We start from the raw sequence: 55,507 nt of genomic DNA on the forward strand, positions 1-55,507 counted from the left end.
CGCGGGGTGACCCGCTGCAGGGGCACCCGCCGCGCCCCCCCCTCTTGGGGCGGCCCCGCCCCCGCGGGCCGGCCCCCCGCCCCTCGGGCGGCCGCCCCGCAGGCAGCGGGGCGGGCAGCCCGCCCGTCGGTCCGGCACCGGGGTGCCGGTCGTGCGGAGGGTGCCGGGTCAGACCCGGTCGGCCGCGATCAGCACGTACTGGAAGGAGCCGTCCTTGTAGGACTCGATGAACGCCTCCTCGATGCCGGTGACCAGCGAGGTGGTGTTCCGCAGCTCCCAGTAGGGCAGGGTGTCCGGGGTCAGGTCGATGACGGCCTGGGGCACCAGGCGGTTGTCGGCCATCGCCCGCAGGTACTCGCGGCGGGAGTGGATGTTGCACTCGAAGTGCGCGTTGATCTGCGAGACCCACTTCGACGGCTGGCCGTACTTCGGGTTCCAGCAGCCGGTGATGGTCACGTAGCGGCCGCCGACGGCCAGCACCCGGGAGTGCTCGGCGAACAGGTCGTGCAGGTCCACGTACATGCTGGACTCGTTGTTCCAGGAGCCGGCCACCGAGCCGTTCTCCAGCGGCATGTCGAGCATGTTGGCGACCCGGGAGCGGACGAAGTCGCCGATGCCCAGCTCGGCGGCGCGCTTGTTGCCGAACTCGGCCTGCTGCGAGGAGAGGGTCAGGCCCTCGACCCGGCAGCCGAAGCGCTGGTGGGCCATGACCATCGAGCCGCCGCGGCCGCAGCCGGCGTCGAGCAGGGTGGACTCGGCCTTGATGTCACCGAGGTGGTCGAGCAGCACGTCGGCCTGGGCGGACTCCAGGCGGTGCAGCTCGGCGATGACCTTCTTCTCGCGCTCGCTGTCGGCCGGGTCGCCGATCGCCTCCTGGTCGATCTCGCCGATGCCGTAGTGGTGGTGGTACAGGCCGTCGACGTCGCCCAGGCGCAGGTTCACCGGGCGGGCCTCGTTGTTCCAGTAGCGCGCGATGTCGCTCTGGTACGGAGTGGCCGGGCCGGGAATGGCGGTGCCGGCGGTGGTGAGGTCGTCGGTCACGGACATGTGGGTCAACTCCAGTGTGATCAGGGTTGGTTAGCGGAAAAGGTGCGAAATTCCGACCGGCGCGTCACCAGAAGTCGGGCAGGCTGTACCGGTGGGTGTTGGTCTGGTGCCAGTAGTGGTTGCCGTCGAGCCAGGCCGCCACCCCGCGCAGGAAGCGCACCAGGGTCGGCACCGGGCAGGCGACGGCCAGCGCGGCCGACTCGGCCTCGAAGGCGTGCATCAGCTCGTTGTGGACCTCGACGGCCTTGAGGTAGCCCTCCTGGCGCGAGACGCCCTCCCGCTCGGAGATCACCACCGGCAGGTTCAGGTGGAGCCCCGGACTGGCGAGCTCCTTGGTGTACGAGTAGAGGTCGTTGACGATGGTGGTCGCGTTGCCCGCCAGCGCGATGATCCGCTGCATGGCGGGCAGCGCGTGCAGCTCGACGGGCAGCTCGTAGCCGCCGACGGTGTCGGTGATCGTCGGGCAGGGGCGGAAGTTGTTGAACTGGCGCATCGCCAGGTACTCCCAGACCTCCGGCACGTGCTCGGCCTCGCCCCAGGAGGCTTCGGCCAGGTACCCCATGTGCAGCCGCGCCATGTCGTGCCGGAAGCGGTCCGCCTGGGCGGGCGTGGAGGCACGGACGAAGTAGTCCATCGCGGAGCGGTACGAGCGCCGGGGCGCGTCCTCGGAGAGCGAGGCCTCCCAGGCCGGGTGGTACTCCGCGGTGGTGTGCAGCGGGTCCAGCGCGGTGTGCGCGAGGAGCAGCCGGCTGCCCAGGCCGACGGGCGAGCCGCCGAGGTCCTCGCAGTAGCAGTCGTCCACCGCGTTCTCGGCGACCATCAGACGGGCCGCGATCATCAGGTGGTCGATGCTCGGCGCGTCGGGATGGCAGGCCACCATGTAGCGCCCGGTGGAGAACCCGTCGAAGTCCTTCTCCCACTCCGGCGGGTAGAGCTCGATCTCGTCGATCGCCCAGGCCTTGATCCTCAGGCTGAGCTCCGCCACCCGCACCGGGTCGGGCTCGGCGATCGGGTGGTGGTAGAGCCCGGGGATGGGGTCGCCGGTCTTCGGCTTGCCGCCCGGCGCGGCTGCGGCCGGCACCTCGACCGCCGGGGCATCCAGCTGGACGTCGGCCGTCGGCGCCTCCACCGGCAGCCCGGGCGCCGCAACCTCGGGAGCCGCAGCCTCAGGAGCCCCGACCTCGGGAACCGCGACCTCGGGAGCCGGCGTCGGCGGCCTCAACTGCAGCCCGGCGGTGCCGAGTCCGGTGGGACCGCGCAGGATCCGGTCGATCGCCGGGGAGCTCATGAGCCCTCCGCCGGGGCGTCGACGGGCCCGGGCGGGGTACCCGTTCTGGTGCACAGGGGCATGGAGCCTCCTCCGAGAGGGATCACCTGATGTGACGGGTCGTCATCTCGCCCGCAGCGATGGGGAACTCCACGCCACGGGCCCCGTCTCGCTCGGTTCCCCACCGTAGGCGCGAAAGCCCGTTCCGGATCGCAACGGACGATCTTCTACACCCGATAGGGTGAACGTTCCGGCTGACGGCGTCTGGCCGCACCGGTGTCATGCATCGGTCCGCCCGGGCCCCGGGCTGCGGTTCCGCACCCGCCGGTCCCCGCCCGTCCGGGCAGCGCGTCAACCTGCCGACCACCCGCCGTGTCCCGCGCCGGCCGGCGGCATCGCACCGGCCGCGGCGGGGACCGTTCGACCGCGGACCGCCCGATCGGGACCGCCCGCGCCCGCGAGGTCAGCCGGAGGACGGTCGGCGGACGGCCGGCGGGCGGCCGGCGGGCGGCCGGCGGGCGGGCCGGTGTCCGACCGTCGGCGTAAGGGGGAGAAGAATGGGTGGGGCGCCGTGCGAGGAACGCGGCCAGGAAGGAAGACCAGCACATGGAGAGCCAGGCCCGCAGCCGCACCGAAGTCGTCGAGGACCTCATGGAGCGCTTCCCCGACGTGCCCCGGGAGGCGGTGATCAAGGAGGACCTGCTGCGCGGCGGCATGGCCTTCGACGAGTCCGCCCTCAGCGGCAGCACCGGGGCCGACGGGAGCGGCGAGGTCAAACCGAAGTCCTACTTCATCTTCTCCTTCGACCACCGCACCCTGCCCGAGCTGGGCGCGGCCGCTCTCAACCGGCCGCCGGAGGAGGTCGTGCTGACCGGCGGGCCGTACGGGCTGCGCCGCACGGTGGTGTCGGTGCGGGTCAACCCGGACTCGCCGTACCGGGTGCGCGCGGGCGAGGACGGCACGCTCGGCCTCTACCTTGACGGCGCGCGGATCGCCGACGTCGGCCTGCCGCCGATGCCGGACTACTACCGGCACACCCTGGCCAACGGGAAGTCGGTGATGGAGGTCGCCCCGACCATCCAGTGGGGCTACCTGATCTACCTCACGGTGTTCCGGGTCTGCCAGTACTTCGGCGCCAAGGAGGAGTGCCAGTACTGCGACATCAACCACAACTGGCGCCAGCACAAGGCGGCCGGCCGGCCGTACACCGGGGTCAAGCCGGTCGAGGAGGTGCTGGAGGCGCTGGAGATCATCGACCGCCACGACACCGCCCGCGCCTCCCGGGCGTACACCCTCACCGGCGGCGCGATCACCTCCCAGGTCGGCGGCCGGGACGAGGCGGACTTCTACGGGCAGTACGCCAAGGCCATCGAGGAGCGCTTCCCCGACCGCTGGATCGGCAAGGTGGTCGCCCAGGCGCTGCCCCGCGACGACGTGCAGCGCTTCCACGACTACGGCGTGAAGATCTACCACCCCAACTTCGAGGTGTGGGACAAGCGCCTGTTCGAGCTCTACTGCCCCGGCAAGGAGCGCTACGTCGGCCGGGACGAGTGGCACCGCCGGATCCTGGACTCCACCGAGGTGTTCGGCGCGGAGAACGTGATCCCCAACTTCGTGGCGGGCGTGGAGATGGCCGAGCCCTTCGGCTTCACCACCGTCGACGAGGCGATCGCCTCGACCCGGGAGGGGCTGCGCTTCTTCATGTCCCACGGCGTGGTGCCGCGCTTCACCACCTGGTGCCCCGAGCCCACCACCCCGCTGGGCAAGGCCAACCCCCAGGGCGCGCCGCTGGAGTACCACATCCGGCTTTTGCAGACCTACCGCGCCACCCTGGAGGAGTTCGGCCTCTCCTCCCCGCCCGGCTACGGCCCGGCCGGGCCCGGAAAGGCGGTCTTCTCGGTGAGCTCCTTCATGGACTCGCTGCCGGGCTGAGCCGTCTCCCGGTGGCTGCCGCCCGCCCCGCCAGCGGCAGCCACCGGGATCGTCAACTGCCCGGCTGCCGACGGACGGTGAGGATCTGCTCGGCCCGGCCCACCGGGCCGTGGACGTCGTGCAGCACGGTGCTGGTGACGCCGTGGCCGGCCGGCCCGAAGCTGACGGCGGTGTCCAGGCCGGTCCAGCGGCCGCCGGGGCGGCGGTGGAAGTGGACGGTCAGGTCGGTGTTCGGGAACATCCACTCGGTGGGCTGCTCCCGGACGGCGATGCCGTTGGCGGTGTCGACCAGGGCGATGAACGCGGCGTGCGGGCTCGCGGCCTCCCCGGCGACGAGCTCCAGCGGGGTGGCGAGCCAGGCGGCGGCCCGGCCCGGCGCGGTGGAGCGGCGCCGGACCTCCACCGAGGCGATGTAGCCGCCGGCCCACTGCTCGCTCATCGGCCAGGACTCGAACTCCTCGGGCGCGGGCAGCCGTTCGTCGTGGGTGCCGGCCACGGCGGCGGTGTCCTGCTCGGCCAGGAACCAGGCCCGGGCCCGCACCACGGCGCGTCCGGCGATCGAGGCGACCGCCTCCACCAGCTCGATGGTGCGGCCCGGGCGGAGGGTCTCGACCGTGATCTCCAGTTCGTCCAGGGCGATCAGGCCGAGGATGTCGAAGCTCACCCGGGCCAGGGCGAGGCCGTCTGCGGGGCGCCCGGCCCGGTGCCGGTCGATCGCGTGGACGATCAGGCCGCCCACCGGGCTGAAGTGCTGCTCGTCCGGGTGCCAGGCGCCCTGGGCGTGGACGGTGGGCTTGTACTGCTGCTCGCCGGTGCGCTGGTAGTAGCTGTCGGGTGCGGCGGTGGGGCTGGTCAAGGTGCGCTTCTCCTCGGGCCGGATCGCGGGGCTGCCGGGCGGGCACCGGTCCCGGCGTGGCCGGCGTCCGCGCTCCCGATCGTAGGAGCCCGAACCGGCCCGGAAGCTGTGATGCCCGCCACACCGGGCCCGCCCCACCTGCGGCGTTGCCCCTGGTGGACGGCACCGCCCCGGCTCAGTGCGCGATCAGCGGGTAGTGGTCGGAGAGGTCGGTGTAGGTGTAGCTCCTGCCCCAGCTGCTCACCGTCCAGGGCGCGCTGTGCACCCGGCGGACCTCGTTGGTGTACTGCTGCGGGCGGGCGTGGTCGGCACGGTAGAGGACGTGGTCGAGGTCCTCCTTGGGCTCGCCCGGGTAGCGGTAGGCGGCCACGGAGTTGTCGACGGTGTCGAAGGAGTACGGCCAGCCGGTGCGGGCGGAGGCCGGGGCGAGGTAGCCGTTGTCCAGCAGGGACTGGTACTCGGTGCCGTGGAAGTCGATGTTGAGGTCCCCCGCGACCAGCACCGGCTCGTCCGCCGGGATCCGCTTCGCGTCCAGGAACGCCCGCATCGCGCCGAGCTGCCTGGCCCGGATCGCGGCCGCCTGGCCACTGGCGCAGCCGGAGTCGGTGGACTGGAGGTGGGTGCCGACCAGGTGGGTGCGCCGGCCGTCGACGTCGAGGACGACGTAGGCGAAGCCCTTGTTGGACCACCAGTCGGAGCCGCAGGCGTCCTGGTAGACGTACTGCTCCTGGTGCAGGATCGGCCACTTGCTGAGCACGGTGACCCCGCCGTCCTCGGGGGTGGTGGAGCTGTAGCTGCCGGAGGTGGCGTCCCAGCCGCCGGTGGAGCGGCCGACCACGGGGGTGTGGAAGGGGTAGGCGGCGGAGGCCTTGGCGATCAGGGCGTCGGAGGCGGCGTTGTCGAAGGCCTCCTCCAGCACGACCACGTCGTGGCCCTGGAAGAAGTCCGCCGAGGCGATCGCCTGGGCGCGGTGCTGCTGGCCCCAGTTGGGGTAGAGCGAGGTGCTCATCAGGAAGGTGTTGTAGGTCAGGACGTCCAGTGGCGGCGCGGTGACGGGGGCGCTCTCGGCACCGGCCGGGGCGGCGCCGAGGGCGGCGAGCACGGTGGCGGCGGCACCGGCGGCGAGGGTGCGGCGCAGGGACGGCAGGGTCATCGGGGCTCCGTGGGGGACTTCGTCGGCCCGGCGGGTCGCGGGATGTTGTGTATCCAACTTCCGTACGTGCACGGCCCGCAAGACTTCCGGCGAGCATTCGGTGAATTCGTTCGGAACGGCACTACCGGCCGGTAGTACGGGTCGCGACCGGGCCTGACCTGCGGTCGACGTGGCGATGACCGAGGCTGCCGCCCGGGCCGTGGCACCGGAATCCCCTGCCGAACCCCGCCAAAAGCCCGATAAGATGCCGAGCGGTGTGCCGGGAAGTCTGGTCGGCTCGGGGGACGACTGCGGCGATCGGGCCACGGCGACCCCGACATTGCGATGGGTCGTTTCTGCAGATGCACGCCGTGGGGATCGTTCTCGTCCTGGTCGTCCTGGCCACCAGCGTGGCCACCTTCGCCCGCCGATGGCGGGTGCCCGCCCCCTCGCTGCTGGTCCTCGCCGGACTCGGCGTCGCCCTCCTCCCCGGCGTCCCCGCCCTGCACGTGCCCCCGCAGATCATCGGCGCGGTGGTGCTGCCGCCGCTGCTCTACTCCTCCGCCGAGGAACTGTCCCTGCGCGACCTGCGGACGGTCTGGCGGCCCGTCACCATCCTCTCCTTCGGCCTGGTCTTCGCCTCCGCCGCGGCCGTCGGCTTCGTCGCCGTCGCCGTCGCCGGGCTGCCGCCCGCGATGGCCTTCGTACTCGGCGCCGTGCTCTCCAGCACCGACCCGGTGGCCGTCACCGCACTCGGCCGCCGGCTCGCCCTGCCCGGGCGGGTCCAGGTGCTCGTACAGGCGGAGAGCCTGTTCAACGACGCCACCTCGCTGGTGCTGTTCAAGGTCGCCGTCGGCGTCGCCGTGGCCGTCGGCGGGACGGTCGACCTGCCCGCCGCGGGCGGCGAGCTGGTGCTGCTCGGCGGGGGCGGCAGCCTGGTCGGCGCGGCCGTCGCCGGGCTGGTCTGGCTGCTGCGCCGCCGCACCACCGACCCGGTGCTGGAGACGGTGATAGCCCTGGTCACCCCGTACGCGGCGTACGTGCTGGCGGAGTCCGCGCACACCTCCGGCGTCACCTCGGTGGTGGTCGCCGGGGTGCTGCTCGGCCGCTCCGGCCACCGGCTCACCGACGCCCGGATCCGACTGCAACTGCACGCCGTGTACGCGGTGGTGGTGTTCCTGCTGGAGAGCGTCGTCTTCTCGATCGTCGGCCTGGAACTGCCCACGCTCGTCCGGGAGCTGCCGGCCGGCACCGGCTGGTGGCCGCTCCAGTCGGTGGCCATCGCCGCCGTGCTGATCGCCGTCCGGGTGCTGTGGACCCTGCCGCTCACCCGCGCCGTCAAACCCAGCCGGGGACGGCTGTCCTGGCGGGTCGCCGGGGTGGTGACCTGGGCCGGCACCCGGGGCGTCATGCCGCTGGCCGCCGCGCTCTCCATCCCGCTGCTGACCGAGGGCGGAGCCGCGCTCGACGGACGGCCGCTGGTCCTGGTGCTCACCGTCTCCAACGTCGTGCTCACCCTGGTCGTCCAGGGCCTGACCCTCGCCGCCGTGGTCAACCGCTCCGGACTCGCCCTGGAACCCGAGCACACCGCGCGCGAGGAGGCCGACGCCCGCGACGAGCTCAACCGCACCGCCCTGGAGCACGTGGACGGCCTGGCCGAGCTGGAGGCCGTCCCGGACACCGCCGTCGACCGGGTCCGCCGCGCCCTCACCGCCCGGCTCGACCGCACCCCCGGGGCCCCCGACGGCACCACCGCCGACGACGCCTACCGCCAACTGCGGCAGGAGGTCATCGCGGTGCAGAACGACCGGCTGCACCGCCTGTACGAGGAGCACCGGATCAGCGACACCACCCTGCGGCTGCTCCAGCGCGACCTCGACCTGGAACAGGCGGCCCTGGGCAGGACCTGACCGTGGGCCGGACGTGACCGCGGGCAGGTCGGCACCCCGGCCTTCCGGCCGTCGGGGGCTGCCGTCACACTGTCGCGAGCACGAAGCAGAACCACCGAGCGGGGGCAGCATGGCCAAGCGTCCGAACAAGAAGCAGAAGCGGCCCCTGGCGGCCGGGGTCGTCCGGCCTGCCAAGCCCGCGCGCCGGCGCCCCGGGAAGGACGTCCAGCTCGCGCCGCGCACGGTGCGGCGCACCGCGCTGCTGGTCGGGCTGCTCGCCCCGCTGCTGATGATCGGGCTGCTGGCCCTCGCCACCAACCCCGACTACCAGGCCCCCTGCACCATCCTGGCCGTCCTGGTGCTGATGGTGGCCGTCGTCGGACTGATGATGATCCACAGCAGCGGCTGGGTGGTCTGGCCCGCCGTCGCGCTGGGCCTGATCCTCCTGGTGGTCCCCACCCCCGCCCTGCGCGCCCAGCTGATCTCGCACCGCGGGGTGGAGACCCGGGTCGTCGTCACCTCGGCGCACAGCGGCAAGGACAAGACGGGCCGGGTCAGCTGGACCTGCGGCATCCGCCGCGAGGACGGCCACCCGCTGCCGCACGGCACCATCGGGGGCTTCGGCTGCTCCGGCTCCTCGGTCGGCAGCACCACCACGGTGCTGGCCGACCCGGACGGCTGGGCACCGCCGGCCAACCTGGACGACGACCTCTCCTTCCGCGGCGCCGAGCTCTGGGTCGCGGGCGTGGCCGCCGTCCTGTGGGCCGCGCTCACCTTCGGCACGGCCCGCCGGGTCCTGCGCGGACGGGGCGGGTGGAGCGGGCGGGCCGGGCGCAGCGGACAGGCCGGGCGGGCCGGGCGAAAGAGCGCCTGACAACCGGGCCACGGATGAGGCGGTTCCACCGGTTCACCATTCCCACGGACGGCACGGTTCCGCCAACTCCCTTATACAGAAAGGCCGCTGGCCCACCCGGCCGCCGGCCTGCCGGCTCCCGTCAAGATCGCGTCAAACCGCCTGGTCGCAGACGAGGCACCGGAGTAGCCTGCGACCGTGAACGAACTGGTGTTCCGGGGCAAGGACTTGTTCCGCCCCTCCAAGTCCCATCTGGCCGGCGCCCTCGCCTTCCTCGTCCTCATGGTGTCGGTCGGGATGGTGCGCTCCGGGCCGGTGTTCGTGGCCTGGTCGCTCGGCACCGTCGTGGTGCTGTTCGTGCCGGTCTTCTACAGCGCGTGGCGGAGCTGGAGCCGGGTCGGACCCGAGGGCGTGACGATCTGCTGGGGGTTCGGGGCCGGGCGCACCTACTCCTGGGCGGAGATCCGCTGGGTCGACGTCCGCACCACCGCGTCCAGCGGACCGTACGCAGGCTCCGGACCGACCCGGGCAGCGCGGATCTTCACCACGAGCGGGCGCCGGCGGTCGCTGCCGGGCCTGTCCTGGAGTCCGCTGTACCCGACCGCGGACTTCGACGTGAACGTCCAGCGGCTGCGCAACTGGTGGGAGTCGAGCACCGAGGAGGCGCAGCGGGTCGAGCCCGTGAAGCAGTTCCGGGACCGGCTGACGCCGACCACGATCGCGATCGTCGCCGTCGTCCTGATCATGGTGGTCGGCTGGTTCGTGATCGCCTCACGGTACTGACCGCCCTCCGTCGCAGCACAGTTGAGCGGGTGCGTCCCCGGCCGGGCCGGGGGCGCACCCGCTTCCGTGTGCCCGGCCGTCAGCCGCGCAGCCCGTCCAGCAGGGCGAGGACGTCCTCGACCGAGCCCGCGGGGTCGGTGACGGGGTAGAGCACGCCGCGCACGGTGCGGCGTGCGTCGAGGACCAGGGTGAGCCGCTTGAGGCGTTCGACGCCCGCGGCGCGGAAGGTGGGCAGCCGCAGTCCGGCGGCGAGTTCCAGTCCGGCGTCGGAGAGCAGCGGGAACGGGATCCGGGCGTGCTCGGCGAAGGCCGCCAGCTGGTCCGGGCGTTGGGTGCTGACGCCGTAGACGGCGGTGTCGCGGGCGGTGAACTCGCCCATCCGGTCGCGGTAGGTGCAGGACTCCAGTGTGCAGCCGGGCGCGCCGGGGATGTCGCCCCAGCCGGGCGGGTGGTCCGCCCCGCCCGGGGCGTAGGCGCCGGGGTAGCAGTAGAGCACCGTCCAGGCGCGGTCCGCGGCGACCGGGTCGACCCGTCCCCCGGCGGCGGCGTCGAGTTCCAGCGCGGGTATCCGGTGGCCGGTGAGGGCGGTGACCCGGCGGGTCTCGGCGGAGTCGGGGGCGCTGGTGGCGGAGAGGGTGCCGTCGCCCAGGACGTAGCGTCCGCCCCAGTCCTGGAGGGCGACCAGGACCGGCAGGAGTCCGCGGCCCCGGTCCGTCAGGTGGTACTCGTAGCGCGGCGGGTGCGGGTGGTAGAGCCGTTTCTCCAGGACACCGTCGGCGACCAGTGCCTTGAGGCGCTCGGTGAGCACCTTGCGGCTGATGCCGAGTCCGTTCTGCAGGGCGTCGAACTGGTGGGTGCCGCCCGCGACGTCCCTGACCAGGAGCAGGGTCCAGGTGTCCCCGACCACCGCCAGGGCCTGGGAGATCGCGCAGTCCGGGTCCGCCGCTTCCATGTGCCGCATGATCACCCAGTATAGTGAGTTCCCAAAGGGAACTTACTCGCGAAGCCGCGCGGTCCCGGTCGTGGACCGATGGCGGCGAAAGGGGCGGACGTTGACGACGGAAACGGTGGACGCGGCGAGAACGGTGGATCCGGTGGGCGGGGGCGGCGGCAGCGGCCGCGGGGCGGGGGCGTTCTGGCGCTACTGGAGCGCCTCGACCGTCAGTCGGCTCGGTGACCAGGTGACGACGGTGGCCCTGCCGCTGATCGCGGTGGTCACCCTGCACGCCTCGGCCTTCGAGGTCGGACTGATCACGGGCGCCGCCTACGTCGCCTGGCTGGTGATCGGACTGCCGGCCGGCGTACTGGTCCAGCGGCTGCCGCTGCGCGGCACCCAGGTGGCGATGGACCTGATCCGGGCCACCGCCGTCGCCTCGGTGCCGCTGGCCGCCGCGCTCGGGGTGCTGGGACTGCCCCAACTGGTCCTGGTGGCACTACTGGTCGGCTTCGCCGGCGTGCTCTTCGACGTCGGCAACTCCACCTTCCTGCCCGCCGTCGTCCCCAAGGAGCAGCTGACCGCCCGCAACAGCCTGGTCTCCGGCAGCATCGCCGCCACCGACCTGGCCGGGCCCTCGCTCGGCGGTGTGCTGGTGCAGCTGGTCGGCGGCGCGGCCTCGATGCTGCTGGACGCCGTCAGCTACCTGGCCTCGGCTGCCCTGTTGGGCACCCTGCCGCCGGTCGGCCGGCCCGCCGCGCCGGCGGCCGGCGGCACCGGGATGCGCGAGCAGATCCGCGAGGGCTGGCGGTTCGTCACCCGGCACCCGGTGATCCGGCCCTGCGTGGCCGACGCCACCGCGGTGAACTTCGTCTGCGGCGGGCTGATGACGCTCACCCCGGTGTTCCTGGTCCGCACCCTCGACGCCCCGGCCGCCGCCGTCGGCGCCCTGATGGCCACCGGCGGGCTGGGCAGCCTGCTCGGCGCGGCCGCCACGCCCCGGCTGGTGGCGCGGTTCGGCGGCGCTGTCGCGTTGCGCCGGGCGGCCGTGGTCGCCACCGCCTTCGCCCTGCTGCTCCCGCTCGCCGGATCCGGATGGGCGACGCTGGTGTTCGCGCTCGGCAACGCCGGGTTCTCGGCGGGGGTCGTGGTCACCAGCATCGTGACCCGCACCCACCGGCAGACCCACACCCCGCCGGAGCTGCTGTCCCGGGTGATGGCCACGGTCCGCTTCGTCTCCTGGGGCGCGATCCCGGTCGGTGCCCTGGCCGCCGGGGCCGCCGCCGCGGCCTGGGGACCGCGGACAGCACTGCTCCTGGTCGCCGTGGTCAGTGTGGTGAGCCCGGTGATCCTGCTGGCCGGCCCGATCCGCCGGATGCGCGACCTGGCCTGAACCGGGGGCGGGACGGGGGCGAGGCGGGGGCCGGTGCACGGCCCCCGCCCGCAGGCGCGTCGGCGGCGAGCGGCTTGTCGTAGCGGGTGCCGTCGACGCCGATGACCAGGGCCCTGGCCTGCTCGGTGCCGTTCGGCAGGCCCGGGGCGACCCAGCCCGGCCCGCCCCGGCGGACCCGTGCTCAACGGCCCCGTTCTCGACGGACCATTCTCAACGGCCCCGTTCTCAACGGCCCCGTTCTCAACGGACCTTCGCTCAACGGACCTTCGCTCAGCGGAACGCGGCGACGTTGCGCGCGGCCCAGTCCGCGAAGGGGCGCGGCGGCCGGCCGAGGACCCGCTGGACGTCCGGGCTGATCCGGGTCTCGGCCGGACTGGGCGCGCCGAGGATGTCCAGGGTGTCGTCGGCCAGCTCCACCGGCATGTTCCGGGCCATGCCGGCCCTGGCCTCCTCCCGGCTGAGCTCGTGGAAGCGCACCGGCTCGCCCAGCGCGGCGGCCAGGGCCGCCGCCTGCCCGCGCGGGGTGATCACCTCCGGCCCGGTGAGCTCGTAGCGGCCGCCGACGTGCCGCTCGTCCAGCAGGCAGGCCGCCGCCACCTCGGCGATGTCGGCCGGATCGACGATCGGCAGGGCGACGTCCCCGAAGGGCGCGGCGACCAGCCGGTCGGTGCGCACCGACTCGGCCCACCAGAAGGCGTTGGACGCGAAGCCGCCGGGCCGCAGGATGCTCCACTCCACGCCGGACCCGCGGAGCTTGTCCTCCAGTGCGCGCAACGCGATCCGCGTCGGGCCGACGGGCCTGGTCACCACGGCCTGAGTGGAGAGCAGGACGATCCGCCGGACCCCGGCGCCCACGGCGTCGGCGAGGAGGTCGGCCGGGCGGGCCCCGGCGCCGTGCAGGTCGCCGGACAGCAGCAGGAACAGCGCCTCCGCCCCGGCCAGCACCGGCTTGAGGGCGCCCGGATCGGCCAGGTCGGCCGCCACGTGGCGGACGCCGTCCGGCACCGCCGCCGCCCGCCGCGACACCGCCGTCACCTCCCGGCCCGCCTCGGCCAGCGCCTGGGTCAACGGCCGGCCGATGTTGCCGGTGGCCCCGGTCACCACGATCATGTTCAGCTCCCACCACTCGTCGTGCTCGTCCTTCTCGGAGGTCCTCCGAGGCCCTCAAGCTAGGAGCATCGACTTACCTTTGGTAAGGACATACCTTGAAGTAAGCTCCACACATGGAGGAAGGCCCGCAGTACAGAGCGGCCGCACCGGGGGGCCGGTATGACGTGTTTCACACCGACTGCCCCGCGCGCGACGTCGTCGACCACGTGACCAGCCGCTGGGGGATCTGGGTGCTGATCTCCCTGCGGAGCAACGACCTGCGCTTCTACGAGCTGCGCGAGAGCATCCAGGGCATCAGCGAGAAGATGCTCACCCAGACCCTGCGCGCCCTGGTCCAGGACGGCCTGGTCCGACGGGAGGTCGCACCGACCACACCGCCCCAGGTCACCTACGGGCTCACCGAGTTCGGCCGCGAACTGGGCGAGCCGCTCAGGGAACTGTTCGACCGGATCACCCGACGGCTGCCCCCACTCGACGGCGGTTCACCGCCGGGCGGAAGGCCCCGGCCGGCTCAGAGTCCGCTCGGCCAGTCGTAGCCGCTCGGCACCTTGACGGCGGCGTTCTCGGCGGCCGTGCCGTACACCAGGGCGATCTCGTCGTGGGCGTGCAGCACGATCGCCGCCGGGTCGCCGCCCACCGCCTTGCCGTCCACGTACGCGGTGAGCGTGTGGGTGGCATCGGTGCGCAGCCCGCCCAAGTGGTCCGCGGAGGCGGAGACCTGCCACTCGGTCAGGAACTGGCCCAGGGTGAAGTCGGCCGTCACCGGCGACTCGATGTGGACGACCCCGCTGGTGTCGTGGGTGTGCAGCGGGCTGATCCGCTGGGCGCTCTCGTCGATGCCGACCAGCGCGGGGACGGTCACGGGCTGCCCGTCGGCGTAGACGTCGAGGTGGGTGTGGATGTGCAGGGCGGTGCCCTCGGCGCCGAGCATCGGCAGGCCGGCCGCCTTGACGGCCGCCGCGGCGTCGGCCGGCGCGTCCCAGGGCGGCGGGGTGGTCCGGCCCTCGGCGGTGGTCCGGGGCTGCGCCGGGACGCCCGACGGCGCTGAGCTGCCCTGGTTCTCGGCGATCACGACCGCGATCGCGCCGACCACCGCGAGCACCACCAGGACGACCAGACCGCGCACCAGCCACCGCCTGGTCCGCGCGTGCCGGACCTCCGCGGCCCGGATCGCGGCGAGGTGGGCCTTGCGCCCGGACGGCTCCGGGCTCTGCGCTGGCATCGGTGCGGGCCTCCTCGATCGAGGCTGCTGTCCCTCTCAGCCTCGCAGAGTCCGCCCGGGCGGGCGCGCCGAGCCGGCCCCGGCCGCGCCCGGCGACCACCGCCTCACCCCCGGTGGCCGGGTCCCGGCGTCCGGGCCCGGGTCCAAAGCGAAGGCCGCGGCCCCGGCTCCCGCACGGGGAACCGGGGCCGCGGTCGGCGCGGGCGCGCGGTCAGCGCTGGCCCGGGTAGCCCTGCTGCCCCGGGTACGGCACGTTCGGGACCTGCGGCGGGTACGGCTGGCCCTGCGGGGGAACCGGGGCCCCCGGCTGCGCCGGGTACGGCTGGGCCGGCGGGTAGGCCTGCGGCGCCGGGTACGGCTGGCCCGGCTGCGCCCCCGGGTACGGCTGCGGCTGCTGCGGCGGGTACGGCTGCGCCTGCGGCGCGCCGAAGCCCTGCTGCGGCTGCTGGTGCGGCGGCTGCGGCGGGACCATCTGCCGGCCGGGCCCGGCCTGGCCGCCCATCGGGTACGCCGGCGGCGGGAAGCCCTGGTTCTGCGGGGTGTCGAAGGGCTGCGAGCTCGGGTCGATCGCCCCGGGCGGGAAGGCGGCGCTCAGCTGGTCCATCTCGGCCCGCCAGATGCGGTGGATGTTCAGCCGCACCGGGTTGGCGCTGCCCGGCATCTGGACGTACATCGAGCTCCAGATGCTCGCCCGCTTGACCCGGCTGACCGGGAAGGCCTGCCGCGGGAAGGCCGCGACCACGTCGCCGGGCCGGTTGTTCCAGCGGTTGGCCGAGTTGATCACCACGTGGCTGTTGGTGAGCGTCAGGAAGTAGTACCTGCGGGTCAGCACGATGATCAGGCCGACGAGCGGAATCTCACCGAGCGCGGCCGCGAGCCACGGGCTGGGCCCGCTCTCCGCGTGCACACAGGCGATGAAGGTCTCGCCGGGCGGCGCCACCTGCGACAGCTTCTCGATGACCTGGGCCTTCTGCTTGGCCCGGAGGAATGCCATGTCTTCTGTACCTCTTACCCCGTCGTGTCCGCCGGCTCGGTGCGGCGGGAAATCGGCTGAGGTTAGCAGGTGGTGATGACACCTCGAACACCAGCGCCCCCGGGGGCGGCCGGGCCCCCGCCGGGCCGCTTCCCGGCGGGGTCGAGTCGGCACACGGAGCACCCGACGGTGGCCCGGGTGACGGGCGTTCACCGAGGCCGGACGGCTGTCGGCCGGCTGACGCTCGGTCCGCCGGGCGACGCAGGACCTTCACGAGACCCTCAGACCGTGATGACGGTGAACCCCTCCGGGGCGCGCAGCCGGACGGCGCCGGTGTGGTCGGTGGCCACCTCGATCGGCAGCCCGGCCACCGTCAGCCCGTCGATCCGCAGCGACTCGTACCCGGCCGGTACGCTCCCGCGCACCCACAGCCGGCCCCCGGGAGCGTCCGCGGCGAGCCCGAGCAGCGCCTGGAGCACCAGGACGGCGGAGGCCGCGGCCCAGGCCTGCGGGCGGCAGGAGGCGGGGTACGGGACGGGGCGGTGGTAGCGCTCGCGCGGGTGGCCGCCGTACAGCTCGGGCAGCCGGTGGTCGAAGGCCGCGGCGGCGCGCAGCAGTCCGGCGGCCAGCGGCGCGGCGTCCTCGTACCGGCCGGCCCGGGCCAGTCCGTGCACGGCGACGGCGGTGTCGTGCGGCCAGACCGAACCGGTGTGGTAGCCCAGCGGGTTGAAACCGGCGGTGGCGGTGTCCAGGGTGCGCAGGCCGAAGCCGCTGTCCAGGCCGGGGGCGGTGAGGCGCCGCGCGACCAGCGCGCTCTCCTCGGCCGTGAGCAGGCCGGTGCCGAGCAGGTGGCCGAGGTTGGAGGTGACCGAGTCGACCGGCCGCTTGTCCCGGTCGAGGGCGACCACCGGGTGGCGGCCGTGCTCGTCCTCGGTCCAGAACCGGTCGCGGAAGCGCTCGCGCAGCCGCTGCGCCCACTGCCGCCACCGGTCGGCGCCGGGGCGGCCGAAGGCCTCCAGCAGGTCGGCGGACTTGACGGCGGCCTCGTGGGCGTAGGCCTGGACCTCGCTGAGGGCGATCGGGGCGGCGGCGATCCGGCCGTCGCGGAACCGGATGCCGTCCGAGGAGTCCTTCCAGCCCTGGTTGGAGAGGCCGCGGCCGGTGCTGTCGACGTACTCCAGGAAGCCGTCGCCGTCCGCGTCGGCGTAGCGCTCCAGCCAGTCGAGGGCGGCCTCGGCGTGCGGGAGCAGCTCCTCGACCTGCTCGGCGGGCAGGCCCCAGCGCCAGGCGTCGTGCAGCAGCAGGAGCCAGAGCGGGGTGGCGTCGGCGGTGCCGTAGTAGTGGGGCGGCAGGCGGGAGCCGGTGTCGAGGTGCTGTTCGGCGCGGCGGACCTCGTGCAGGATCTTGCCGGGCTGCTCCTCGGTGGCCGGGTCGACGGCGCGGCCCTGACGGCGGGCCAGGGTGCGCAGGGTGCCGGCGGCGAGGTCGGTGCCGAGCGGGAGCAGCATCCGGGCCGCCCAGAGCGAGTCCCGGCCGAACAGGGTGAGGAACCAGGGCGCGCCGGCGCCGAGGAAGGTGTCGGCGGGACGCAGCGGGTCGGCGAGCAGCAGGCCGCGCAGGTCGTGGTGGGAGCGGGTGAGCCAGTGGGCGAGGTGGTGGTCGCGGCCGGTGATCTCGGGGGTGGTCCAGGGGGTGGTGCGGGCGGCGGGGAAGAGGTCGCCGTCGCGGTGTTCGGCGGTGCACTCCAGGACGGCGTGCCAGCTCTGGCCCGGGGCGAGTTCGAGATCGTAGCCGAGGGTGCCGGTGGCGGGGTCGAGGTGGTGGGGTGCGGGGGTGAGGGTGAGGGCGGCGGTGAGCGGGCCGTCCTGCCAGCGCAGGCCGTCGTCACCGTCGGCGCGGGGTTCGACCGGGGTGCCGGTGCGGCCGGCCTTGACGGTGTCCATGGCGGCGAAGTCGCTCTCGGCGCGGATCTCCAGGCGCAGTCGGGCGGGGCGGGCGCCGGCGTTGTGGAGGGTGCAGTGCTCGACCAGGCGGCCGGGGTGGAGTTCGCGGCGGCGTTCCAGGGTGGTGGCGGGGTCGGCGGTCCGTTCGCCGAGGCCGCGCAGCACGGTGACGAAGACGGTGTGCCCGTCCGGGAGTTCGGCGGTGGCGACGGGGGCCTCGGGGACGCCGAGGGCGCCGATCTCCAGGCGGGAGAGGATGCGGCGGTCGCCGTGGTAGAAGCCGTCGGCGCCCTCGCCGATCCGCCCGTCGGGGCGGCTGGCGCAGAAGCTGGGGGCGGCCACGGAGAGCCGGGCGTCGTGCAGGAAGGGCTGGCGGTCGGGAGCGGGCATGGTCTCCTCGTTCTCGGTGCGGGGCTTGACAGTTGCTTCCACCCGGGCGCAACCTTTCTGTCATTGGAGCGTTCCAAGACATTAACTCCCCTGGTGGGGTTGATGGAACCCCCGCTTGGAACGCTCCAAGCCAAGCCTTGCGGCGACAGAACCTAGGATCACCGTCATGCATGCACACTCATCGCCCAGGACCGGCCACGGGTCCGCGGTGACCCTCGAAATGGTCGCCGCCCGGGCCGGCGTGGGCCGTCAGACGGTGTCCAACGCGATCAACTCGCCCGAGCTGCTGCGCCCGCAGACGCTGGAGCGGGTCCGGCGCGCCATCGACGAACTCGGCTACCGCCCGCACCGGGCCGCCCAGGCGCTCAAGACCAGGGCCAGCCGGCTGATCGGCTACGGCATCCGCTCCAGCAGCAGCGGCGTCCCGACCCCCGTCCTCGACCAGTTCCTGCACTCGCTCTCCGAGGCCGCCGACCGGGCCGGCTACCGGGTCGTGCTGTTCGCCGTCGCCCCCGGGGACGACGGACTCACCCGCTACCAGCAGCTGCTGGACGAACACGGCGCCGACGGCTTCGTACTCAGCGGCACCGACCGCGGCGACCGGCGCCAGGGCTGGCTGCACGAGCGCGGCGTCCCCTTCGTCGCCTTCGGCCGCACCTGGTCCGGCAAGGACGTCGGGGACTGGGTCGACGTGGACGGCGCCGCCGGCACCTCGGCGGCCGTCCGCCACCTGGCCGGGCTCGGCCACCGCCGGATCGGCTTCCTCGGCTGGCCCAAGGGCTCCGGGGTCGGCGACGACCGGGCCCGCGGCTGGCAGAGCGCGATGCGCGAACTGGGCCTGTCCACCCGGGGCCGCCGGATGGAGAGCCCGGACGACCCGGAGCGCGCCACCGAGGCCGCCGAGAAGCTGCTGGCCGGCGGCGCGACCGCCGTCGTCGCCGCCAGCGACACCCTCGCGCTGGGCTGGTACCAGGCCCTGCGCCGGGCCGGCCGCACCCCCGGCCCGGAGGCCGCCGTGATCGGCTTCGACGACTCCCCGATCGCCCCGCTGCTCTTCCCCTCGCTCTCCAGCCTCGCCCAGCCGCTCGACGCGGTCGGCCGGGTCTGCATGCAACTGCTGCTGGAGCGCCTGGGCGACCGCGGGCGGCCCGTCGAACACGTGCTGCTGGAACCGGAGCTGGTGCTCCGCGAGAGCGCCTAGCGCCCGCGCCGCCCCTCCCCGTCCACTCCCCCGGAACCCCGCCGCCGAGGCCCACCCGACGCACCCGTCCCCCGAAGGCCGTTCACCACCCACCCACCCCCGCAAGGAGATCCGCATGGCCACCTCCCGCACCCTCGCCACGGCCGCCGTCTGCACGGCCGTCGCCCTCGGCGCCGTCACCGGCTGCTCCTCCTCGGGCGGATTCGGCGACACGTCGGCCAAGCAGTCCTCCGGCGCCGGTCAGAGCCTGACCGTCCTGATCGCCAGCTCCGGCGAGGCCGAGACCGCGGCGGTCAAGGCCGCCACCGCCGCCTGGGCGCAACGGACCGGCAACACCGTCACCGTGCAGATCGCCAGCAACATCAACCAGCAGCTCGGCCAGGCCTTCGCCGGCGGCAACCCGCCGGACCTCTTCTACGTGAACTCCGACCAGTTCGCCAACTACGCCAAGGGCGGCTCGCTGTACGCCTACGGCGAGCAGATAGCCGACGCCTCGGACTTCTCCGAGCAGCTGCGCAAGGCGTTCAGCCACGACGGCAGGCTCACCTGCCTGCCCAAGGACAGCTCCACCCTGGCCCTGGCCGTCAACACCACGATGTGGCAGCAGGCCGGCCTCACCGAGGCCGACTACCCCACCACCTGGCAGCAACTCGCCGACGACGCCGCCAAGCTCACCAAGGACGGCGTGACCGGCCTGGTCACCGCCCCCGACTACCAGCGGCTCGGCGCCCTGTTCAAGCAGGCCGGCAGCTGGATCACCAACCCCGAGCAGACCGCGATGACCGCCGACGCCCCCGGCAACCGGCAGGCGCTGGAGTACGTCCAGGGCCTGTTGAAGGCCGGCTCCGCCAAGTACGTCGCCGACGTGGACGCCGGCTGGGGCGGCGAGGCGCTCGGCAAGGGCAGGGCCGCGATGACCATCGAGGGCAACTGGCTCAAGGGCGCGATGGCCAAGGACTACCCGAACGTCCCGTACAAGGTGCTCCCGCTGCCCGCCGGGCCGGCCGGCCCCGGCACGCTGGCGTTCAGCAACTGCTGGGGCATCGCCGCCAAGAGCCGCCACCAGGCGGCCGGCGTCGACCTGGTCAAGCAGCTCACCTCCGCCGACCAGCAGCTGGAGTTCGCCAAGGCCTTCGGCGTGATGCCCTCCCGCACCAGCGCGCTCGCCACCTACGCCGAGAAGTACCCGGAGTCCAAGGCCTGGGTGGACGGCGTCGCCCACGCCCAACCCCCGGTCACCGTCCCCGGGTTCAACCAGGTGCTGACCCAGTTCAACACCGACCTCCAGTCGCTGCGGACGGCCGACCCGGCGGCCGTGCTGGCCGCCCTCCAGCGCAACGGCGAGCAGGTCGTCAAGAATGCCCGCTGACCCGCGCCCCCGCGTTCGGCGCGGTCTGCGCGGTCTGCGCGGTCTGCGCGGTCTGCGCGAGGGGGCCTGGGGCTGGCTGTTCACCACCCCCATGGTCCTGGTGCTCGGCCTCTTCATGGTGCTGCCGATCGCGATGGCGCTGTGGGTGAGCCTGCTGCACTGGGACGGCCAGTCCAACCCCTTCGACGGCAGCGCGGACTTCGTCGGCCTGGACAACTACCGCCGGCTGTTCACCGTGGACGGCCTGGACCGCACCCTGTTCGCCACCTCGCTGCGCAACACCCTCTACTACGTGGTGCTGACGGTGCCGGTGCAGACCGTGCTCGCGCTGGCCCTGGCCCTCGCCGTCAACCAGCGGCTGCTGCGCGGCCGCGGCGCCCTGCGCACGGTGTTCTACTTCCCGTCCGTCACCAGCTCGATCGCCGTCTCGACGGTCTTCCTGTTCCTCTTCCAGGGCAGCGGCGCCGTCAACCGGATGCTGGGCTGGGTCGGCGTCCAGGGCCCCAACTGGTTCGCCGATCCGCGCGGGCTGGTCTGGCTGGTGCTCGGGGGGGTCGGCGTGGACCAGCCCGCGCCGACGGCCGGCGGCCCGCTCGGGCTGGCCTGGTCGGAGTGGTTCGCCGGGCCCTCGGTCGCGATGTGCACCCTGATCCTGATGGCCGTCTGGACCACCTCCGGCACCTTCATGCTGATCTTCCTGGCGGCCCTCCAGGACGTCCCGCGCGAACTGGAGGAGGCCGCCGCCCTGGACGGCGCCGGCCGGCGCCAGGTGCTGCGCCACGTCACCCTGCCCGCCCTGCGGCCGGTGCTGTTCCTGGTGCTGACCCTGGGGCTGATCTCCACCTGGCAGGTCTTCGACCAGGTGTACGTGATGGGCAAGGGCGCGCCCGGCAACACCACCCTCACCCCCGCCTACCTCTCCTACTCCTCCGGCTTCGACAACGCCGACTACGGGCAGGGCGCCGCCATCGCGTTCGTCCTGCTCGGCCTGGTCCTGCTGCTCACCGCCGCGCAGCGGTGGGCCCTGCGGGAGCGGGACGGCGCCCCGGGGCCCCGCTCGAAGGGAGTCCGCCGTGCGGCGCGCTGACCACGGGACGGGCACGGAACGGCCCGTGCTCGCCCGCTTCCCCCGGCCGCTGCGCCTGCTCGGGTACGCCGCGCTGCTCGGCTTCGCGCTGCTCTACCTGCTGCCGTTCCTGCTCCAGTTGGCGAACAGCTTCAAGACCGACCCGGACGCGGCCGCCCACCCGATGACGCTGCTCCCGGACGGCGGCACCCTCGACTCCTACCGCCGGCTGTTCGGGCTCGCGCACGGCGTGGAGAACGTGCCGTTCCTCGGCTGGCTGGGCAACAGCGTGCTGGTGACCGTCCTGGTCACGGCCGGGCGGGTGCTGTTCGACTCGATGGCGGGCTACGCCCTGGCCCGGATCGCCTTCCCCGGCCGTCGGCTGCTGTACGGCTTCGTGCTGGCGGTGATGGCGGTGCCGGGTGTGGTGCTGCTGATCCCGAAGTTCCTGGTGCTCAAGAGCTTCGGGATGTTCGACACCTACGGCGGGATGGTGCTGCCGCTGCTGGTCGACGCCGCCGGGATCTTCATCATGCGGCAGTTCTTCGTCTCGGTGCCGCGCGAGATCGAGGAGGCGGCGCGGATCGACGGCGCCGGGACGTTCCGGATCTTCTGGTCGGTGGTGCTGCCGATGTCCCGGCCCTCGCTGATCACCCTCACCGTGCTGTCCTTCCAGGGCTCCTGGAACGAGTTCACCCACTTCCTGGTCTCCACCCAGTCCAGTGAGCACGACACCCTGACGACGGGTCTGGCGCACTTCGTCTCCGGTGGCCTCGGCTCCGGGACGCAGTACCCGCTCAAGCTGGCGGCGGCGCTGGTCTCCACCGTGCCGGTGGCGGTGCTGTTCTTCTGCTTCCAGCGCCATTTCGTCCGGGGTGCCAACTCCGGTTCGTCGAAGGGCTGAAACCGGCAAAAAGGTACGCATATCGGCCTGATCAGTTAAAGCTGGGGTCAATAATCAGGTGCTTTCTTGCTGATAATGTGATCACCTGTGTACGCTGCGGCGCTCCTCACCGCAGGGGAGGGAATGGCCTGACCCGTTTCACTCAGGCCCCGTCAGACCAGGAGTTCCACCATCAACACCGCCATCCGCACGGCCGCCCGCGGTGCGCTGCCCGTCGCCGTCACCGCCTCCGTCCTCGCCGCCGGCCTCACCGCCTGCGGCACCGCCGAGCAGCTCTCGGCCGGCCAGAAGGTGTCGAAGGCCTTCGGCAAGGTCGGTGACGGCAAGTCCGCCGCTTTCACCCTCTCCGTGGACGCCACCCCGGAGCAGATCGTCGCCTTCACCAAGGCCGGCGGCGGCGAGGCGATCGACGAGCAGAGCGCGAAGAGCCTGTCCGGGCTCTCGGTCTCCGTCGCGGTCTCGGCCGACAAGCCGCTCAAGGACGTCGACGCCTTCAAGAACTCGGGGGCGGGCGACCGGAAGAACCAGCAGGACATCACGCTCGACAAGTCGATGCGGATCTCCTACCTCGTCGCGGACAAGAAGGGCACCCCGCTCTTCGAGTACCGCCAGGTCGACGCCAAGGGCTTCCTGCACCTCGATCTCAAGAGCGTGCTCAAGCTCACCGGCCAGGACCCGGCCGAGGCCGACACCATCGCCAAGGACCTCTCCCCCGACCTGGCCCCCGCCAAGAGCCTGCTGGACGGCAAGTGGGTCTCGCTCGACCTCCAGCAGCTCGCGGACGAGGCCAAGAAGCAGGACGGCGCCAAGGGCGGCAAGCCGGAGGCCGTGCCCTCGGTCGACCCGGCCGCCGGCAAGGAGCTCCTCAACTCGCTCAAGGACGTGTTCAAGCGGACGGTCACCTTCGAGGACAAGGGCACGAAGGACGGCACCGAGCACATCTGGATGAGCGCCCCGGCCCGCCAGGCCGTGGACGAGCTGTACAAGGCCGTCAAGCCGCTCTCCGCCAAGTTCCCGCAGCAGTTCAAGAAGTTCCCGACCGAGGCCCCGACCGACGTCCCGGACCGCAAGGTCGGCGTCGACCTGTACCTCAAGGACGGCGCGCTCAACTCGGCCACCTTCGACCTGTCGCAGCTGGAGAAGAAGGTCGACCCGGGCGTCAGCTTCCCGGTGAAGCTCGCCTTCAACCAGGACGCGCCGAAGGTCGAGGCCCCGGCCGACGCCACCCCGATGACCAGCGAGGACCTGATGAAGTCCTTCCTCGCGCTGGCCACCGGCGGCCAGGACCCGACCGCCGGGGACGACGCCACCGGCGTCCCGCCGCTCAACACCGAGGCCGCGCCGCTGACCGACGCCCAGCTCAAGTCGCTGGCCGCGCTCGGCATGCCGGAGGCCCAGGCCAAGGCGTTCAACAAGATGGGCCTGGGCTTCGAGGACATCAAGGCGATGGCCGAGGAGAAGTGACCCGCTCCTGAGGGCACCGCTCCGGACGCCCGCATGGACGTTCCTGACGCGTACCCCCGACCTGCGCCCCTGACGCACCGACCGGCCGGCCGCTCCCGCGGTCGGCCGGTCGCGTCCGTTCAACCGCGCTTGCGCTGGCCCGTCCTGGCCCGCACCGGCGCGGCCTCGGGCTCGCCCAGACTCGCGGCCCGGACGGCCTCCATGGCAGCCACCTCGTTCGGCACCCGGGTACGGGCGCCCAGACCGAGGATGCCGCCCTCCTCGTTGGCGTCCGCGACCACGGTCGCGATCTCCAGCAGGAGTTCCCGGTACCCGGCGAGTTCGTCCGGGGCCCGCTCGGCCACGATCCGGGTGGCGGCCCGGATCGTCTCCAGCGCGGGCCCGCGGTACCCGGCGTAGCGGGTGTCGGGGCGCAGCCCGGTGTCGAAGGTCGAGGCCGCCGCCAACTCGCGGACGAAGCGCCGCGGATGGGTGCTGCTCGCCTCGCGCAGCAGCTTGACGATCGCTATCACCTCCTCCGGGTCCGCGACGCCCTCGGCGAGGGCGACCAGCACGCCGGAGGCCATCAGGGCCCGGCCCAGCGTCGTCCACTCCTCGGGGGTGAAGTCCAACTCCCCCGCGCCGTCGGCGACCCGGCCGATCCGGATCACCTGGAAGCCGACCTCGGCGAGCACGGCGGGGATCAGCCGCACCGACTCCACCGTACGGGCCCGGGCCCGGTCCGACAGCTCCTCCCAGGGCAGGAACACCGCCCGGCCGTCCCGCTGGCCGGGGAGCAGCGCCTCCGGTTCGGCACCCGTGCCGTAGCGGTGCTCGTGCTCGTGCTCCAGCCGGGCCAGCACCTCGGCCTCCTCCTCGGTGAAGTCCTCGAAGCCGCCGACGGCGTCCGGGGCGACCTGCTCGGAGGTGGGCACCATCAGGCAGCCGACCGCGGCGAGGCGCTCGCCGAGCTGGCGGGCCTGGCGCCGGTTGGCCGTCCGCAGTTCCTCGGGCAGTTCCTCCCAGGGCAGCAGGGCCGGGCGGCTGCCCGCCTCCTCGCCGTCCTCGACCGCGGCCGCCACCCGGCTGCGGTGGATGGCCCGGGCCAGTTGCCGGGTGACCTGGGCGTCGGTGTAGTCGGCCAGGCTCTCGATCACCCTCCCCTGCGCCTCCAGCCGGGCCTTCATCCGGCCGCACTCGTGCAGCACGGCCTCGGCGTCCAGCAGGGTCTGCTCGGCCCGGCGGTCGCCGGCCTTGCCCAGTACGTCCTGCCCGACCATGATCACGATCATGAAGACCAGCTGGGCCAGGGTGGACAGGAAGCTCATGAAGGCGAACGGGTACGGGTCGAAGGTCTGCACCCCGAGCTGGGACAGGCCGATCCAGAGCACCTGGGTCACGGCGGCGAGGTAGAAGGCCCACATGCTGCCCAGCCGCCCGGTCAGCCAGGCGGCGATCCGCCCGTTGACCCCGGCGACCTGGTCCAGGGCCTGCGGCGGCGGCTGCACCCGGTGCCGCTGGATCCACGGGTGCCCGCTGGTCTCCAGCAGGCTCACCCCGCGCCCGAGCGCCCGGTCGTGCCGGTCCAGGTGCGCCTGGAGGTCGGCGACCCTGGCGAAGATCGCCTCGGCGTTCTCGTAGGTCTGCACCGCCCTGCGGTCGGCGGCCTGGCCCAGCACCCGCTGGCCGACCAGGATCGCCAGGCAGAGCGCCAGTTGGACGACGTTGTCCAGGAACAGTAGGAAGCCGAAGGGGTAGGGGTCGATCGAGTGCAGCGGCCCCCAGGTCGCCAGCGCCATCCAGCCGGCGACCAGCACCAGGGTCACGTACAGGGCGGGCATCGAGCCCACGGCCCGGGTCAGCGCGGCCGCGATCGCGCCGTTCAGCCCGACCTGTTCGTCCGCCACCGTCACCGGGTGCTGCCGCGGCTGGTCGATCGCCGTACCGGCTTCCGTCACGCCCGCTCGCTCCTCACGGTCGAACTCCGGCGCCCGCCGCCGGAGTCGTGCCCATGATGGCAGCGGCCGGGGCGGCCTGGGCGGGCGGAGGCTTTCCGGGGCAGGATCTTAACGCTCCGTCAACACCCGTACGGTGCAGGCCGTGCAGCTCGACCCGGCCGTGGCGCAGGTGGTTGCGGTGGCCGTCGGCGAACTCCAGCCGCAGACTGCGGTCCGCGGGGGCGTCCACCACGACGGCGCTCTCCACCGTGCCGTAGGAGGATTCGCGGTACACCCACACCCGGTCGCCGATGTGGAACTCCGCGGTCTCGGAGACGATCACCGGGCCCACCTCCTCGCTCCTCCGGTACTGGTCCGCCGGTCTGCTCGGCCGGTCTGTTCACCCGGCTGTACGGAGCGCGGCGGGTCGGGTACTCAGCGGGCGCGCAGTTGCTTCGGGGCGGTGGGGGTCGGCAGCGCGGTCGGCTCCCCGGCCTGGTCCACCGCGGTGCCGTCGGTGAAGCGGGAGCACTCGGCGCCCGCGCCGACGGTGAGGGTGCGGGCCACCGGGTCGTAGCGGAGCGAGGCGCCCTCGGCGAGGGATCCCGGGCCGTCCGAGGGCGGCGCCAGACTCAGGCTGGGGACGGGCGCGGACTCGTCCACCGAGACGACCGTCCAGCCCTGGGCGGTCAGGGTCGTCCGGGCGCGCCCCAGGGCCTCCGTCCACCGGGTCGGGCTCACCCCGGCGAGGGTGAAGTGGGCGCCGAGCACGGCCGTGCGGGGCTGATCGGCGCCCCCGTCGTTCATGCTCTCCAGGAGGTGCTCCAGGCCGCGGGCGTGGCAGACGCCCTGGACCCGGGCGGTGATCCCGTCGTCGCCGACCGGCGCCGGGGTCAGTGCCACGCCGGGCGGCAGGGCGAGGGCGTCGTAGACGGCCTGGGTCCGGGCGTCCAGGTGCGTGGCGACGGCGGCCGGGTCGGCCACCGGGTACGGCTCCCCCGACCAGACCCGCGGGACCTCCGCCGCGACCGTCACGGCGCCGCGGTAGCCGACCGTGCCGAGCACCGCCGCTCCGGCGACCGTCGTGAGCAGTGCCACCCGCACCGCCTTGCGGCCGCCCCGGCCGTCCGTCCGAACTCGCTTCGTCATGATCACCATCGTGCCCGGCCGGGCCGGGCCGCCGCCTGAGTACCCGTACTCAGCCGGCGGCCCGGCGGTGCTCAGGCGTGGGCGGCGGCGCACTCCGGGTGGCCCCAGCTGCTGCCGACCTTGGTGATCTTGTCGCCCTTGGCGTACGGGCGGCTGCACGGGCAGGTGCCGGGGAAGCGGGCGTTCAGGGTGCGCGAGCCGCCGCCACTGCGCTTGGCGGCGCCGGTCCCGGTGCCGGATCCGGTGCCGGATCCGGTGCCGGCGGAGGCGGTGCGCGGCTTCGTGGCCCTGGGCGTCTTGACCGCCGCGGCCGGGTCGGGCACCGGCAGGTCGGCGGCGGTCCCGGCGGCGGCCTGCTGGGTGCGGGCGGCGTCACTGGCGGCCTTGTCGGCGATGGCGTTCAGCGGGTCGCCGTCCACCTGGTGGGCGGGCACGTAGACGAAGGTGACGTCCCGGCCCTCCAGCAGCTCGTCGATCCGCTGGATCAGCTCACGGTTGGCCACCGGCTTGCCCGCGGCCGTCTTCCAGCCGTTGCGCTTCCAGCCCTTGAGCCACTTGGTGACCGAGTCCCGGGTGTAGGTGCTGTCGAGCCGGACCTCCAGCGGGACGGCCGGGTCGGTGGCGGACAGCAGCTGTTGAAGCGCCGTCAGCTCGCCGATGTTGTTGGTGCTGTGCCCGAGCGGCCCCGCCTCCCAGCGCTGGGGCGCCCCGGTGGCGTCCGCGACCACGTAGGCCCAGGCCGCCGGGCCGGGGTTGCCCTTGGCTGCTCCGTCACACGCTGCAATGACTCGTTCGACCATGCCCCCGATCATGCCTGGTCAGGCGCCTCGGAGCCAAAGCGGGTCAGCTGCGCAGCAGGGGCAGCAGCAGCGCGGCGGACCAGCTGAACGGAGCCTCCGGGCGGGCCTACACCCCTGGCCCGAGCCAGCCCGCGACCTCCGGCCGATTGCCGCTCGCCCCGCCCGGCGCAGCATGATGGCCCCCATGTGGGGCAAGTGGATCGACTGCCGGGTCCGGCCCGGCGCCCGCGCGGCCTTCGCCGCCGGACAGCGCCGCTGGTCGGCGATCGCGGACCAGCCGGGGCTGCTCGGGCAACTGGGCGGCTGGGACCGCACCGGCGACCGGGCCCTGCTGTACGCCCTCTGGACGGACCGGGCCGCCTACGACCGCTTCATGCGCGAGCGCCACGACGAGGTCGCCACCGAGGCTGCCCAGAAAGGCAGTTGGGACTCGATCCGGGTCGCCGTCGGCCCGGTCGTCCAGGCCTTCCCCGGCGCGGCCCCCTCCCTCCCGGAGGCCCTCCGGCACGCCACCCTGCTGCGCGCCGCCGACTGCCACCTCCACCCGGGCCGCGCCGAGCACTTCCTCGCCGTCCAACGCGACATCTGGGCCCCCGGCATGGCCGCGGCCGGCGGCCTCCTCGCCGGAACCGTCACCCGCCTCGACGCCGACCGCTACTTGGTCACCACCCTCTGGACCTCCCCCGAGGCCCACACCGCCTACGCCACCCACGCCTTCCCCACCCTGCGCACCCGCGCGAACGTCCCCGCCGACGTCGCCACCCTGACCGGCCACGTCGTACCCCTGGAACCCGCCTGGCACGTCACGTAGGCGGAGTCGCGCCTGCCGCATCACCCGCAGCCGGTGGGCCAACGCGGGGTCCGTCGCCGCCGCCAGGAGCGCCGCGCGCAGCGGGACCCCCGCACGGGACTTGAGCGCGTCGAAGCCGAGCCCGCCCCGCACCAGCTCGGCGGTCAGCGCCGCCTCGTCGAACAGGTCGACGTCGGTGAACCCCACCCGCCCCGCCCACCGGGCCGTCACCCCCGGCTGATCCGCCACCCGCCGCAGGTTCAACGTGACGGCCAGACCGTGCCCGACCAACCGCTCCAGCTCCCGGTCGAGCAACTCCCCGGGCGCCGCGTCCAACACCAGAACCCGCCTCGGCCCCACGGCCACCACCCCCCTCACGCCCACGCCGTCAGTGTGCAGCCACCCCCGATCATGCCCGGTGCCACTGACACCCCCGCGCCGGCCGCCGGCGTCACCGAGGAGCCGGACGGTCTGGTGGACCCGGAGTTCACCGAGGCCGCCGAGAACCCCCGGTTCGACGTCGCCATGGTGGGCGTCGCCGACCTGTCCCTGCTGCTCATCGCCGGTGTCGCGGCCGCCGTCGGCGCGCTGCTCCACCTCCTGCGGGGACGCCGAAATCCCGTTGCGCGGGCGGCGGGGTCACGACCACGATCCGTGAATGGAGCCGACAGAGCAGACGGAGCAGGCGGAAGAGGAGATCGACCTGGGCGAGGTGACGCTGCGCCGTTTCCGCGGCGAGGCGGACTTCCCCGAGTTCTTCCGGGTCATCGAGGAGTCGCTGGAGCACCTACGGCCCTGGATGCCGTGGGTCGCGGAGCACAGCGAGGCCAAGACCGCCGAGTTCCTGGCCGAGCGGCCGGGGAAGTGGGAGAGCGGCGAGGACTTCACCTACGCGATCCTGCTGGACGGCGCGATCGTCGGCACCTGCGGGCTCTTCCGACACGCGGACACCGCCGACAACGGCCGGGAGATCGGCTACTGGCTGCACCCGGCCGCCACCGGCCGCGGCATCGCCACCCGTACCGCCCGGGCGCTGGTCGGCCAGGCCTTCCGGCTCCCCGGCGTGGACTTCGTCGAGATCGTGCACGATCCGGCCAACCTCGCCAGCGGCGCCGTCCCGGCCCGCCTCGGCTTCACTGTGCACGCACGCCGCCCGGCCGAGGCGCTCGCCCCGGCCGAGACCGGCGAGGAGCAGATCTGGCGGCTCCGACGGAGCTGACGGGCAGCCAACTGACCGCCAGACCGGCTGACCGGCTGACCGGCCCGGTGGTACGAGGGCCCGGCGGTCCGCCGCCGTGGGGGATTGCGGGCGGACCGCCGGGCGGCGCCGGTCGGACGGGACGATCCGGCCGGGCGCCGTGGGAACGAACGCGACCGGAGACTCACGCCTCCGTGCGGAGCGCCCCATTTCGAACCCCGCAGACCGGCCGCATACCCTCAGCTGCGGCCTTGCGGCCTTGCGCGTTCGCTCCCACGCCCAGGAGAGCCCCGCGCGGCACGCCGGATAACACTTTTTTCCTCCCGCCACCTCCGCGCCGCCCCGCCGCCCCGCCGCCCCGGCCACGGCCGCCCCCGCCGGCACCCTTGATCCTCTACCCTCGGCTCCAGCCGCCGCCCCGGCCCCCGCAACCCCCTCCCCTCGGCGGCGGCGACGAGAAGGACGACGAGAAAGCCGAGCCCCACCGTGCCGAACGCCCCCGTGATCCGCAGCGACGCCCCCGGCTCCTTCGCCTGGGGCGTCTTCCACGAGCGCCACCCCGAGCTGGTCCGCCGGGTCCTCGGCGCCCTCCCGTACGGCCCGGAGCAGCGGGCGGCCGTGGAGCGGCTGCTCGCGGAGAGCACCAGCGGCGTGCTCGAACCACCGGCCGCGGACGGCCCGGACGCCGACCGCTGGCTGGCGTGGGGCGAGGGCCTGTGGGGCAGGCCGTGGGGCGAGGCGCCGTTCCTGTGGGCGGAGAGCTGGTTCTACCACCGGCTGCTCGACGCCACCGGGTACTTCGGGCCCGGCGCCTGGCAGGGCGTCGACCCGTTCGCCCCGTTCAAGGACGCCGAGCTGGCCGGACCGGCCGTCGACGAGGAGCTGGCCGCGCTCAACGGGCTCGACGCCCTGCCGGAGCCGCGCCGGACGGACGCGCTGCTGCGGTCCGCGCTGTGGGGCAACCGGGCCGACCTGAGCTTCCAGCTCACCGCGGGGCCGGGCGGCGGCCCGGCCGACGCCGACCTGCTGGCCGACGACAGCGCGCTGCTCCGGGCCGAGCTGCAGCGGGCCGGCGGCGGGCGGGTCCACGTCATCGCGGACAACGCCGGCCGGGAGCTGCTGCCGGACCTCGTCCTGATCGACCACCTCCTGCGCACCGGCCCGGTGGCCGAGGTCGTCCTCCACGTGAAGCCCCGGCCGTACTTCGTGTCGGACGCGACCACGGCCGACGCCCTCGCCGCGGTCAAGCGCCTGCGCACCGCGCCGTCACCGGCGGCCGGGGCCGTCGGCCGCCGCCTGTGGCGGGCGTTGAACGACGGCGCGCTCACGATCCGCACCCACCCGTTCTTCTGCGCGCCGCTCCCGTACCACGACCTGCCGGACGACCTGCGGTCCGAACTCGCGGGCGCCGCGCTGACGATCCTCAAGGGCGACCTCAACTACCGCCGCCTGGTGGGCGATCGCCACTGGCCGCCGACCACCCCGTTCCGCACCGCGGCCGGGCACTTCCCCTCGCCCGTCGCCGCCCTGCGCACCTTGAAGTCCGACGTGGTCGTCGGCCTCGCCCCCACCACCGTCGCCCAGCTCGACGCCACCGGCACGGCGTGGCGCACCACCGGCCGCCACGCCGTGATCCAGGTCCACACGCACCGCTAGCGGGGGCTACGGTGTGACCGTCCGTCACCCAGGCACGCCCGCGCCGAAGGAGCCGACCCCCATGGCCGAGCCGCACACCACCTCCGGCCGGGGACGGGGCCCGGGCCGCGCCCACGACCTGGTGTCGGCCGCGCTGGACCGCGCCGCCGCCGTCGCGCACCTCAACGCCTTCATCACGCTCGACGCCGAGAGGGCGCTCGCGCAGGCCGCCCGCAGCGACGCCCGCCGTTCCGTCCGCGGTGGCGGCGGCCCCGCGCCGTGGTCCCTGGTCGTCAAGGACAACACCCATGTCGCCGGCCTGCCCAACACCGCGGGCACCCCGGCCCTCGCCGACTTCGTGCCCGCCGCCGACGCACCCGTGGTGGCGGCGCTGCGGTCGGCCGGGGCGATCGTGCTGGGCAAGACGAACATGCACGAGCTGTCCCTGGGCGCCACCTCGTGCAACCACACCTTCGGCGCGGTCGGCAACGCCACCGACCCGGCCCTGTTCGCGGGCGGCAGCAGCGGCGGTACGGCCGTCGCGGTGGCGGCGGGCGTGGCGGAGGGCTGGCTCGGCACCGACACCGGCGGGTCGGTCACCATCCCGGCCGCGCTCAACGGCGTCTACGGCCTGCGGCCCAGCGCCGGGCGCTACTCCTCGGCGGGGGTCACCCCGCTGTCCACCACCCGGGACACCCCCGGCCTGATGGCCCGCACGCTGGACCGCCTCACCGCGCTGGACGCCCTCGTCACCGGATCCCGCGAAGCCACCGCAGCCCGCAGAACCACCGGAGCCGCCAGCACGGCCGACACCCCCGCGGCCCCGGCCCGCCCGCTGCGGCTCGGCCTGCCGAGGCAGGTGTTCGCCGAGGACCTGGAGGCCCCGGTCCGTACGGCCTGGGAGCAGGCCCTCGACCGCCTCACCGCCGCGCGGACCACGTGGGTGCCGGTGGACACGGCGCACCTGGTCGAGTACGACGCCCGGATCGGATTCCCGCTGGTCTTCGGCGAGTTCGCCACCGCCCTGGGCCGCTACCTGATGGAGCACGGCGCGGGGGTCGGCCCGGCCGAGCTGATCGCCGCGGTCGGCGACCCGGACCTCGCGGCGCTGCTCGGAGCCACCGCCCTGCCCGGCTCCCCCGGGTACCCGGGCGAGGCGGGCCTGCGCAGTGCGCTCGCCACCCGCCGCACCCTCCAGGAGGCCTACGCCCAACTGTTCACCGCCCACGGCCTGGACGCGCTGCTGAGCCCGACCGTCCCGGTGTGCGCCCGGCCGCTGCGCCGGTACGAGGACAGCCTCCCGCTCAACGGCCGGGACGCGCCCACCTTCCACACCCTGATCCGCAACACCTCCCCGGCGGCCACCGCGGGCCTGCCCTCGGTGACGATCCCGCTTCCGGTCACCGGCTCCGCCCCGGTCGGCGTCCAACTGATCGGGCGCCGGCTGGCCGACCGTGAACTGCTCGCCACGGCCGCCCGGGTCGACGCCGTCCTCCGGTGCCCGTGAGCACGGCGCAATGACCCGAACCGCGTCGCACCGACGCATCCGCACGCCGGGACCGCGCCTCCGACGCCGTCCGAGAAAGGCTGTACCGGAACCGTCCTGCTCCTCATACTTCCGGACAGCGCCTGTCAGGAGCAGCTCATCCCGTGCTGCTCCCGGAGGCCCGGCCCCCCAGGGCCCGCCCCCAGGAGGAGGACCATGCGCAGGACCACCGCCCGTATCCCCGGGACCGCCGCACTGCTCGCCCTGCTGACCGCCACCACCCTCGCCACCTCCGTGCCCGGCGCCGCCGCCGCGCCCACCGCGCCCGCCGCGCCCGCCCGCGCCACCGCGCCCACCCGCGCTACCGCCGCCGCCGAGCGGCTCGCCGCGGTCAGCGACGCCGTCCTGAACGCCGAGGTGGACGGGACGGCCTGGTACGTCGACCGGGCCGGCGGCCGGGTCGTGGTGACCGCGGACAGCACCGTCTCCCCGGCCGCACTCGCCGAACTCGTGCACGCCGTCGGCCCCGACGCGCCCGCCCTGACCGTCCAGCGCGCCCCCGGACGCTTCACCCCGCTGCTGGCCGCGGGCGACGCCGTCTACGGCGGCCGCTACCGCTGCTCGCTCGGCTTCAACGTGGTCGACAGCGGCGCCCACTACTTCCTCACCGCCGGGCACTGCGGGAACGTCGCCGCCACCTGGTACGCGGACAGCGCCCACCGCACGGGGATCGGCCCGACCGTCGCCTCCACCTTCCCCGGCCACGACTACGCGCTGGTCCGTTACGACAACGAAGCGCTCGACCACCCCGGCGGGTTCAGCTCCGCCCCCGACGCGTACGTGGGCGAGGCGGTCACCCGCACCGGCTCGACCTCAGGCACCCACACCGGCACCGTCACCGGACTCGACGTCACCGTCCGCTACACCGGCGGCGGGACGGTCCGCGGCCTGATCCAAACGGACGTCTGCGCCGAGCCGGGTGACTCCGGCGGCCCACTGTACGAGGGCGACAAGGCGCTCGGTCTGACCTCCGGCGGCAGCGGGGACTGCACCACCGGCGGGACGACCTTCTACCAGCCGGTGAACGCGGCCCTCGCCGCGTACGACGTCAGCGTCTACTGACACACCGGGCCTACCGCCGCACCCGGTCCACCAACACACCGGGTCCACCGACACACCGGCCGCCCCGCCGCCGCTCGATCCGAGCAGCGGCCGGGCGGCCGTCCCGCGCCGAACGGGCCCTCAGCCCGCGTACACGTCCTCGACGTAGCGGCCCGCCTCGACCAGGCCCTGCAGCCAGTCCTGCGCCTGCCGCTCGTCCGCCCCCGGCGTGCGCTCCCGGTAGAGCGCCCGGAAGGCCTCCCGCACGCCGGGCGCCATCCGGGCGCCGTCGCCGCACACGTACACCTCGGCCCCGGCGGCGAGCAGCTCCCAGACCTCCGCCGCCTCGGCCGCGATGCGGTCCTGGACGAAGCGCCGCCCGTCCTGCGGCCGCTCGCTGAACGCGGGCCGCATCGAGACGGCGCCGGCCCGCTCGGCCTCCTCCAGCTCGGCCCGGTGCAGGTAGTCGGCGTCCGGGGCGTCACAGCCGAAGTACAGCAGCGCCGGGGCCAGCTCGGCCCCCGTGCCGAGCAGCGCGCGGCGGTCGGCGACGGCGCCGCGGAAGGGCGCCAGTCCGGTGCCGGCCGCGATCATGACCACGGGGGTGCGGTGGCCGATCCGGAACGCCTCCCGGCAGGGCTGGACCCGGGCCAGCACGGTGTCGCCGACGGCCAGCCGGTCGAGGTAGCCGGAGCCGGTGCCCCGGAAGGTGCCCCGGCCCGAGCGGGCGGGCGCGCTGAGCACCGAGACCATCAGGTCGATCTCGTCCCCGTCGACCGACGGCGAGGAGGAGATCGAGTAGTGCCGCGGCCGGATCGGCGGCAGCAGGTCCAGCAGGACCGGCCAGCTCAGCGCCTCCCGCAGGGCCGGGTGGTCCTCGACCAGGTCGAGCAGCGTGCGCGGGTCGTCCGCGGGCAGCGCCCGCAGCGCGGCCTGCTCGGGCGGGCAGGGGTTGAGCCCGGCCAGCACGGCGCGCTGTTCGGGGGTGGGGCGGTCCTGCAACTCGACGTGGTGGGTGAGCAGTTCGCGCACGGTCAGCGGGCGGTCGACGGCCGGGCCGGTGCGCCGGTGGGCGACGATCCCGAGCACCGTGTCGAGCTCGGCGCCGAACAGCGCGGCGGCGCGTTCCACCAGGGCCGGGTCGTTGGCTGGCAGCACGGTCAGGTGGTCGGCGGTCCGGTAGTCGGTGCCGTCCGGCAGGGCGAGCCGGACCAGGCGCTTCACCCGGTGGTAGCCGGGGTCGGTCAGGCTGTCGACGGCGGTGACGGTCAGCTCACTCATGCCGTGCCGGGTGGCGAGCGCGTGCAGCGGGCCGCCGACCAGCTCGGTCACGGTGAACCCGGCCTCCTCCCGGGGCGGGGCCACCGCCTCGGCGTCGCCGTGCCGGGTCAGCAGCAGCTCGACGAGCGCCTCGGTGAACTCCCGTACCGTACCGGCCAGGTCACCGGAGGCGTCGGCCTCGGCGCGCGCGAGCAGCCGGGTGCCGCCGAGCGCGCCGAGCCGCTCGTCAATCAGGGTGGGGACGCGCTGGTAGGTGGCGGCATAGGTCCGGTCGCCGATGCCCAGCACCGCGTACTCGACACCGTCGGCCGCGCCGTCCGGGGCCTCGCGCAGTCGGCGGACGAACTCGACCGCGTCGTCGGTGGGTTGGCCGTTGTAGGAGGCGGCCGTGATCACCACCGGGCGGTCGGTGGGCAGCCCGTCGGCGTAGGCGTCGAGCGGCGCGATCGCGGTGTCGCAGCCGAGTTCGGCCGCGACGTCGGCGAGTTGGCGGCTGAACTCCCGGCTGGCACCGTAGTTGGACCCGTGCAGGAGCAGCAGGCCGGTGCCCTGGCGGACCCGCGCGGGGCGTTCCGCCGCGGACGCGGACCCGACCGGCCGGCCCGCCCGGGCCGCCTGCGCGGAGGGGGCGGAGGGCGCGGAGGGGGCGGTGCCGGCGAGCGGCGCGGGGGTGCGCGGGGCGAGCGCGAGGGTGAAGCCGTCGGGCTTGATGGTGAGCGTCTGCTTGAGGGTCAGCCGGTAGTCGGCGTGGTCGATCAACCGGTAGCGGTGGACCAGCATGCCCAGCAGCATGGTCGCCTCGTGCAGCGCGAACTGCCGTCCGATGCAGGCGCGTTCGCCGGTGCCGAAGGGCTTGAAGGCGTGCGGCGAGCGGGTCGCCTCGCGCTCCGGGTCGAAGCGGGAGGGGTCGAACAGCTCCGGGTTGTCACCCCAGGCCGGGTCGCGGTGCAGCATCGGGGTCAGCACGAAGATCGGCGTCCCCGGGCGGACCGGGATCCGCCCGCCGAGCAGGGTCTCCGCGCGCGCCTCCCGGCTGAACTGGGGCGCCGTGGGCCACAGTCGGAGCGCCTCGTTGAGCACCTGCCGGGTGTACCGCAGCCGGCCGACGTCCTCGTACGAGGGCTCCGGGTCGGCCCGGTCGCCCCAGAGCGCGTCCACCTCCTCCTGGACCAGCCGGAGTTCGGACGGGTGCTTGGCCAGGTAGTGCAGCGCGAAGGAGAGCGCGCCCGAGGTGGTCTCGTGCCCGGCGATCAGGAAGGTGATCACCTGGTTGCGGATGTTCTCCATGTCCAGTTTGCTGCCGTCGGCGGGGTGGACGGCACCGAGCATCAGGCCGAGCAGGTCCTGCGCCGGGTCGGCCTCGGCACCGCTCCCGGCCCGGGCGGCGATCACCTCGTCGACCACGCCGGCCAGGTAGTCGGCGTCCCGCCGGAACGCGGCGTCGCGCTCGTGGTGGTCGAGATCCGGGTCCCGGGTGAGCTTGGTCATCGCCCACTCCAGGCAGCGCACCATCGCCTCCACGAACGGGTGGGGCTCGTCCCGTTCGAAGGAGCCGAAGTCGAAGCCGAACCCGGCCAGCCCGATGGTGTCCAGGGTCATCCGGGTCATGTCGCCGGGCACGTCCACGGTCAGCCCGGCGGCCGCGCGACGGTCCCAGGCCCCGATCACCCGGCGGGCCACCTCCAGCATCACCGGGTGGTAGGTGCGCATCGAGCCGAGCGCGAAGGCGGGCATCAGGATGTCGTGCGCCCTGGCCCAGTTCGGCTCGTCGTTGTACGCGGTGAACAGCCCGTCCCCGGTGAACTCCCGGACGTTCTCCAGCGCCGGGCCGACGGACTTGGTGAAGCGCTCCTCGTCGGCCAGTTCCTCCACCAGCTCCAGGCTGCTGACGATCAGGGTCTCGCGGCCGTGCAGGCGCTGGAAGAACGCGGGGCCGTGCGTTCTGGCGAGTTCCATGGTGCGCAGCACGGGGACGCCGACCGGCGGCAGGTCGGAGATGTCCACCAACGGGACGCCCGGGGCGGCGGCGGCCCGGGGCCCGGCTCGGAGCCCGGTCCGGGGCTCCGCCTGGGGATCGGCCCGGAACGCGGTCATGGCCTCGGCGGTCGGTGGCGCCGGTACGGCCTCGGTCGTGGTGTCGGTCATCGGTAGGTCCCTCCCACGGCAGGAAAGTTCTCGGTATCTCCACTCTCTGCCCTCGTCAGGAGCGCCGGGCCGCGATCACTACATGATTGTGTAGTGCCGGCGGCTGCCCGACCCTTGCCCACGGCCTGTCAGATCTGGCGTGGGCGGCTGCCGCGGAAGGAGAGACGATGATGCGACCGACCGACGGTTTCGGTCCGGTGCCGGGCACCCGCGTGGACGCCGCGGTGGTCTGGCGCAACCGGGCGCTGCGCCTGCTGGACCACAACCCGATGCCCATCGCGGTCTGCGAGTGGGGCGGCCGGATCATGATCGTCAACCGTGCGATGGCCGCCGAGTTCGGCGGACTGCCGGGGCAGTTGCGCAACCGCCGGATCCTGGAGTACTTCACCCTGCGGGACGACACCTCGCTGCAGACCCTCGCCGAGGCGATCCGGCTGCACCGCCGCTCGCAGTACTCCGTCGGGGTGTCCTGGACGCCCGCCGGCGGCACCGAGCGAGCGGGCGAGATGACCGTCGACCTGGTCAGCGACACCCCGGAGCAGACCCCGAACATGCTGCTCTCGCTCCGCGCCCCGGCCGTACCCGCCGCCCGCCAGGCGCCCCCGGCGCCGCCCCCGCGCCCGGAGGCCAGCCCGATCGAGGCCCGCATCCTGGCCGCCGCGGCCCGGGGCGCCACCACCGCCCGGATCGCCAAGGAGATCGGCCTCACCGCGGACGGCGTCAACTACCACCTCACCCGCCTCTCCCGCCGCTGGCAGCTCCCCAACCGCACCGCGCTGGTCGCCCGCGCCTACGCCCTCGGCGTCCTCGACCCGGACGCCTGGCCCCCGGCCCCGGTCCACCCGCACTGACGGGCCGGGGCCCGCGAACGGACGTACCTGACTGGCCGTCACCCCCGGCGCGTGCTCTTGTGAGGCACATGTTCATCTCATCGCCGGCCCGTCTGGCCGCCCCGCTCGCCGTCCCGCTCGCCGCCGCCGTGCTCGCCCTCGCGGGCGCCGCGCCCGCCACCGCCGCCGTGCTCCCCGCCGACGTCACCGCCGAGCAGTGCCAGGAGGCCGGCGGCACCGTGCAGGGCGGGGGCTACTGCGTGGGCGCCGTCGGCGAGGACCAGTGGGGGGCGGACATCGACGGGCAGGGCATCGCCTGACCCACCCGCCGGCGCCCTGGACACCCACCCGCCGAGGCCCTGGAGATCCACCCGCCGGCGCCCGCCGCGTGGCCTGGTGTCACCGCCGGGTCACCGCCGCGTCGGCGGATCGTCGCAACCCGGTAGCGGACCGGTAAAGCCGCCACCCCCCGCCCCTCCCCCGCGCTGACCGGCCGCTACGCTCTGGGCCGCGCCGCGCCACGGGGGCCGGCGGCACCACCACGGGGGGACCCACAGTGCGCTACCTGGTCCGCGACCGCATGTTCGCCTTCCACGAAGAGGCCTGGATAGAGACCGAGCACCGGGAGAAGCTCTACCGCGTGAACCGGAAGTTCTTCCGGCTGCGCCGCACCTTCGCCCTGGAGGACACCCGCGGCGAGCACGTCGCGAGCATCGTCCGCAAGGCCTTCACGATCCACCACACCCTGCTGATCAAGCAGAACGGCCAGCCGACCGCCAAGATCAGCAAGAAGATGTTCACGCTCTTCGGCGACCGCTTCAAGGTCCGCCTCGGCGACGGCCGCCGGCTGCGGGTCAACGGCAACCTGTGGGACCGCGAGTTCGACATCCAGCACGAGGGCACCACCCTGGCGCACGTCTCCCGGCGCTGGTTCACCGTCCGCGACGCCTACGCCGTCGACGTCCTGGAGCAGCGGGACGCCCTGCTGCTGGTCGTCCTCGCGGTCTGCGTCGACCACGTGCTCCAGGACGCCAAGGGTGACCGGCTGACCAACCTCTGACGGCCGCCCTCAGCTCCGACGGCCGCCCTCAGCTCCGACAACGGATTCGGCTCCGACGACGCCCTCCGTCAGGAGGCGCCCAGCACCACCCGGTCCTCGGCGAGTTCGGCGAGCAGGGCGTCCAGCTTGGCCCGGTCCACCGAAGGCATCACGAAGACGTGCACATAGCTGCGCCGCGTGCTCTCGTCGCCCGGGACCATCACCACGTCCTGGGAGGACAGCGACCACTTGGCCACCAGCTCCGGGCTCGGCTTGCGGAACCGCACGGTGACCGCGCCCGGGGTGCGGGCCGGCCAGAGCTCGACGCCGAGCTCCCGCTCCATGGCGACCAGGCGCCGCTCCAGGTAGGCGGCGAGCTCCTGGGCCTCGCGGATCCGGCCGACCTGGTCGCGGTAGGAGTACCGGGACAGGTGGTCCCAGAGGACCAGCGGGGAGAACCCGTTGCGGGAGCCGGCGAAGGTGGTGTCCGGCGCACCGATGTAGTCGGGCTGGGACGGCGGCGAGATCTGGTACTTCACCTTGGTCATGTAGATGCCGCACGGCCAGGGCGCGCCGGCCCACTTGTGGCCGCTCATCGCGATCGAGGAGACCATGTCCAGCTCGCCGTGCCCGGCGGTGGGCAGCCGCAGTCCGAAGTCGAACTCGGGCAGCTCCGCCTCGGGCGTCCAGCCGTACGCCTGCGGGTCCTGGGCAGCCATCCGCAGGAACGGCGCGTAGCCGGCGCCGAGCGCCCCGTCCACGTGGATCCAGAAGCCGCGGCGCACGTCGACCAGCGGGCGCCCGGTCCGCTCGCAGCTGCCGTAGACGACCTCGCGCCGCACCAGCCCGTGCCGCTCGAAGATCGGCAGCAGCCGCTCGCAGACCGCGCGGACGTCGTCGTGGGCGCCCTTGAAGGTGCTGCCGAGGTTGAGGTTGACGAAGACCGGGTGCCCCTTGGCGGCGAAGAACTCCACCAGGACGGCGAGGGCGTCGACGTCTATCTCGCCGGTGCCGTCCCAGGACAGGCCGGACGGGCCCGGGCGGGACGGCACCTCGGTGGGCCAGTCGCGGCGGCCGGTCACCGGGTCGACCAGCGGGCACTCGTCCGGGTACTTCTCCAGGCCGACGGCGTGGAAGGTCTCCACGCCCAGCACGGCGACGGCCTTGGCGAAGGAGTAGTGGGTGTCCTCGGAGTAGAACGCCACCGGGTGGTGGGCGTTCGGGTTCCGCCGGTCGGGGTCGGCCTTGACGTAGCGCACGGCGTCCAGGGGCTCGGTCGGCGGCTGGATCAGCGCCTTGCCGCTCAGGTAGTCCCGGGCGTTCCACAGCGCGTACATGTTGCCCTCGGTGGAGCCCATGGACAGCATGTAGCCCCAGTAGGACTCCGGATCGGCCGGGTCGTGCGGGCGCTCGGCGTGCCAGAGCCTGGCGTAGTAGTCGAGCACGGCCCGCTCGACGACCTTGGTGTTGGGCTTGTAGCCGCCGCTCTGGAACGGGTCGCCGAGGTTGTTGATGTTGTTCGGCAGGAACCGGGCGAGGTCCAGCGCGGTGCCCTGCATGTCCTGGGTGGCCTGGTAGCCGACCAGGTGCTTGCGCTTGCGGGTCAGGTACTCGTCCACGGCGTCGAGCGCGCGCAGCCGCCCGGCCTCGTCCAGGCCGCCCTCGGGGAGGGCGAAGTCGCCGCCGTCCAGCTCCGGACCGGGGTCGACGGCGGTCGCGGCGGCGGGGAAGGCGGTCGGGCTCATGGGCGGGACGCTCCGGAGGTGCGGGGACGACGGCGGGAGGTCGCCACCGTCACCCTGGGTGCCGGGGAGGACCGTCGGTAAGGATGGAACTTTTGGGCACCCGGGGAAAGCCCTTCCGAAGAACATTCGGTGCCAGGTCGATCAGGTTTGCGAATCTGCGGAACGGGCTGGGATCCTGGCAGGCATGCCGAACAATCCGCAGGCCCGGCGGGCAGCCCTCGACGACGTCGACCGGGCGATCGTCCGCGCCCTGGCCGACAACGCCCGCCTCCCGAACAACGCCCTCGCGGCCGCCGTCGGCATCGCCCCCTCCACCTGCCTGGCCCGGGTCCGCGCCCTCCAGGAGCGCGGCATCATCCGCGGCTTCCGGGCCGAACTCGACCCGGCCGCGATCGGCCTGCCGCTCCAGGCGATGATCTCGGTGCGACTGCGCGCCCACACCCGGGAGCAGAACGAGAGCTTCCGCAGCACCGCCCCCGACCTGCCCGGCGTCCTCGCCGTCTTCCACATGGCCGGCTCGGACGACTACCTGCTGCACGTCGGCGTCGCCGGGCCCGAGTCCCTGCGCGACTTCGTCGTCGACCACCTCACCACCCACCCCGCGGTGGCCCAGACCCGCACCAACCTGATCTTCGAACAGATACCGGGCCGCCGCTACCTCGCCCCCGGCCCCTGACGGCCGGCCCGCGCGCCCGCCCGACGGACCGTCAGTTCGTACGGAGGCAACCGATCCCGCCCTGGCGGCGTAGTAGGACTCGACACCCTGACGACCAGTCGCCCCAGGAAGGCGGAACATGCCCATCTCGCTGAACCACACCATCGTCCCGGCCGTCGACAACGAGGCGGCGGCGCGCTTCTTCGCCTCCGTCATGGGCCTGGACTACCCCGGCCCCGACCGGCACTTCGCGCCGGTGCGGGTGAACGACTCGCTGACGCTGGACTTCCTGACGACGGAGGACCCGTCCGGCCACCACCTGGCCTTCGACGTGGACCCGGAGACCTTCGACGGGATACTCGACCGGCTACGGGCCGCCGGGGTGCCGTACGGCGACGATCCCCGCGAGCCCGACAACGGCCGGACCGACCACCCGCTGTGCGCCCGCGGGCTGTACTTCACCGATGACGCCGGGAACCTCTACGAAGTCATGTCGCCGCGGTAGCACGGCGGTTCGGCCCTACGGCCGGTCGCGGGGCCCGTGACGGCCGACGATCCGGCGCAGACGCACGGGTGCCCCGCACGTGGGTACGTGCGGGGCACCCGCTCAGGTGCCGAGGTCAGGCCGGGCGGATGTGCTCGGCCTGCGGGCCCTTCTGGCCCTGCACGATGTCGAAGGACACCTTCTGGCCCTCCTGGAGTTCACGGAAGCCCTGGGCGTCGATGTTCGAGTAGTGGGCGAACACGTCGGGGCCGCCGCCGTCCTGCTCGATGAAACCGAAGCCCTTCTCCGCGTTGAACCACTTCACAGTGCCGGTAGCCATGCGCTCCTCCTTCACGGGAACTGACCGGGTCCCGCCGATGCGGGCCCGGAGGTGATCGCCCTGGTCCGGAGAGGCGTCGAAACAGCAAAAACGCCCACGGCACGTAACCGCGGGCGAGAACTTCGGAACCACGACTGCTTGATCAAAACGTTACACCGCGGGGGCTCCCCCTGCCAGGGAACCGCGCACCGGACACGCGGCGGCACATCCCTGCCACCCGTACGCACCCCTACGCACCCCGGGCGCGTCGAGCCGCCGGTGCCCGCGGACCCGAACGGGGCTCTCCTCCGCCGAACGGATGCGCGGGGCCTGGCACCGGCACACCCTGGGAGGGAAGCCGACCTCGGAGGAGAGCGATGACCAGTACCGGTGGCACACGGGAACCGAGTGCCATGGCGCACATGTCGATCTCCGGCGCGCCCGCCGCGGCGAACGTGGTCGCGGACACCGTCGGGCAGTCGTTCCGGCTGACCACCGTCCCCGGCCCCGGCGGCGCGGGGGACTACGTCTCACCCGCCGATCAGGTCGTCCGCACCCGCTGGCAGGTGGACACGTCGGCGCCGGTCGAGGAAGCCCCCGCCCGCCCGGTCGCCCTCGCCGAGGCCGGCACCGACGCGGTGAAAGTGGAACTCAGCGGCCGGGCCGACGCCGTCGTCAAGGTCGAGGCGCTGATCCGTGCCCGCTTCCGCGCCGGACCGCCGACGGGATTCTCACAGGCGTTCGAAGTGTGGCCGGGGAGCCCGCCGCAGGCCACGGACCGGCCCTGACCGGGTGACGTGCGCCCGGCCTGGCGTCAGATCCGCCGCGCCGCAAGGGCGAGCGGCCGCAAGCGCGAGCGGCCGCCAGGCCGCCGACCGGGGAGACCCGGGCGCCGAGCCTGGCGGCCGCTTCGCCCACCGTGGCTGTCAGGAGTCGGAATAGCTGAGGTCCCCGACCGTCCAACTGCTGACGTCCTCGATGGCGATGCGGTACATGCCACCGGTGTGGGGAAGCCCGAAGTCACCCTGGAGGATCTTCGCCCGATGGAGGTGCAGATGGGTGGGCCGTTCGGGCGCGCCGTCGGCGGGTGGGGCGAAGAGGGCGGCGAACGGCTTCAGGTGTTCCGAGGCCTCGAGGACCTCCGCCACCCGCTCCAGCCACAAGGTCACCGGCGCGAGCCGGCCGGTGATCACGGCTCCGGGGACCACCACGGTCAGGGACATCTGGTTGCTGTGCTCGGACTCGACCATCGCGGCGATGTCGACGAGCAGCCCGTCGGGGTTCGACATGCGCCCCAGGCTACGACAATGCCGCCGCGGCGCCCAGGGGCGGCCTGGCGGCCACGGCGGTTTCCGGCAGCGCTCGCGGTGCGGCGGCGCGCCCGCGAGCGCTGCCGCGCCGCCGGGTCAGAGCTTGAACATCGTGGTGTACGGCTGGGTGATGCGTTCCCGTCGCGTTCCGAAGTCGACGAGTACCGCGATGTCACTGTCACCCTCGACGCCGATGGCCCAGCCGAGGCCGTAGGTGTCGTGGGTCACGCGGTCACCGACGGCGAAGTGCTTGCGCGGGGCTTCGGTCCGGGCTTTGAAGGGACTGGCGGGCAGGACGCGGCGGACTGCTGCAGATTTCGTCATTGCCTGCAGTATGCGCCGAAAACGCGCGGCCGGGCCGTTTCGGCGCACCCGGTTACGAAGTCATCCCCCCACGGCGGGCCCAAGCCTGCTAGGCTCGTTCCAGTTGCAGTAGTGGTTCCCATGAACTTTGTGTGCGCCTGCTGATGTTTCGCAGGCGCATTTTTGTTTCCCGGGTCTTTCCCGGGTGGGTGCTCATCGCGGCGACTCGAAGCGCGCGCTGTGCACGCTTCGGACAGCCCCTTGAAGGAGATTTTTTTATGGCTAATGGCACTGTGAAGTGGTTCAACGCGGAAAAGGGCTTCGGCTTCATCGAGCAGGACGGCGGCGGCCCGGACGTCTTCGCCCACTACTCGAACATCAACGCCAACGGCTTCCGTGAGCTGCTCGAGGGCCAGAAGGTCGAGTTCGACGTCACGCAGGGTCAGAAGGGCCCGCAGGCCGAGAACATTCGTCCGCTGTAGTTTCTGCCACGGCACCCGCCTGGTAGCGAGGGGCCCGCACCGCGTACATGATGCCCGGTGCGGGCCCCTCGGCATTGCGCCACGACGCGCTTCCCCGGCTGTTTCCGGCCCCCTGGCCCCGCCACCCGGCGGCCGTCCCCACGCGAGACGCCCAGCGCCGCGTCCGGATCGCCGCCCCGCCGTGACAGCTCACGGTTCGAGGTTCTCCGCTCCCGCCCTCCGCGGCGAGCGCCGACCGTAGGTGACGTGCCGCACGGTTCCACCGTCCACGCCCCGCTCTCCACACTTTCGGCCCGTTCCTTGTGGCCTCCTGCCGGCGCCTCGCGCTGCGGAGCTTCCTCGCGACGTGCCGCCCCAGGAAGGTCTCACATGAACCGCTCCAGTCGCTCCTCGTACCAGAACGCCAACTCCCGCTCCTCGGCGTCCTCCCGGTCCTCGGCATACTCCCGCTCCTCCTCGTCCTCCCGCTCCGGCGGCAGCTCCTTCTACGGAGACCGGCCCGCCCGCGGCCGTAGCGCCCGCCAGAGTCCTTCTCCGCAGGGCGAGTTCGCGATGCCGGTGAGCACCACCCCGGCGCTCCCGGCCGTCGAGTCCTTCGCCGAGCTGGACATGCCCAAGGCACTGCTGTCGGTGCTGACCCGCCAGGGCCTCACCACTCCGTTCCCGATCCAGGCCGCGACGCTGCCCAACTCGCTGGCCGGACGGGACGTCCTCGGACGTGGTCGGACGGGCTCCGGCAAGACCATCGCGTTCGGCCTCGCCGTGCTGGCCCGCATCGCCGGCCGACGCGCCGAGCCGCGCCGCCCGCTGGCCCTGGTGCTGGTCCCCACCCGCGAGCTCGCCCAGCAGGTCACCGACGCGCTCACCCCGTTCGCGCACGCGCTGCGGCTGCGGATGGTGACCGTGGTGGGCGGGATGTCGATCGGCCGCCAGGCGCAGGCGCTCAACCGCGGGGCGGAGGTCGTGGTGGCCACCCCCGGCCGCCTCAAGGACCTGATCCAGCGCGGCGACTGCCAGCTCGACGGGGTCGGCGTCACCGTCCTCGACGAGGCCGACCAGATGGCCGACATGGGCTTCCTGCCGCAGGTCACCGAACTGCTGGAACAGGTCGCCGAAGGCGGTCAGACGATGCTGTTCTCCGCCACCCTGGACCGCAACGTCGACCGCCTCGTGCGGACCTTCCTCAAGGACCCGGTCACCCACTCGGTGGACCCGTCCGCCGCGGCGGTCAGCACCATGGAGCACCACGTGCTGCACGTGCAGAACTTCGACAAGGACGCCACGATCGCCCACATCGCCTCCCGCGACGGCGGGGTGATCATGTTCACCGACACCCGGGACCGCGCCGACGCGCTGGTGGAGGACCTGCTCGCCAACGGGGTCAAGGCCGCGGCCCTGCACGGCGGCAAGTCCCAGCCCCAGCGCACCCGGACCCTGGAGCAGTTCCGCACCGGCCAGGTCACCGCGCTGATCGCCACCAACGTCGCGGCCCGGGGCATCCACGTCGACGGCCTCGACCTCGTCGTCAACCTGGACCCGCCGACCGACCACAAGGACTACCTCCACCGGGGCGGCCGCACCGCCCGGGCCGGGGAGTCCGGCACCGTCGTCACCCTCGTCCTGCCCAGCCAGCGCCGCCAGACGGCCCGCCTGATGGCCACCGCCGGGATCACCCCGGTCACCACCCGCGTGAGCGCCGGTGACGAGGACCTGGCCCGCATCACCGGCGCCCGCGTCCCCACCGGCGTGCCGGTCGTCATCGCCGACCCCGTGGTCGAACGCCCCCGCCGCGGCGCGGCCACCAACCGCGGCCGCCGCGGCCGCCCCGCCCCCACCGGCGGCGGCACCCGCGCCGACGGAGCGAGCCGCGCCACCCAGGGCTCCTCCGGCCGCCGCCGGGCACCCCGGCGCGTCGCCCTCGCCGCCTAGGGGCATGTCAGACACGCCCCAGCCAGGCCCGGGCCCGGACCGCTCCCACGGTCCGGCCCCGGCCGGCCCCGGCGGCCGTCCCGCCGCCAGTACCCCGACCACCGCCGGCCCCGGCGGAAACGACACCACGGAGCCCTGATGGCCCTCACCCTCGAACGCCCCGCGACCACCACCACGGTCCGCGACCTCATGACCGGCCCCGAGCTGCAGATCAGCGACGACGTCATGCTCGACGTGGCGATCCACATCCTGCACAGCTCCGGTGCCGACCACCTCCTGGTGCGCGACGACGACGGCCGCTGCGCCGGGCTGCTGACCCGCCGGCACCTCGCCCCGTTCCAGGACCGCACCCGGTCCACCGAGCGCACCCCGGTCCGTGACATCGCCTTCGACCGCGCCCCGTTCGCCACCGCCGACATGCCCGCCGCCACCGCGGCCTCCGCCATGAGCGCCCGCGGCCTGACCACCTGGCCGGTGGTCGATCCCGACGGCCACGCCGTCGGCCTGCTCAGCCTCTAGGCGCTCGGGGGCGGCCTGGGCCGGACGGTCGTCCGGTGTTTACGGATCCTCCACGAATGTGTCCAGGAAGTGGAGTTGATGCGTCCTGACCCCTTGTCAGGCGGAACGATCCTCCCTACCTTCGTGCTTCGGGATCCCGGCCCGCTCGGTCAGCCGCAGGGGCCGCGGCCCGCACCATCACCGGAGGCACCACAAGATCTGGAGGTTTCCCATGCCCGGAACCATGATCGACGAGGTCCGAGACGCGGGTCCGCTGCTGGTCGATGACGAGACCATCGCGTTCGAGGACGACGACCGCGGCGACCGCGAGGCCACGGCGTGTCTCGCCGACCCGTGGGTGACCGCCACCACCCGCTTCGCCTGCGACTTCAACTCCTGACGGTGACCGGTTCCATCGCCGGCCGCAGCGGCTGGTCCGACGAGACCTGGTCGTACCTGAACGACCCGCGGATGCCGGCGGTGGAACACGGTTGGAAACTGCACGTCTCGGCCCGCCCCGGCGGGCTCGACACCGTACTCGCCCTCGCCCTGCCGGTGCTGGCCCGGTACGTCTGCCACGCCAAGTGGGCCAGCGGCCCGGAGGTGCTGCGGGAGCTCAACTCCGGCACCCGGAGCGCCGCTTCGGTCGGGAAGGCGCTGACCGTCTACCCGGCGCCGGGCACCGCCGTCGCGCTGGCCGGGGAACTGGTCGCGGCGCTGCGCGGGCAGCAGGGACCGCAGGTCGTGAGCGACCGTCGGGTCGACCCCGACGCGCCCGTCTACTACCGGTACGGGCCCTTCACCGGCGACTACCGCACCGGGCGCGGCGGGCGCCTGGAGTCCGTCATGGTCGGCCCCGACGGCCGGGCCTTCGACGGGCTGGCGGCCGGCTCCTACCGGTGCCCGCCCTGGGCCGAGGACCCGTTCCCGCGCAAGGCGGCGCCGTCCCAGGACTCCCCCGGCCTCGGCGGCGGCCGCTATCGGATCACCGGCGGCATCGCCCGCAAACCGCAGGGCAACGTCTACCGGGCGGTGGACCTGACCACCGGGCGGCCCGTGGTGGTCAAGCAGGCCCGGGCCTTCGTGGCCGAGGACGAGTCCGGCGCGGACGCCCGCGACCGGCTGCGCAACGAGCGGGCGGTGCTCACCGCCCTCGACGGCCTCCCCGGCGTGCCCCGGGCCCTCGACGCCTTCCGGCACCGCTCGGACGAGTACCTGGTGATGACCAGCTGCGGCGACCGGGACCTGCGCCGGGAGGTCCAGGAGCACGGCCCGTACGAGGCCGCCCGGCTCGCCGAACTGGCCCTCCGACTGCTGCGCCTGCTGGACGGCATCCACCGCCGGGGCGTGGTCGTCCGCGACCTGAAACCCGACAACGTCGCGCTGGACGCCGAAGGCCGCTGCCACCTGGTCGACTTCGGGATCAGCGCGCTGGACGGCGCCGGCCCGGACGGCTCGACACCCGGCTACAGCGACCCGGTGCGGCGCCCGGCCGGGCAACCCGCGCGGCCCGCCGACGACCTCCACGCCCTGGGCGCGACCCTCGGCTTCGCCGCCACCGGGCTGGACCCGGTGATCGTCGACGGCGACGCCGTCGTCAACCGGGACCGCACCCTGACCGGGCTGGCCTGGGCACTGCCCGGCCGGGAGCACCGGCAACTCCGCGCGCTGATCGCCGAGTTGACCAGCCCGGACCCGGCTGTCCGCACCGCCGGCGCGGCCCGGCTCCGCGGTGGCACGGCTGGCGGGACTCCACCCCCGCCGGTACCGCGCCGGACCCGGCTCACCCCCGACCGGCTCCGCGCGGTCGTCGAGCACACCACCGCGTACTGCGTCGCCGAGGCGCACCGGATCGCCGACCCGGTGCTCGCCGCCCGGGCAGCCGTCCCGACGCCGATCGACGTCTACGGCGGCAGCGCCGGGCTCGGCCTGGAGCTGCTCCACCACCTCCACCGGCCCGGGGTGCCGGAGGCCGTGGCGGCGCTGGCGGAGTGGACGGCGGGGCAGTCCCGGCGACTGTCCCCGGGGTTCTACTCGGGCCGCACCGGGGTCGAACTGTTCCTCACCCGGGCCGGATTGCCCGTCGGCGGGGGCGAGGACCTGCCCACCCGCGGTCCGGACGGCGGACCGCCCGAGGCCGACCTGATCGAGGGCGTCGCCGGGATCGGCGTCGGCCGACTGCTGCTCGCCCGGTCCCACCCCGCCGGGCGGGACCGGCACCTCGCCGTCGCCGCCGAGTGCGCCCGGCTGCTGGCCACCGGCCAAGCCCGCCTGTCACCCGCCGGGGCCGACACGCCCGGCAGTGCCGCACTGCGCGAGGGCCTGGCGCACGGCACCGCTGGCGTCGCCTACTTCCTGCTGGAGTACGGGAGTTCCGGCGGCGATCCGGCCGACCGGCACCGGGCCGAGCAGGCCTGCGCCCGACTCGCCGCCGACACCCCGGGGCTGATCGCCCGGGCCACCGCGCCGGGGGCGACCCGCCGCTACGGCTCCTGGTGCCGGGGCCTGGCCGGGGTCGGATCGGTGCTGGTCCGGGCCGCCGACCGGCTGGCCGAGCCCGGGTACCTGGACCTCGCCCGGCAGACCGCCCGCACCTGCGCCGCGCTCGCGCCCCGGATGCCGCTGGTCACCCAGTGCTGCGGGCTGGCCGGGGTCGGCGAGCTGCTGGTGGACGTCGCCGTCGCGTCGGGCTCCGGGACCGACTCAGGTGGCGGTACCGGGGCCGAGGAGTTCTGGGACGCCGCCGACACCGTCGCGGCGATCCTGCTGAGCCGCAGCGGCGGCCCGCCGTCCCGTCCGGTGTTCCCGGACGCCGGCCTGGCCCGGCCGAGCGCCACCTGGGCCGGCGGCTCCGCCGGAGTGCTCGGCTTCCTCCGCCGGCTGCACGAGCGGGGCGGACCGCGCCTCGGCCTGCTCGACTGACCGCGCCCGGCCGACCGTCAACGCTCCCGCTCGGCCCGTCCCGGGCGAGGGCGCTCGGCCTGTGCCGGGCGAGGGCGCTCGGCCTGTGCCGGGCGAGGGGGTCACGGAAGGACCTCGCCCTCGACCGCCGGCCCGGCCGCCGCCCAGTACCCGTGGTCCGTCGGCGGCCGCGACCGCAGGTCGTCCCGGACCTGCCCGGCCAGCCGCCGGGTGTCCCGCCGGTTGACCGTCGCGCCGATGCCCGCGCCCAGCAGCAGCGGGGTCACGGACGGCAACCGGCGCACCCAACTGCGGGTGAGCCGGCGCCGCACCTGCTGGCGCACCTCCGCGCCCAGGGCCAGCGCCGCGAAGCCCGCCGGGCGGGTGAGCAGCATCGCGTCGATCCCCCGGCGGTTCGCCCAGGCCCCCAGGTAGGCCCCGGCCCGCTGGGTGGCACTGCCCGGCGCCGGGACGCCGTAGACCTCGTGCAGCTCGGCGATCAGCTTCACCTCCACGGCCGCCACCGCCAGCGTCTCGGCCGCGATCTCCAGCGGCATCGCGGGCGGCACCGGCAGCATGGCCGCGGCCCCGACACCCGCGCCGAGGGCGGCGGAGGCCCGGGTGGCACCGGACACCAGCAGATCGGCCAGCTGCTCGGGGTCGGCCGCGTCCGGGTGCTGGGAGCGCAGCGTCGCGAGGTCGCGGACCGGGATCCGTGGCGCCGTGCGCACCAGCTGCTCGGCCAGCGCCTTGCCGCCGAGCGCCGCGCCGCGGGCCGCCATCCGTCCCCCGCTGCCCAGCCGCCCCGCCACGCCCGCCACCAGCGCCCGCCCCCGCCCGCGCTCCGCGTGGTACTCGGCGACCTGCCAGGCCCCGGTGGGCCGCTCGGCCTCCTCCACCAGCTCGGCGAGGCCCTCGGCGAGACCCCCCTCCGGACCGGATCCGGACCGGGGAACAGGCTCGGGACGCGCCGGACCGGAACGGCCCGCCCACTTGAAGCGCCCCGGCTTTCGGAAGACTGCCATGCACTTCGGGTACCCCGTCCGCCCGCCCGACACGCCCAGATCCCGGGCTCGGCCCGGCGATCCAGCCGTTCCCGCAGGTCAGGTGACCCTCGATTCGAGGGCCGGAGCCCGGCCTGCCCCGGCCGGCACTCCAGGTCCCGCTCAGTTGGGGGCGGCGGTCATGGAGGTGACGGCCTCCGCCACGGTGCCCCGGTAGATGCTCATCTTGGGCTCCAGCACCTTGGCGCCGGCGCCGAGCGGGAAGTTCTGGGTGCTCGACAGGGGCATGTTGGTGCCCTCGTCGTCGGCCAGCACGTTGAGCTCGTCGATGCCGGGGGCGGTACCGGTGGTGGCGCCGCTCGGGTCGAGGTCGATCACCGCGTAGGCCTTCTGGCTCGCCGCGACGGTGAACCGCGTGGTCCCGCTGGCGAGGATCGGCTTGATGTTCTTGCTCCGGTCGCGCGCGGTGGCGTTGCCGAGGTCGACGCCCGGGGAGGAGCTGAGGGTGCAGGAGCTCCCGCCGGTGTTCTGCACCTCGATCACCCGCTGGCTGGGCGCCCCGGAGCGGGCCGACACGTGGATCGAGAGGTGCTGGATGTCGCACGGGCCACCGGCCGCGGCCCCGGAGCCGGACTTGGTGCTGCCGCCGGACGGCGCGTGCGTGGCCGGGCGCGAGCCCGTACCCGTGGTCGGCGCGCCCGCCGTGGTCGCACCGCCCGCCGTCGGCTTCGCGGCCGCCGTGCTGCTCGCGGAGGGCGCCGGCCCGGCGGCCGGGTCGGTGTTGTCGGGCCCGCAGGCGGTCAACGCCAGCCCCGCGCCGGCGAGAACGGTGGCGACGAGCAGCGGACGACGGTGGCGGACGGACATGGCGACTCCCCGATGACGGTGTGTGCTGACTGCCTGGAACACTTCACAGGACGTCGGCCCACCGGTATTCGGTGGCACACCCGGCGTCACAATCACCAGGACATGACAGGGACGGGACTGTGACACCCGTTCGGGGACGGGCCGGTTGACAACACCCACCCGGTGATGATCGGTCAGCCCGGCCGGTGGTGGCCTGCCAGCTGGCGGAAGTCCGGGTGGCCGTGCAGGAGTTCGGGGTAGGTGCCGGTGGCGGAGGTGGTGCTCCGCCGCCGTCCCACCCCCGCCCCAGCCCCGCCGCCGCCGCCGCCGCGACAAGGACTTGGTATGAGCACGGCAAAGGGTTCCCCGCCCCCGCGCCCACCATCTGGACGGACGGACGGCCGAGTTGATGTGGTGTCCGGACCCGGCCCGCGGGCCCACAGGCCCGCAGGCCCGTGTCCCGCAGGCCCGTACGGACGAACCTCCCACACCCTCACACTCGGGAGCAGACGCATGCGCATCCCCCTCAAGGCCGCCGCCCACACCCTCACGGCACTGGCCCTGGCCGCCTTCGGCACCACCACCCTGGCCGCCGGCGCCGAGGCACAACCCGCCCCGGCCGCCGCCCACTTCGGAGCCAAGCCGCTCCACCCCGGCACCACCACCAAGAGCCCGACCGCGACCTCCGGCAACACCCTCTCGGTCCGCTCCTCCGCCACCCAGGGCGTGGTCTCCCCCACCCCCAAGGTGTACCTGGTGTTCTGGGGCTCCCAGTGGTCCTCCGACCCGGCCGGGGTCGCGCCCGACATGCAGAACATGTTCAAGGGCCTCTACGGCAGCCAGGACACCTGGGGCACCATCCTCAGCCAGTACTGCGAGGGCGTCGCCAAGGGCACCACCACCTGCGGCACCAAGGGCACCCACGTCCAGCACCCGGCCTCCTCCCCCCTGGCCGGAGTCTGGTTCGACAACGCCGCCGCCACCCCGGCCAACGCCACCGCCGCCCAGATCGCCGCCGAGGCCGGCAAGGCCGCCGCCCACTTCGGCAACACCACCCAGGCGCCCAACCTCAACGCCCAGTACGTGGTGGTCTCCCCCACCGGCACCCACCCGGACGGCTTCCCCAACTCCGGCTTCTGCGCCTGGCACGACAAGACCAGCAGCTCCTACGGCAACCTGGCGTACACCAACCTGCCGTACATCCCCGACACCGGGGCGGGCGCCTGCACCACCTTCACCGACGGCCGGCTGCTCTCCGGCATCGAGTCCACCGAGACCCACGAGTACGCGGAGACGGTCACCGACTTCTGGCCCAGCATCGGCTGGAACGGCGGCGGCGGTGAGATCGGCGACGAGTGCCAGAACCTCGACGCCTACGTCACCCTGAGCACCGGCACCTTCGACCTCCAGGGCCTGTGGTCCAACAGCGCCAACAAGTGCGTGACGCACGGCTGACGGCCGCCCGGTGAGCTGTGGGGGCCGGACGGGAGCCCGTCCGGCCCTCACGGCTCACCCCGGGCCTCAGCACCCCAACGGGCTCAGCAGCCCAGGCTCAGTACCGCCTCGGCGAAGGCCTCCGGCGCCTCCTGCGGCACGTTGTGCCCCACCCCGGGCAGGGTCCGCAGCTCGCACGGACCGGTGAACCGCTCGGTGCCGGTCTGGTCGGCGGACGCGATCACCCCGTTGTCACCGCCCACCAGCACCACCGTCGGAACCCCGACCGGCGGCCGGGCCGCCAGCCGCTCCTCCAGCGCCCGGTAGCGCGGATCCCCCTCCACCAGTCCGTAGCGGTGCCGGTAGGAGTGGACCGTCACCGCGACGAAGTCCGGATTGTGCAGACTGGCCGCCGAGGCCGCGAACGCCTCCTCCGCCCCCGCCCAGGTCGGCGACCACAGCCGCCAGAGCAGCCGGCACAGTTCCTCGCGGTTGCGCTCCAGCCCCAGCCGCCCGCGCTCCGAGTGGAAGTAGTACTGGTACCAGAAGTTGTGCTCCGCCTCCGGGGCGGCCGGCTCCGTCGCACCCGCGATGTCCTGGACGGTGTAGCCGCCCGCCGCCACCAGGCCGTGGACCCGCTCCGGGCTGGTGGCCGCCACGACGCAGGCCGCCCGCCCACCCCAGTCGTAGCCCGCGACCACCGCGCGCTCGATCCCCAGCGCGTCCATGAAGTCCACCAGGTCCTGCCCGAGCGCCGCCTGCTCACCGCTGCGCGGCGTGCCCCCGTCCAGGAACCTGGTCGGCCCGAAGCCCCGCAGGTACGGCACCAGCACCTCCCGGCCGCCCTCGGCGAGCAGCCGCGCCACCTCGTCGTAGGCCCGCACGTCGTAGGGGAAGCCGTGCAGCAGGATCACCGGGGCGTCGGTCTCCCGGCGGCGCCCACCGGTCCGGTGGTAGGCGATCTCCAGAACCGGTGTCGTCACCCGGTGCAGTTCAGGCGCCTCTTCGATGCTCGCAGTCATCCGGCCATGCTCGCATGCCAGTTGACGTCACGCCCGCTTCCTCGACGCCCTACTCCACGCGGGTGGCGATCACGGTCCACGCCTTGGTCGAGGTGTCGTCCAGCCGGAGGTCGAACGCGAAGGTGATCGGCCGGCGCTCGCGTGCGTCGCCGCGGAGCACCTGCTCGGTGCGACGGTCGACCTCGTAGTAGACGCCCTCCGCGTCGACCGCGACGCGGAAGACGATCGGCTCGCGTGAGACCAGCGAGCGCACCGTGACGGACCTGACGACGGCGTCACGCATGACGGTTCGGTCGACCGTACGGACGGAGGTGAAGTCCAGACTGCCGTCGTTCATCACCCACTCCTCGAGGAACCGCTCGACGGCCACCTCGAGCACCGCCTTGTCGAACCGGCCGTCGAGCACGCTCAGATCGCCGACGGCGGTGTCGGCATCCGTGCTCCACGAGATGTTGGTGAGCGACAGGATGTCGCCCGCGCCCTGGACCGCGGTCCGGCCGGCCACCTCGAGGACCGCCTCGCGGGCGACCTCCTTCTGGTCCCAGCCGTCCGTCTCGATGGCACCGGTCAGGTGGTGCGCGCCCTCGGCCGCCTGCTCCACCGACGACACGATCCACTCCCCGGCCCGGTTCTTGCGCAGCGTCCAGTACTCGACCGGTCGCGTCGAGCCGTCCTTTCGGACGGCATCCGCGCCGTCGCCGCGGCGTACGTAGTCCCGGAGCGTCGCGGTGACCCGGAAGGTGACGGTGTCGTTCTCCTCGCCCGCGCGATTCGCGACGTCGACCAGCTCAACCACCGGGCCGGAGACGATCTCCACGACGTTGACCTCGCCGCGTGACGCGTAGTCGCGCAGCTGGTCGGCCCACTTGCCGTAGAGCACCGGGGACAGGATCTGCTGCAACGTGGCGTGGTCGTGCCGGGTCCAGGCGTTCTGGGCGGTCACGTAGAGCCAGACGGCCCGGCTCTCGAGCGCGGCGCGGTCGAAGGTCGCATCCGTGTCGGCGATGGCGTCGACCCGGGCCCCGACCTGGGCGGCGCGCTCGCGCGCCTGCTCGTCCGCGCGGTGCGCCGTCCGGTCCGAGACCGTGTTCAGACCGACCGCCTGCGCCGTCCTCCGGCGCCGGTACATGATCCACAGGACCAGGAGGAGGACGGCCACGATCACCAGCAGGAGGACGAGCCCGCCGCCGCTCCCGACTCCGAAACCGAAACCGAAGCCGCCGCCGGTCGAGCCGTGGAAGCCGCTGCCGTGGCTGCCACCGCCCCCACCACCATGGCTGCCCCCGCCGCTGAACCCGTGGCTACCGCCCCCGCCGCGGGCGTACGCGACCGCCGGGCTGCTCAGCGTGACGACTCCAGCAACCACAGTTGTCCACCGACGGGCGCGCACCGGGCTCCCCCTTCAAGAATCCGAGCTGTTCCCTACGAGCCTACAAGCAGCGTCGCCCACGCCGTCGGCCCGGTCGGACGCCTTCGC

Annotated in this window: 50 protein-coding genes; 28 read left to right on the forward strand and 22 right to left on the reverse strand. The window is 73.8% G+C overall.

Going from position 1 to position 55,507, the window contains the following annotated elements:
* Window positions 1–168: 168 nt before the first annotated feature.
* Both ACIQWA_RS29670 and ACIQWA_RS29675 read right to left on the reverse strand, forming a co-directional pair.
* The gene (locus ACIQWA_RS29670; protein ID WP_402487689.1) at window positions 169–1,047 is read right to left on the reverse strand and encodes a geranyl diphosphate 2-C-methyltransferase; all 879 of its coding nucleotides are present in this window, start codon (window positions 1,045–1,047) and stop codon (window positions 169–171) included.
* 64 nt (window positions 1,048–1,111) lie between these two features.
* Complete coding sequence (locus ACIQWA_RS29675) at window positions 1,112–2,335, reverse strand: family 2 encapsulin nanocompartment cargo protein terpene cyclase (protein WP_402487691.1); 1,224 nt, start codon at window positions 2,333–2,335, stop codon at window positions 1,112–1,114.
* A 585-nt stretch (window positions 2,336–2,920) separates the two neighbouring features.
* Here ACIQWA_RS29675 and ACIQWA_RS29680 point away from each other — a divergent pair.
* On the forward strand, window positions 2,921–4,246 hold the full coding sequence (locus ACIQWA_RS29680; RefSeq protein ID WP_360244757.1) for a radical SAM protein: 1,326 nt from the start codon (window positions 2,921–2,923) through the stop codon (window positions 4,244–4,246).
* Window positions 4,247–4,298: 52 nt separating this feature from the next.
* On the opposite strand, the gene ACIQWA_RS29685 is transcribed toward ACIQWA_RS29680, so the two are convergent.
* Together ACIQWA_RS29685 and sph are read right to left on the reverse strand one after the other, a co-directional pair.
* Window positions 4,299–5,102 carry a thioesterase family protein gene (locus tag ACIQWA_RS29685; protein ID WP_402487693.1) on the reverse strand — a complete coding sequence of 268 codons (804 nt, stop codon included), beginning with the start codon at window positions 5,100–5,102 and terminating at the stop codon, window positions 4,299–4,301.
* 175 nt (window positions 5,103–5,277) lie between these two features.
* On the reverse strand, window positions 5,278–6,255 hold the full coding sequence (sph, locus tag ACIQWA_RS29690; RefSeq protein ID WP_402487694.1) for a sphingomyelin phosphodiesterase: 978 nt from the start codon (window positions 6,253–6,255) through the stop codon (window positions 5,278–5,280).
* Between the two features lie 341 nt (window positions 6,256–6,596).
* Here sph and ACIQWA_RS29695 point away from each other — a divergent pair, with 341 nt between their 5' ends.
* The 3 genes from ACIQWA_RS29695 (at window position 6,597) to ACIQWA_RS29705 (ending at window position 9,759) form a co-directional block, all read left to right on the forward strand.
* A complete protein-coding gene (locus tag ACIQWA_RS29695; RefSeq protein WP_402487696.1) occupies window positions 6,597–8,144 on the forward strand; it encodes a Na+/H+ antiporter in 1,548 nt (515 codons plus the stop codon).
* 109 nt (window positions 8,145–8,253) lie between these two features.
* Window positions 8,254–8,997 carry a hypothetical protein gene (locus ACIQWA_RS29700; RefSeq protein ID WP_402487698.1) on the forward strand — a complete coding sequence of 248 codons (744 nt, stop codon included), beginning with the start codon at window positions 8,254–8,256 and terminating at the stop codon, window positions 8,995–8,997.
* Between the two features lie 177 nt (window positions 8,998–9,174).
* Window positions 9,175–9,759 (forward strand): hypothetical protein, encoded by a 585-nt coding sequence (locus ACIQWA_RS29705; RefSeq protein WP_402487700.1) that lies wholly within the window; start codon window positions 9,175–9,177, stop codon window positions 9,757–9,759.
* Window positions 9,760–9,838: 79 nt separating this feature from the next.
* Here ACIQWA_RS29705 and ACIQWA_RS29710 read toward each other — a convergent pair whose 3' ends face one another.
* Window positions 9,839–10,720 carry a winged helix-turn-helix transcriptional regulator gene (locus ACIQWA_RS29710; protein ID WP_402487702.1) on the reverse strand — a complete coding sequence of 294 codons (882 nt, stop codon included), beginning with the start codon at window positions 10,718–10,720 and terminating at the stop codon, window positions 9,839–9,841.
* A gap of 91 nt (window positions 10,721–10,811) precedes the next feature.
* Between ACIQWA_RS29710 and ACIQWA_RS29715 the strand changes: the two genes are divergently transcribed.
* Entirely contained in the window at window positions 10,812–12,086 is a 1,275-nt protein-coding gene (locus ACIQWA_RS29715) for an MFS transporter (protein WP_402487704.1), read from the forward strand.
* Window positions 12,087–12,356: 270 nt separating this feature from the next.
* On the opposite strand, the gene ACIQWA_RS29720 is transcribed toward ACIQWA_RS29715, so the two are convergent.
* Window positions 12,357–13,196, reverse strand: a complete 840-nt coding sequence (locus ACIQWA_RS29720; protein WP_402487706.1) for an SDR family oxidoreductase — start codon at window positions 13,194–13,196, stop codon at window positions 12,357–12,359.
* Between the two features lie 113 nt (window positions 13,197–13,309).
* Here ACIQWA_RS29720 and ACIQWA_RS29725 point away from each other — a divergent pair, with 113 nt between their 5' ends.
* Window positions 13,310–13,732 carry a winged helix-turn-helix transcriptional regulator gene (locus ACIQWA_RS29725; RefSeq protein ID WP_402487708.1) on the forward strand — a complete coding sequence of 141 codons (423 nt, stop codon included), beginning with the start codon at window positions 13,310–13,312 and terminating at the stop codon, window positions 13,730–13,732.
* Here ACIQWA_RS29725 and ACIQWA_RS29730 read toward each other — a convergent pair.
* The 3 genes from ACIQWA_RS29730 to ACIQWA_RS29740 all read right to left on the reverse strand — a co-directional run bounded on the left by ACIQWA_RS29730 (window position 13,708) and on the right by ACIQWA_RS29740 (window position 17,766).
* On the reverse strand, window positions 13,708–14,418 hold the full coding sequence (locus ACIQWA_RS29730; RefSeq protein WP_402487710.1) for a hypothetical protein: 711 nt from the start codon (window positions 14,416–14,418) through the stop codon (window positions 13,708–13,710). The two genes, ACIQWA_RS29725 and ACIQWA_RS29730, sit on opposite strands and share 25 nt — an antisense overlap.
* Window positions 14,419–14,629: 211 nt before the next feature.
* Window positions 14,630–15,412: a hypothetical protein gene (locus ACIQWA_RS29735; protein WP_402487712.1), complete on the reverse strand. Its 783-nt coding sequence runs from the start codon at window positions 15,410–15,412 to the stop codon at window positions 14,630–14,632.
* Between the two features lie 260 nt (window positions 15,413–15,672).
* Window positions 15,673–17,766, reverse strand: a complete 2,094-nt coding sequence (locus tag ACIQWA_RS29740; protein WP_402487714.1) for a glycogen debranching N-terminal domain-containing protein — start codon at window positions 17,764–17,766, stop codon at window positions 15,673–15,675.
* A gap of 124 nt (window positions 17,767–17,890) precedes the next feature.
* Between ACIQWA_RS29740 and ACIQWA_RS29745 the strand changes: the two genes are divergently transcribed.
* From ACIQWA_RS29745 to ACIQWA_RS29765, 5 genes are all read left to right on the forward strand, one after another.
* Window positions 17,891–18,925, forward strand: a complete 1,035-nt coding sequence (locus tag ACIQWA_RS29745) for a LacI family DNA-binding transcriptional regulator (protein ID WP_402487716.1) — start codon at window positions 17,891–17,893, stop codon at window positions 18,923–18,925.
* Between the two features lie 115 nt (window positions 18,926–19,040).
* The gene (locus ACIQWA_RS29750; protein ID WP_402487718.1) at window positions 19,041–20,294 is read left to right on the forward strand and encodes an extracellular solute-binding protein; all 1,254 of its coding nucleotides are present in this window, start codon (window positions 19,041–19,043) and stop codon (window positions 20,292–20,294) included.
* Window positions 20,284–21,381 carry a carbohydrate ABC transporter permease gene (locus ACIQWA_RS29755; RefSeq protein ID WP_402487720.1) on the forward strand — a complete coding sequence of 366 codons (1,098 nt, stop codon included), beginning with the start codon at window positions 20,284–20,286 and terminating at the stop codon, window positions 21,379–21,381. Before ACIQWA_RS29750 ends, ACIQWA_RS29755 begins: the two co-directional genes overlap by 11 nt.
* Entirely contained in the window at window positions 21,368–22,264 is an 897-nt protein-coding gene (locus ACIQWA_RS29760) for a carbohydrate ABC transporter permease (protein ID WP_402487721.1), read from the forward strand. The genes ACIQWA_RS29755 and ACIQWA_RS29760 overlap by 14 nt, the downstream gene beginning before the upstream one ends.
* A gap of 291 nt (window positions 22,265–22,555) precedes the next feature.
* Window positions 22,556–23,728 carry a hypothetical protein gene (locus tag ACIQWA_RS29765; protein ID WP_402487723.1) on the forward strand — a complete coding sequence of 391 codons (1,173 nt, stop codon included), beginning with the start codon at window positions 22,556–22,558 and terminating at the stop codon, window positions 23,726–23,728.
* A gap of 119 nt (window positions 23,729–23,847) precedes the next feature.
* Here the strand turns inward: ACIQWA_RS29765 and ACIQWA_RS29770 are convergent, their stop codons facing one another.
* The 4 genes from ACIQWA_RS29770 to ACIQWA_RS29785 all read right to left on the reverse strand — a co-directional run bounded on the left by ACIQWA_RS29770 (window position 23,848) and on the right by ACIQWA_RS29785 (window position 27,593).
* A complete protein-coding gene (locus ACIQWA_RS29770) occupies window positions 23,848–25,665 on the reverse strand; it encodes a DUF1003 domain-containing protein (RefSeq protein ID WP_402487725.1) in 1,818 nt (605 codons plus the stop codon).
* 13 nt (window positions 25,666–25,678) lie between these two features.
* Entirely contained in the window at window positions 25,679–25,987 is a 309-nt protein-coding gene (locus ACIQWA_RS29775) for a hypothetical protein (protein ID WP_402487726.1), read from the reverse strand.
* A gap of 92 nt (window positions 25,988–26,079) precedes the next feature.
* Window positions 26,080–26,793 (reverse strand): hypothetical protein, encoded by a 714-nt coding sequence (locus tag ACIQWA_RS29780; protein WP_402487728.1) that lies wholly within the window; start codon window positions 26,791–26,793, stop codon window positions 26,080–26,082.
* Window positions 26,794–26,864: 71 nt separating this feature from the next.
* Window positions 26,865–27,593: a ribonuclease H gene (locus ACIQWA_RS29785; RefSeq protein ID WP_402487730.1), complete on the reverse strand. Its 729-nt coding sequence runs from the start codon at window positions 27,591–27,593 to the stop codon at window positions 26,865–26,867.
* A gap of 184 nt (window positions 27,594–27,777) precedes the next feature.
* On the opposite strand from ACIQWA_RS29785, the gene ACIQWA_RS29790 reads away from it, so the two are divergent.
* From ACIQWA_RS29790 to ACIQWA_RS29810, 5 genes are all read left to right on the forward strand, one after another.
* Complete coding sequence (locus tag ACIQWA_RS29790) at window positions 27,778–28,404, forward strand: DUF4937 domain-containing protein (RefSeq protein ID WP_402487731.1); 627 nt, start codon at window positions 27,778–27,780, stop codon at window positions 28,402–28,404.
* Between the two features lie 637 nt (window positions 28,405–29,041).
* The gene (locus tag ACIQWA_RS29795) at window positions 29,042–29,602 is read left to right on the forward strand and encodes a GNAT family N-acetyltransferase (protein WP_402487733.1); all 561 of its coding nucleotides are present in this window, start codon (window positions 29,042–29,044) and stop codon (window positions 29,600–29,602) included.
* Between the two features lie 465 nt (window positions 29,603–30,067).
* Complete coding sequence (locus ACIQWA_RS29800; protein WP_402487735.1) at window positions 30,068–31,237, forward strand: damage-control phosphatase ARMT1 family protein; 1,170 nt, start codon at window positions 30,068–30,070, stop codon at window positions 31,235–31,237.
* A 61-nt stretch (window positions 31,238–31,298) separates the two neighbouring features.
* On the forward strand, window positions 31,299–32,723 hold the full coding sequence (locus ACIQWA_RS29805; RefSeq protein WP_402487737.1) for an amidase family protein: 1,425 nt from the start codon (window positions 31,299–31,301) through the stop codon (window positions 32,721–32,723).
* Window positions 32,724–32,918: 195 nt separating this feature from the next.
* Window positions 32,919–33,824, forward strand: a complete 906-nt coding sequence (locus ACIQWA_RS29810; protein WP_402487739.1) for a S1 family peptidase — start codon at window positions 32,919–32,921, stop codon at window positions 33,822–33,824.
* A gap of 120 nt (window positions 33,825–33,944) precedes the next feature.
* Here ACIQWA_RS29810 and ACIQWA_RS29815 read toward each other — a convergent pair whose 3' ends face one another.
* The gene (locus tag ACIQWA_RS29815) at window positions 33,945–37,178 is read right to left on the reverse strand and encodes a bifunctional cytochrome P450/NADPH--P450 reductase (RefSeq protein WP_402487839.1); all 3,234 of its coding nucleotides are present in this window, start codon (window positions 37,176–37,178) and stop codon (window positions 33,945–33,947) included.
* A gap of 218 nt (window positions 37,179–37,396) precedes the next feature.
* Here ACIQWA_RS29815 and ACIQWA_RS29820 point away from each other — a divergent pair, with 218 nt between their 5' ends.
* The 3 genes from ACIQWA_RS29820 (at window position 37,397) to ACIQWA_RS29830 (ending at window position 39,119) form a co-directional block, all read left to right on the forward strand.
* Window positions 37,397–38,080, forward strand: coding sequence for a LuxR C-terminal-related transcriptional regulator (locus ACIQWA_RS29820; protein WP_402487741.1), 684 nt, complete (start codon window positions 37,397–37,399; stop codon window positions 38,078–38,080).
* Window positions 38,081–38,148: 68 nt separating this feature from the next.
* Window positions 38,149–38,379, forward strand: coding sequence for a hypothetical protein (locus ACIQWA_RS29825; protein WP_402487743.1), 231 nt, complete (start codon window positions 38,149–38,151; stop codon window positions 38,377–38,379).
* Between the two features lie 236 nt (window positions 38,380–38,615).
* Window positions 38,616–39,119 (forward strand): LURP-one-related family protein, encoded by a 504-nt coding sequence (locus ACIQWA_RS29830; protein WP_360236747.1) that lies wholly within the window; start codon window positions 38,616–38,618, stop codon window positions 39,117–39,119.
* 68 nt (window positions 39,120–39,187) lie between these two features.
* On the opposite strand, the gene ACIQWA_RS29835 is transcribed toward ACIQWA_RS29830, so the two are convergent.
* Entirely contained in the window at window positions 39,188–40,843 is a 1,656-nt protein-coding gene (locus tag ACIQWA_RS29835; RefSeq protein ID WP_402487744.1) for a histidine decarboxylase, read from the reverse strand.
* A gap of 184 nt (window positions 40,844–41,027) precedes the next feature.
* On the opposite strand from ACIQWA_RS29835, the gene ACIQWA_RS29840 reads away from it, so the two are divergent.
* Together ACIQWA_RS29840 and ACIQWA_RS29845 are read left to right on the forward strand one after the other, a co-directional pair.
* Window positions 41,028–41,519, forward strand: a complete 492-nt coding sequence (locus tag ACIQWA_RS29840) for an Lrp/AsnC family transcriptional regulator (protein WP_360236753.1) — start codon at window positions 41,028–41,030, stop codon at window positions 41,517–41,519.
* A gap of 118 nt (window positions 41,520–41,637) precedes the next feature.
* Window positions 41,638–42,003, forward strand: coding sequence for a VOC family protein (locus ACIQWA_RS29845; protein WP_360236756.1), 366 nt, complete (start codon window positions 41,638–41,640; stop codon window positions 42,001–42,003).
* Between the two features lie 115 nt (window positions 42,004–42,118).
* Here ACIQWA_RS29845 and ACIQWA_RS29850 read toward each other — a convergent pair whose 3' ends face one another.
* On the reverse strand, window positions 42,119–42,322 hold the full coding sequence (locus ACIQWA_RS29850) for a cold-shock protein (protein WP_360236759.1): 204 nt from the start codon (window positions 42,320–42,322) through the stop codon (window positions 42,119–42,121).
* 401 nt (window positions 42,323–42,723) lie between these two features.
* On the opposite strand from ACIQWA_RS29850, the gene ACIQWA_RS29855 reads away from it, so the two are divergent.
* Window positions 42,724–43,089: a hypothetical protein gene (locus ACIQWA_RS29855; protein WP_402487746.1), complete on the forward strand. Its 366-nt coding sequence runs from the start codon at window positions 42,724–42,726 to the stop codon at window positions 43,087–43,089.
* 138 nt (window positions 43,090–43,227) lie between these two features.
* Here the strand turns inward: ACIQWA_RS29855 and ACIQWA_RS29860 are convergent, their stop codons facing one another.
* On the reverse strand, window positions 43,228–43,590 hold the full coding sequence (locus ACIQWA_RS29860) for a hypothetical protein (RefSeq protein ID WP_360236765.1): 363 nt from the start codon (window positions 43,588–43,590) through the stop codon (window positions 43,228–43,230).
* A 117-nt stretch (window positions 43,591–43,707) separates the two neighbouring features.
* Window positions 43,708–43,935: a hypothetical protein gene (locus ACIQWA_RS29865; RefSeq protein ID WP_360236768.1), complete on the reverse strand. Its 228-nt coding sequence runs from the start codon at window positions 43,933–43,935 to the stop codon at window positions 43,708–43,710.
* 257 nt (window positions 43,936–44,192) lie between these two features.
* Here ACIQWA_RS29865 and ACIQWA_RS29870 point away from each other — a divergent pair, with 257 nt between their 5' ends.
* From ACIQWA_RS29870 to lanL, 5 genes are all read left to right on the forward strand, one after another.
* A complete protein-coding gene (locus tag ACIQWA_RS29870) occupies window positions 44,193–44,396 on the forward strand; it encodes a cold-shock protein (RefSeq protein WP_031068443.1) in 204 nt (67 codons plus the stop codon).
* 369 nt (window positions 44,397–44,765) lie between these two features.
* Window positions 44,766–46,325 (forward strand): DEAD/DEAH box helicase, encoded by a 1,560-nt coding sequence (locus tag ACIQWA_RS29875; protein ID WP_402487749.1) that lies wholly within the window; start codon window positions 44,766–44,768, stop codon window positions 46,323–46,325.
* 138 nt (window positions 46,326–46,463) lie between these two features.
* Entirely contained in the window at window positions 46,464–46,844 is a 381-nt protein-coding gene (locus tag ACIQWA_RS29880; protein ID WP_402487751.1) for an HPP family protein, read from the forward strand.
* Window positions 46,845–47,055: 211 nt separating this feature from the next.
* Complete coding sequence (locus tag ACIQWA_RS29885; RefSeq protein ID WP_402487752.1) at window positions 47,056–47,223, forward strand: SflA family class IV lanthipeptide; 168 nt, start codon at window positions 47,056–47,058, stop codon at window positions 47,221–47,223.
* A 2-nt stretch (window positions 47,224–47,225) separates the two neighbouring features.
* Window positions 47,226–49,745 (forward strand): class IV lanthionine synthetase LanL, encoded by a 2,520-nt coding sequence (gene lanL / locus ACIQWA_RS29890; RefSeq protein WP_402487754.1) that lies wholly within the window; start codon window positions 47,226–47,228, stop codon window positions 49,743–49,745.
* 101 nt (window positions 49,746–49,846) lie between these two features.
* Here the strand turns inward: lanL and ACIQWA_RS29895 are convergent, their stop codons facing one another.
* Both ACIQWA_RS29895 and ACIQWA_RS29900 read right to left on the reverse strand, forming a co-directional pair.
* A complete protein-coding gene (locus ACIQWA_RS29895; RefSeq protein ID WP_402487756.1) occupies window positions 49,847–50,749 on the reverse strand; it encodes a hypothetical protein in 903 nt (300 codons plus the stop codon).
* A gap of 141 nt (window positions 50,750–50,890) precedes the next feature.
* Window positions 50,891–51,595 carry a DUF4232 domain-containing protein gene (locus ACIQWA_RS29900; protein WP_402487758.1) on the reverse strand — a complete coding sequence of 235 codons (705 nt, stop codon included), beginning with the start codon at window positions 51,593–51,595 and terminating at the stop codon, window positions 50,891–50,893.
* Between the two features lie 492 nt (window positions 51,596–52,087).
* Here ACIQWA_RS29900 and ACIQWA_RS29905 point away from each other — a divergent pair, with 492 nt between their 5' ends.
* Window positions 52,088–53,029, forward strand: coding sequence for a hypothetical protein (locus tag ACIQWA_RS29905; protein ID WP_402487759.1), 942 nt, complete (start codon window positions 52,088–52,090; stop codon window positions 53,027–53,029).
* 83 nt (window positions 53,030–53,112) lie between these two features.
* Here the strand turns inward: ACIQWA_RS29905 and ACIQWA_RS29910 are convergent, their stop codons facing one another.
* Window positions 53,113–54,030 (reverse strand): alpha/beta fold hydrolase, encoded by a 918-nt coding sequence (locus ACIQWA_RS29910; protein WP_402487761.1) that lies wholly within the window; start codon window positions 54,028–54,030, stop codon window positions 53,113–53,115.
* Between the two features lie 49 nt (window positions 54,031–54,079).
* The gene (locus ACIQWA_RS29915; protein WP_402487763.1) at window positions 54,080–55,396 is read right to left on the reverse strand and encodes a Tim44-like domain-containing protein; all 1,317 of its coding nucleotides are present in this window, start codon (window positions 55,394–55,396) and stop codon (window positions 54,080–54,082) included.
* Between the last annotated feature and the right edge of the window lie 111 nt (window positions 55,397–55,507).

This window comes from Kitasatospora sp. NPDC098652, assembly GCF_044760155.1.
Lineage (GTDB): Bacteria > Actinomycetota > Actinomycetes > Streptomycetales > Streptomycetaceae > Kitasatospora.

Excerpts from the sequence above, each read along its gene's own strand:
- ACIQWA_RS29680 (WP_360244757.1), top strand. The coding sequence starts at position 2,921 with ATGGAGAGCCAGGCCCGCAGCCGCACCGAAGTCGTCGAGGACCTCATG.
- ACIQWA_RS29735 (WP_402487712.1), bottom strand. The coding sequence starts at position 15,412 with ATGGCATTCCTCCGGGCCAAGCAGAAGGCCCAGGTCATCGAGAAGCTG.
- ACIQWA_RS29745 (WP_402487716.1), top strand. The coding sequence starts at position 17,891 with ATGCATGCACACTCATCGCCCAGGACCGGCCACGGGTCCGCGGTGACC.
- ACIQWA_RS29885 (WP_402487752.1), top strand. The coding sequence starts at position 47,056 with ATGCCCGGAACCATGATCGACGAGGTCCGAGACGCGGGTCCGCTGCTG.
- ACIQWA_RS29835 (WP_402487744.1), bottom strand. The coding sequence starts at position 40,843 with ATGAGCCCGACCGCCTTCCCCGCCGCCGCGACCGCCGTCGACCCCGGT.
- ACIQWA_RS29695 (WP_402487696.1), top strand. The coding sequence starts at position 6,597 with ATGCACGCCGTGGGGATCGTTCTCGTCCTGGTCGTCCTGGCCACCAGC.
- ACIQWA_RS29850 (WP_360236759.1), bottom strand. The coding sequence starts at position 42,322 with ATGGCTACCGGCACTGTGAAGTGGTTCAACGCGGAGAAGGGCTTCGGT.
- ACIQWA_RS29865 (WP_360236768.1), bottom strand. The coding sequence starts at position 43,935 with ATGACGAAATCTGCAGCAGTCCGCCGCGTCCTGCCCGCCAGTCCCTTC.
- ACIQWA_RS29720 (WP_402487706.1), bottom strand. The coding sequence starts at position 13,196 with ATGATCGTGGTGACCGGGGCCACCGGCAACATCGGCCGGCCGTTGACC.
- ACIQWA_RS29910 (WP_402487761.1), bottom strand. The coding sequence starts at position 54,030 with ATGACTGCGAGCATCGAAGAGGCGCCTGAACTGCACCGGGTGACGACA.
- ACIQWA_RS29810 (WP_402487739.1), top strand. The coding sequence starts at position 32,919 with ATGCGCAGGACCACCGCCCGTATCCCCGGGACCGCCGCACTGCTCGCC.
- ACIQWA_RS29750 (WP_402487718.1), top strand. The coding sequence starts at position 19,041 with ATGGCCACCTCCCGCACCCTCGCCACGGCCGCCGTCTGCACGGCCGTC.
- ACIQWA_RS29710 (WP_402487702.1), bottom strand. The coding sequence starts at position 10,720 with ATGCGGCACATGGAAGCGGCGGACCCGGACTGCGCGATCTCCCAGGCC.
- ACIQWA_RS29795 (WP_402487733.1), top strand. The coding sequence starts at position 29,042 with ATGGAGCCGACAGAGCAGACGGAGCAGGCGGAAGAGGAGATCGACCTG.
- ACIQWA_RS29700 (WP_402487698.1), top strand. The coding sequence starts at position 8,254 with ATGGCCAAGCGTCCGAACAAGAAGCAGAAGCGGCCCCTGGCGGCCGGG.
- ACIQWA_RS29895 (WP_402487756.1), bottom strand. The coding sequence starts at position 50,749 with ATGGCAGTCTTCCGAAAGCCGGGGCGCTTCAAGTGGGCGGGCCGTTCC.
- ACIQWA_RS29900 (WP_402487758.1), bottom strand. The coding sequence starts at position 51,595 with ATGTCCGTCCGCCACCGTCGTCCGCTGCTCGTCGCCACCGTTCTCGCC.
- ACIQWA_RS29905 (WP_402487759.1), top strand. The coding sequence starts at position 52,088 with ATGCGCATCCCCCTCAAGGCCGCCGCCCACACCCTCACGGCACTGGCC.
- ACIQWA_RS29860 (WP_360236765.1), bottom strand. The coding sequence starts at position 43,590 with ATGTCGAACCCCGACGGGCTGCTCGTCGACATCGCCGCGATGGTCGAG.
- ACIQWA_RS29805 (WP_402487737.1), top strand. The coding sequence starts at position 31,299 with ATGGCCGAGCCGCACACCACCTCCGGCCGGGGACGGGGCCCGGGCCGC.
- sph (WP_402487694.1), bottom strand. The coding sequence starts at position 6,255 with ATGACCCTGCCGTCCCTGCGCCGCACCCTCGCCGCCGGTGCCGCCGCC.
- ACIQWA_RS29875 (WP_402487749.1), top strand. The coding sequence starts at position 44,766 with ATGAACCGCTCCAGTCGCTCCTCGTACCAGAACGCCAACTCCCGCTCC.
- ACIQWA_RS29825 (WP_402487743.1), top strand. The coding sequence starts at position 38,149 with ATGTTCATCTCATCGCCGGCCCGTCTGGCCGCCCCGCTCGCCGTCCCG.
- ACIQWA_RS29670 (WP_402487689.1), bottom strand. The coding sequence starts at position 1,047 with ATGTCCGTGACCGACGACCTCACCACCGCCGGCACCGCCATTCCCGGC.
- ACIQWA_RS29755 (WP_402487720.1), top strand. The coding sequence starts at position 20,284 with ATGCCCGCTGACCCGCGCCCCCGCGTTCGGCGCGGTCTGCGCGGTCTG.
- ACIQWA_RS29840 (WP_360236753.1), top strand. The coding sequence starts at position 41,028 with ATGCCGAACAATCCGCAGGCCCGGCGGGCAGCCCTCGACGACGTCGAC.
- ACIQWA_RS29725 (WP_402487708.1), top strand. The coding sequence starts at position 13,310 with ATGGAGGAAGGCCCGCAGTACAGAGCGGCCGCACCGGGGGGCCGGTAT.
- ACIQWA_RS29820 (WP_402487741.1), top strand. The coding sequence starts at position 37,397 with ATGATGCGACCGACCGACGGTTTCGGTCCGGTGCCGGGCACCCGCGTG.
- ACIQWA_RS29675 (WP_402487691.1), bottom strand. The coding sequence starts at position 2,335 with ATGAGCTCCCCGGCGATCGACCGGATCCTGCGCGGTCCCACCGGACTC.
- ACIQWA_RS29790 (WP_402487731.1), top strand. The coding sequence starts at position 27,778 with ATGTGGGGCAAGTGGATCGACTGCCGGGTCCGGCCCGGCGCCCGCGCG.
- ACIQWA_RS29845 (WP_360236756.1), top strand. The coding sequence starts at position 41,638 with ATGCCCATCTCGCTGAACCACACCATCGTCCCGGCCGTCGACAACGAG.
- ACIQWA_RS29780 (WP_402487728.1), bottom strand. The coding sequence starts at position 26,793 with ATGACGAAGCGAGTTCGGACGGACGGCCGGGGCGGCCGCAAGGCGGTG.
- ACIQWA_RS29815 (WP_402487839.1), bottom strand. The coding sequence starts at position 37,178 with ATGACCGCGTTCCGGGCCGATCCCCAGGCGGAGCCCCGGACCGGGCTC.
- ACIQWA_RS29785 (WP_402487730.1), bottom strand. The coding sequence starts at position 27,593 with ATGGTCGAACGAGTCATTGCAGCGTGTGACGGAGCAGCCAAGGGCAAC.
- ACIQWA_RS29855 (WP_402487746.1), top strand. The coding sequence starts at position 42,724 with ATGTCGATCTCCGGCGCGCCCGCCGCGGCGAACGTGGTCGCGGACACC.
- ACIQWA_RS29730 (WP_402487710.1), bottom strand. The coding sequence starts at position 14,418 with ATGCCAGCGCAGAGCCCGGAGCCGTCCGGGCGCAAGGCCCACCTCGCC.
- ACIQWA_RS29870 (WP_031068443.1), top strand. The coding sequence starts at position 44,193 with ATGGCTAATGGCACTGTGAAGTGGTTCAACGCGGAAAAGGGCTTCGGC.
- ACIQWA_RS29880 (WP_402487751.1), top strand. The coding sequence starts at position 46,464 with ATGGCCCTCACCCTCGAACGCCCCGCGACCACCACCACGGTCCGCGAC.